We start from the raw sequence: 56850 nt of genomic DNA, 5'->3' as shown, positions 1-56850 counted from the left end.
GGGTGCGGCAGACCCAATTCGACAACGACGAGGCCGTCGGCTACCTGGCCGACCGTCTGGCGCGCCTGGGCGTGGAAGACGAACTGGTGCGGCTGGGCGCGGAGCCGGGAGCGCCGGTGACCATCGGCGACGTGACGTTCGACTGGGAGCCGCAGATCTCGGCTGGCATCGACATGGTGCCCACCGGGCGCGGCACCGACATCCGGCTGGAACAGACCGACCGGGTCAGCGCGGCCGAGCGCAAGCACGCATCCCGGGTGCGACGCGGTCTGGTACAGGAAGACGAGGAGTAGACGTGGACCACGGTCGAGTCGCCGTGCGCCCTCGGTGGGCGCCGTGTCCGGCGGACTCGATCGTTCGCGGCTGGGTCCCGACTACCGTGGATTCGATTGTGGTGCAGGGAGTTCGGTGGGGATGCGGGTGAGGTCTATCAGCGCCGAGGCGGATTCCTCGGGCCTGAGCGAGGCGCGGTTGGCGATCGCGGCGGCGCGCCGCGTCGTGGTGAAGATCGGTTCGTCCGCGCTGACCAGCTTGAAAGGCGGCCTGGATACCGCGCGGCTGGATCGGCTGGCCGACGCGGTGGAGGCTCGGATGCGCGCCGGATCCGATGTGGTGGTCGTATCCTCGGGCGCCATCGGCGCCGGCATCGCGCCGCTGGGCTTGACCAGCCGTCCGCGTGACCTGGCGACCAAGCAGGCCGCGGCGAGCGTCGGGCAGCTGGCCCTGGCGCATGCCTGGGGCACGTCGTTCGCCCGCTACGACCGCACGGTCGGGCAGGTGCTCCTGAGCGCCGACGACTTTTCCCGGCGTGAGCACCACCGCAACGCGCAGCGCACCCTCGATCGCCTGCGCTCGCTGGGCGCGGTGGCGGTGGTGAACGAGAACGACACGGTCGCGACGGAGGAGATCCGCTTCGGCGACAACGACCGGCTCGCCGCGCTCGTCGCCCACCTCGTCGGCGCCGACGCACTTGTGCTGCTGTCGGACGTGGCGGGCCTCTACGACGGTGACCCGCGCAAGGGTGCGGCCACGCTGATTCCCGAGGTGCGCAGCAGTGCCGACCTGGACGGCGTCATCGCGGGCAGCGGCGGCGCGCTCGGCACCGGCGGCATGGCGTCCAAGTTGTCGGCGGCGCGCCTGGCCGCGGACGCGGGCGTGCCGGTTCTGCTCGCCGCCGCTTCGTCGGCGGCTACCGCGTTGTCCACCGGCACCGTCGGCACCGCGTTCGCCGCGCGGCCGGTGCGGTTGTCCGCCCGCAAGTTCTGGGTCCGGCACGCCGCGGACAGCCGCGGCACGCTGCTCATCGATGACGGCGCGGTCCAAGCGGTGGCGCACCGCCGCAGGTCGCTGCTCGCGGCCGGGATCGTGGGCGTCCGTGGCCGCTTCTACGGCGGCGACGTGGTCGATCTGGTGGCTCCGGACAATCGCGTTGTCGCGCGGGGCGTCGTCGAATACGACAGCACCGAACTGGCGGGCATGCTCGGCCGCTCCACCGCCGAACTCCCCGACACGATGCAGCGTCCCGTCATCCACGCCGACGACCTCGTGAAGGTCTGATCAGGCACCGTTCGGCAGGTCACCGGTACGACCGAGCGACTGACCCGGGAGCCGGGACGGCGGGTCGCTTCAGTCCCAATAGTTGAAGAGCGCGTCGCCGACGGTCTGTGGTCTCCAATACCGGACATCGTCTCGGTCCAGTTCGGGCCAGGCTGCCGCATCGAACGGCTGGGCGAGTTCGGCCGTTGTGAGTAGTTCGAACCCTGATTGTTCGGCCAGAGCAGCGACCAGGTCAGGAGCCTCGATGAATGTGAGGGGCCCGGACTCGATCGCCGCGTCATCGAAATCGATCACCCGGGGGTCGGCGACCGCCAGCACCGGGGAATCGCGCAGCGCGACCACCGCGACGTGATGGTCGTGGTAGGCGATGACTCCTTGGTGGAAGTTCGGGGTCGCATTCCCTGCCAGACGGAACTCGATCACGGTGCCGCCGGTGCGGTGAGCAGCCTCGTCGAGGTGCCCGCCCGCCACAAGGAGCGCTGCCGACGGTTTCCGAGGTACCGGGGTGTGGCTCGTGTTGCGGAGACTCCGGTGACGGGCCGTCAGGACGGGACGACGCCAGGTTGGTTGGTCGTCGGAATCTGCTGCTGGCTGCCGTCCACCGGCCCGGTGACGCCCGGTTGGCCGTTCGGGTCGGGCATCGGTACGGCTGGAACGGGAGCCGGTGCCGGTGCCTGCGGCGGGCTCGGCGGCAGCGCAGGGGCTGGGGCCGGGGTTGCGGGTGGCGGCGCGGACGAACTCGGCGGCTGCGTCGGTTCCGGGGTCGGAGGTGGGGGTGGTGGGCTCGGCGGCGGAGGTGGCGCGGATGAACTCGGCGGTTGCGTCGGTTCGGTAGTCGGCGGGGGAGGGGCCGACGAACTCGGCGGTTGCGTTGGCGCCGGGGTCTGTGGCGACGGAGCGGGACTCGGCGGCGCGGTCGTGGACGGCGCCTGCTGTGTCGGCTCGGGTGTCGGCGTGGGCTGTGGCGTCTGCGTGGACGGCGCTTGCTGTGTCGGCTCGGGTGTCGGCGTGGGCTGTGGCGTCTGCGTGGACGGCGCTTGCTGTGTCGGCGGAGCCTGCTGGGTGGGCGACGCCGAAGGCGTCTGTTGCGGATCCGGCTTCGGCCCGGGCGGTGTCGAATTATGCGACGGTGCGGGCGATTCCGGTGCGGCAGGCGCGGGTTGCGTTGTTCCAGGCGACCATTGGTTGTTCGGCGATGTCTGCTCGGGCGCCGAGTGTCGCGGCGTGCCGGGTGAGACCGCCTGCGGCGCGGACGGCGCCGTGGCGGCGGGTGGTGCCGGCAGCGCGGGCACCGCGGATCCCGCCGTGGAATAGGCGGGTTTGTAGACCATGTTCATCGCGAGCACGGCCTCTTGGCGCAGCGCCTCCTGCGCCATTTGCGCGTCGATGACGTGCGCCGCCTCCAGCAACTGCGCGATCGCGCCGACCGGTCCGGAAGCGCCGGGCGGCACCACCGCGAGTTTCACCGCCTCGGCGGCCGCGGCGACCCCGCCGAGGCGGGCGCCCACTTGACCGAGCACCGCCGCCAGCTCGTCGGCCGACGCCGCGAAGCTGCGTGCGCAAGCCTGAGCGGCGTCGGCGGCGGCGCCTTTCCAGTCCGCCGCGTCCATCACGCGATCGACGCCGCCGTGGGTGAGTGGGAACGACGTGGTGAGCGTGCCGGCCGCGTCGAGCCAGATGGTCGACGCGTGCAGCACCTGCGCGGGATCGATCTGCTGTGCCTTCGCGTAGATCTCGTCGTGCCGCATCGACTCGAAATGCTCCATCGAGTTGATGTAGGTGGGATCGGAACCGGTCATCGGGGCAACCTCGTCCGGACCGCGCGCAGGGCGGCGGCGCTCGCGGCGTCGGCCTCTTCGAACAGTCCTCCGCTGATCAAGAACGCTTCCTTCATGCGGTAGGCCGCTTCGATGTAGTGGTCGAGCAGCGCCGCCGCGTCACGCGCTTTGTGGCTGAATCCCGCCTGCAACTGCTGGGCGGAGACGAATCCACCGAAACCGCCTAGATCCGCGGCGGATTCGAGACTCTGCTGTAGGTGGATCAGCCGATCGGCCTGCCGTTCGTACATTTCGGCGCACTGCCGAGCCGCCGCCGGATCGAACTGGACGGTCCCGGCCTGCGCGGCCTCCTTGAATCGGGCGATATCGGCTCGGCTGGTATCGATCGTCATCGCTCACCCCTGAGATCGGTCGGTCTGCCCCAGACTAACCGGAAGCCCAGCGCCGGGTCAGCAATAGTCGGCGGCAGTGGTCACCAAAGTGGGCTATATCGGTATGCGCTTTTGCAATTGGGTCGCGATCTGATCAGCGGAGGCGGGCGCGATGCGCACCTCGTCGCCCGCTTTGATCAGATATCTTCCGTCGTCGCGCACATCGATCCAGGTGTAATGGATCGGCGGGGGCTGGGTCGGTCGATCGAGCCGCGACTCGATCCTGATGTGGCCCTCTGCGGTATGCGGCTCCAGCAGCAACTTGCGAATCCGCGGCGCTGCTTGCTGCCGCGCGGTCACGGTCTCTCGGTCGCGCACGGCGGCCCCGGACGCGACGCGAGCGGGTTCGCGGCCCGCGGGGGTCTTCGGCAGCAGCGCCGCGATCCGCCGGCCCAGTTTGGCGCTGTGCCCGATCGAAATGCGCACGCGACCACCGAAATCCGGAATCGCGCCGGGTTCCTGCACCGCGAGCACGGCACGATCGTAGATGGCGGCGGCCAGCAACCGCAGTTCGCCGCCCGGCTGGTGTGTACCACCGATGGCAACGATCCTGGTATGCGGCCTGGCCAGAATGCGCAGACAGGCCGAAAGGTCGGGGTCGGAGCCCAGCGGCAGCCGTTCGGCGAGGGCGATGCGCAACTTCTCGGCGTCGTCCTCGGTTCTGGGCGTCTCCAGGATGCGCAGCGGGTAGGGGTGGCGATCCAGGTCGGTCTCGCGCCAGATATGGGCGAACTCGTCCGGAGTGAAGGTCCATTCCACGGCCGAATCACATCCTCACCGAACCAGCCAATGCTGTTCGTAGCCTAGCGGTCTCGACGCCGGACGGGGGAACTCCCGCGGGGAGACGCCACGGCCTCGCCGGATGGGTTCGGTATCCGCCCTGGAGAAACAGTATTTGCGCGGCGGTGTCGTGCTCGACCGTCCTCTTCGATTCTGCTGAAATAGTGGAAGAGCACGGCAGCGACCGGGTAGGGCTGAGATCTGCCGAGGAGGTATTGCGGTGCACACCATGATGCGGCGAGTGGGCGCGGGAACCGTTCTGTTGTTCCTCGCGGGTGGCCTCGCCTGGGTCGGAGCCGGGTCCGCCGCAGCGGAGCCCGCGGGCTGCTATGTCGACCGTGGCGTCACGGACGCGGCCGCCTTGTGCCACAGCGGTGAGGGAGCGTCGGTGCTGGAAGCCGAATGCCTCGGTTTCTTCCTGCCGTCGGAGCGGTCCGGGCCGGTGTTCGGCTACTACAGCGGCTTCGAGTCGCGGCAGACGCCGGTCGGCAAGCCGATGCGGGCCACCTGTGTGGCCGACGGCGCCGTGGGGATCGCCACGCTGGCGTTCGTCGTCCCGGCCACGTCGTAGCGCCGCCGAGCGGCAACGCGTCCGGCGAGCGGGTTCAGCTCGGCCTGGCCTCGAGCACGTTGTCCGGGGAAGCCGTCGGTACGCGCTGGGTCAGCGTGAATCCGTTCCTGGCGAGGAAGTCGCGGTACTCGGCCTCGGTGCGTTCCCGTCCGCCCGCGTTGACCAGCATCTCCAAGTCGATGTACTTGCTCGGGTGCGGTGCGGCGTGTTCGGGGACGACCAGTTCGACGATCAGCAACCGGGCGTCGGGTTCCATGGCCGCGCGCACGGTGCGGAGGATGCGACCGGCGTCCGGTTCGGCCCAGTCGTGCAGGATGTGCTTGAGAATGTAGGCGTCGCCGCCCCTGGGGACGCTGTCGAAGAAGGATCCGCTCTCCACCGCGCAGCGATCGGCGAGACCGAGCGCGGCGAGCCGAGCGGGGGCCGTGGCCACCACTTCGGGCACGTCGAACAGAATGCCACGCGATCGTGGTGCGCGGCGCAGGATCTCGGTGAGCATCGTCCCTTCGCCGCCGCCGACGTCGACCAGGGTCGCGTAGCGGCCGAAATCGTAGGCGGCGAACAGCGGCTCCATCGACAGGGTGCCGATGCTGGTCATCGCGCGGTCGAACAGTACGCCGAGTTCCCGGTCGTGCTGGACGTATTCGAAGAACGGCATCCCGTCGAGCTTCACGCCGACCGGTTCGCCGGTGCGCACGGCGTCGACCAAGTGCGACCAGTGGTTGCGGTGCCCGGGCGAACCGAAGAACAGCACCGCGTCGCGCAACGACACGTCCGAGTCGCGGCACAGGGCTCGCGCCATCGGCGTCAGCGCGTACCGTCCGTCGCGTCGCTGGGTGAAGATGCCGTGGCTGATCAGCAGGCGCAGCAACCGCCGCAGCGCGTCCTCGTCGGCGCCGACCGCCGCCGCGAGGTCCGCGCCCGACCGCGGCCCCGCCGCGAGTGCGTCGGCCACGCCGAGCGCCGCGGCGGCGTGGATCGCCTGCGTGATCCATCCGGCGGCGATCAGCTCCATCAGCGCGAGGTGCCCGGGCACCAGCTTGCGGAACGCGAAGGCCAGGGCGGCGCGCACCGATTCGACGGCCCGTACCAGCGGCAGCGGCGGAATTCTCGGTCGGTCGGACGCCACGGCGACTCCATCCGTCGAAGGTCGGCACTCTGCGCTTGTCTAGGAGGGTACGTCGCGCCCGGATTCGCTGCGCTGTTTCTCTCGCTCGGCGGCGGTGGCGAGATAGTCGCCGAGTTCGCGGCGCAGCGTGACGTCCAGCGAGCGGGCGAGCGTGGCGTGCACCGAGGCGACCGCCAGCTCGCGCATCTTGTTGAGCATCGTTGTGGTCTCGGCGATTTCGCCGCTGGTGTCGGGCATCCAGCCGGGACCGTGCTCGTCGATGATGTGCTGTTTGGCGGCGGTGATCATGATGTGCGTGATGTCATCGATCCGGTCGGCCACCTTGGCATAGATCTCGATGAGCGTGCGCAGTTCCAGACCGTACTCGTGCAGTTCGGCGAACGAGGTGAGCAACTGGGTCTCGGTGAACACCACCGTGTCGCCCTCCAGCCGGACCAGCCGCATCTCGCGCAGCCGGTCGACCAGCTCGTCGGCGTCGGCGCCGAGGATGGTGCCGATCAGCTCGCGGGGCACCTCGAAGGTCTCGTCCTTGGCCCAGGACGCCGTCACGGCGTGTTGCAGGCCGAGTACCTCGGTCAGGTCCTTGCCGGTCTCCCAGCTGGTGATGAAGTCGGCGATGTGCGCGGTGGTGAAACCGCGCTGGAGCAGCGCGTCGATCAAGCGCAGCCGCTCGAGGTGCGCGTCGTCGTAGATGCTGGCCCGGCCGTCCTTGCCGACCGGCGGCGGCAGCAGCCCGCGTTCCTGGTAGGCGCGCACGTTGCGGGTGGTGGTGCCCGCGGCGCGCGCGAGGTCATCGATCCGGTACTCCGGCGTCGACCTCACCTCCCTCGCTGCCCACGGCGCCGAAGGACCGGCGGCGCGCTGTAGAACTCCCTGCGGACCGAGTCTATCGTCCGCGCCGCCGGTGCCTCCGGCACTCAGGAAACCCGTGCCACTCGTTGTCGCCGCTGGTCGGCGGTCGATTCGACCACGGTGTAGTCGTCCAGATCGACCTTGCGCAATTGATGGAGGTACTGGGTGGCGAAGCCCGGATACATGGTCGCGTTGAAGCCGTCCTCGGTGAGATACCAGCTGTGGCATCCCGAGTTCCAGGTGGTGGCCGACAGTCTGCGCTGGATGGCGGCGTTGTAGCGGTCCTGCCGGTCGCGCCGCACGTCCAGCATGCGCAGGTCCCGGTCCAGGATGACGCCGATCGCGCCGACGAGGTAGTCGATCTGGGCTTCCATGTAGACCAGCGCCGAGTTGTGTCCCGGGCCGGAATTGGGTCCGAACGTGAGATACAGGTTGGGATATCCGGAAACCGCGACGCTCTTGTAGGCGTAGGCCCCGCGCGACCACTCGTCCGCGAGAACCCGGCCACCGCGTCCGACCACCGGAACGGGCGTCCCGGTTTTGGAGACGTCGAATCCCGTCGCGAAGACGATGCAATCCGCTTGGTGCTCGATGCCTTCCGCGGTGCGGATGCCGTGCTCGGAGATCCGGGCGATCGGCCAGGTGATCAACTTGCAGTTGTCCCGCTGCAGGGCGGGGTAGTAGTCGTCGGTCATCAGCAGGCGTTTGCAGCCGGCCCGGAAGTCCGGAGTGAGCTGGCGGCGCAGCCATGGATCCTTGACCTGCCTGCGCAGCTGCGCCTTGCCGACCAGCTCGACCACCCTGGTCAGCGGCGTGTTCCAGACCACGCCCAGCGCTACCGACTCGTGGCCGTAGAACCAGGCGCGTCGCGCCAGTTGCTCGGCGGCGGGCAGCCGACGGTAGAGCTCCTTGGTCAAGCCGTTGGTCTGCCGATTGATCCGCGGCAGCACCCAGCCGGGAGTGCGCTGGAACACCTTCACCGAGGCGGCCTTGTCGACCAGTTCCGGGATGATCTGGACCGCGCTGGCGCCGGTGCCGACGACCGCGACCCGTTTGCCGGTGAAGTCGTAGTCGTGATCCCAACGGGCGCTGTGGATCTTGTGCCCTCGGTAGGTCTCGATGCCGCGGATGTCCGGAAGACTGGCATTGGCCAGCGGGCCGGACGCCAGCACGACGGTGCGGGCGAGGATCGGGTCCGCGTGGCCGTCGATCGATATCTCCCACACTCCGGCCTGCTCGTCGAACACCATGCCGGAAACGTTGTGCCCGAACCGGATGTGCGGACCGAGCCGGAACTCCGCGGCCATCGCCTCGATGTAGCCGAGGATCTCGTTGCTCCCGGAGTAGGTGCGCGACCAGTTCGGGTTCGGCGCGAAACTGTAGGAGTACAGCCGCGACGGAATATCGCACGCCGCACCGGGATAGGTGTTGTCGCGCCAGGTTCCGCCGATCGCGGTGCCGCGCTCGAGAATCGCGAAATCACGGATTCCGCGTTGCTTCAGCCGGATGGCCGTGCCGATTCCGGCGAATCCGCCGCCGATGACGGCGACGTCGAGGGTGTGCGTACTCATCGGATTCCCTGTCATGCCGCGGGCTCGTAGGTCAGTTCCTTCGACCAGGTCGGGTTGCTGCGCAGCAGCGTCTTCGGCACCAACCCGGTGATCTTCACCAGCGCGTCGGCCACGAGGTGGTAGGGGTGGCCACGGTCGATCACCCAGCTGCCGTGCGTCTTCACGATCTGGTACATCGGCAGCCTGCGGGCGAACTCACTACGCTCGCCCACGTTCGCGTACCGCTTGAGCGCGCCGTAGAGCTTCTCCTCGTCCACGCCCATCGCGACGATGTTGTCGCGCATCTTGTTCAGCAGCGGCACGTAGCTCAGCACGCCGATGATCAGCGAGGGCTTGGCCCAGCCGCCGACCAGGTCGATGAGCAGCTTGCGCATCTCCGCGTGCCCCAGCAGGTCCATCACGGCGAAATCGACCGCCAGATGGCGGGATTCGTCGGAGTTGATCTTCTTGAACGCCTCCTGGCAGACCGGGTCCTCGATCTCGTCCATGATGAACTTGATCAGCGCGCCGTCGAGCGCGACCTCGAGCATCGGGATGACGGTGCCGAGGAACGACAGCGACATGTCGTCGGAGTACTTGTCCAGGAAATCGATCACCAGCTTGACGTTGACGTTCGGCTGCGGGATCTCGTCGCCGTCGAGCATGCCCCACCGGCGCATCAGCGCCAGCTCGGCGTTGGCGTGCTTCTGCTCCTCGGCGTGGAAATAGCGGTAGATCTCGCGCAGCGTCTCGTTCGGCGCCTTCTTGGCCATCGCCGCGAAGCCGCGCGCGCCGACGTTCTCGATCCACATCAGATCGGCCATGAACGGCTTGAGCTTGGCGTGCAGTTCCGGCGTGATCGTCTCGGCGCCCGGAGCGTCCCAATCGATGTCGGCCAGTGCCCACTGGCGGTCCTTGATCTTGCGGAGCATGTCGTCGAAGTCCATCGCGATGGCGGCCATGTCAGACTCCTGTCTTGTCGGTGACCGACGTGCGGTCGATGGTGGTCGAGTCCTCTTGTGGCAGCAGCCGCTCCAGGAGCCCGAGGGCAAAGGTGTATCGCGCGGGGAAGTACCGCTTGAGCAGCCAGACGACGTGCGCGTCCAGTTGGGGGAGTACGTAGAGCTGCCCGCGGTCGTGCGCGTCGAGGGCGGTGCGCGCGACGCGCTCGGGGGAGAATCCCGTCCAGCGCATGAGAAAGTCGGCCAGCTGCGCCGATTCCTTGGTGATCCGGCCGTCGCGCGCGACGTTCGTGCGGACGAACGTCGGGCACAGGACGGTGACCGCGACTCCGGAGCCGCTCAGTTCGGCAGCCATGGTCTCCGATAACGACAGCACGCCCGCCTTGGACACGTTGTAGGCGGCCATCGAGGGCGCGGCGGCGAATCCGGCGGCCGAGGCGACGTTGATGATGCCGCCGCGCCCGGCCGTGCGCAGACGCGGAGCGAACACTTCACAGCCGTGCACGACGCCCCAGAGGTTGATGCCCAGGGCCCACTGCCAGTCGTCGAAACCGATGTTTCCCACGGCTTTTCCGCCGATGCCGACGCCGGCGTTGTTGATCACCAGGCTGACCGGGCGGTCGAAAATCGTTTCGGCGAAGCGGGCCAGCAGCTCCACGTCTTCCCGTTGCGCCACGTCGCAGCGGAAGGCGTGCGCGGCGCCAGGGTGATCGCGTTCGATCAGGGCGACCGTCTCGTCGGCGCGCGTCTCATCGATGTCGGCGCAGATCACCCGTCCGCCGCGGGCCGCGATCTCCAGCGCGAACGCCCGGCCGATGCCGCTGCCCGCGCCGGTGACCACGGCTCGCGCGCCGTGCGTGCGCCGGGTGCGGCCCAGGGCCACCAACTTGTCCAATCCGAACATCTCAGCTCACCTTTTCCGTGCCGGAGGTAGCGACCAGCGCCGCGCGCAGGAAGTCGGCGGCGCGGGCGAGAGCCTGGTCGGCTTCGGGCACCACCATGGGAAGGGCCTGGAAGACATGCAGTTGTCCCGGCCAGATCTCGAGTTCGCAGCTGCCGCCCGCGCGCCGGACCATTTCGCACAGCGCCTCTGCGTCGGCGCCGAGCATCTCCGTGCCGCCGACCTGCACCAGGATCGGCGGCAGCGCGAGACCGTGCGGGATGGCCAGCCGCAGGCGCGCCGCGTCGGCGGCGTGGCCGCTGGTGTAGGCCGCGGGCAGCTTGCTCGCGGCGGCGGCCGAGATCAGCGGATCGGTCCGGACGCGTTCCCGCTCGGCCGCCAGGCTCAGGGTGAGGTCGAGCAGCGGGGAGAACATCGCCACGGCCGCGGGCTGCGGCCGTCGGTGCCGTCCGTTCTCGACCAGCAGGTCGAGTGCGAGATGCCCACCCGCGGAGTCGCATGCGATCACCAGGTCTTCCGGGGCGATGCCACGGCCGAGCAGCCAGCGGTAGCCCGCTTCGACGTCGTCGGCCGCGGCCGGGAACCGGTGTTCGGGCGCCAGACGATAGTCGGAGAGGAAGACCGGGAGTCCCGTCTCGGCCGACAGCCGGGCCGCGAGCCCGCGATGGGTGCGAGCCGAGCAGATCACGTAGCCGCTGCCGTGGATGTAGTAGACGGCCCGCGTTCCGAACGGCACCCCCGCCGCCCGAACCCATTCACCGCGCACCGCGCCCGACCGGACCTGAGTGACGGAAGTGCCTGCCGGAACCGGACCGCCGACGGCAATCAGGGTGGCGATGAGCTTACGCGCGAACCAGACACCCGGCGGATTCATCGGAACCGCGCAGTTCAGCGGACGCAGGGTGAGCCTGGTAGCTGCCGCGGCCACAGTGGCGCGTGCCGAGGGCGCGGTGGGAACACCGGGGACCGAGGTCCTCGTCGACCTTGTCATGCGCTAAGAATCAGTGATGAATGTGCCAGTTGTCAATGGCACATTTATAGAAGGCTGATGTGCGTGCCGGTTACCGTGACGTATGGCGACGTTGGATGACGACGACATAGCGGCGGCGACGGTCGGCGACTTGCGGCCCTACGCGGCCGGGGTGATGCTCGAGGAATACAACCCGGCGTGGCCGGTTCCCCCTCTCGCGGCCAAGGCGGTCATCGACGTCCTGCTGCTTGTTCCGGATGCCGCCGCCGAAGTCGCCTATCTATCAGCCCTCGAGGCTGCCGGGTATGAGCTGCGTATCCGGCAACCGGACTGGTACCAGCATCGCTGTTTCGTTCGTCGGGTGGACAGCGGTGCGCGGTGGAACGTGAACTGCATGTGCTCTCGCCGGAATCGGGAGGGCCCGAGATCGAGCGGATCCTGGCCTTCCGCGACTGGTTGCGCACGCACGAGGACGATCGTGCGTATTACGAACGGACCAAACGGGAACTGACGCAGCGCGAATGGAAGTTCGTGCAGCACTACGCCAACGCCAAGAGCGGAGTCGTCGAGGAAATCCTCGGTCGAGCGTTGTTCGGCTGACACACTCGAATGTTGTTGCGCGCGAAGTGCCTTCGTCAGTACCCGAGCGCGGGATCGATCGGTGCGAGCAGCGGGCGGCGTTCGACGAAGCGCTCGACGTTCGCCTGGACGTGGTCGGCGAAGGCCGCCAAGCGGAGTTGGGGCGGATTCGAATCATGCGGGGTGATAATGGCATTCGGCAGCGACCAGAGCGGATGGCCCGCCGGGAGCGGCTCGGGGTCGGTGACGTCGAGTCCGGCGCCGCCGATCGCGCCGGAGCGCAGCGCGTCGACCAGTGCGTCGGTGTCGACGAGGCTGCCGCGCGCGACGTTGACGATCCAGGAGGACGGCTTGAGCCGCGCGAGTACGTCCGCGCCGATGAGATGCCTGGTGGCGGGCGTGGCGGGCGCGGCGACCACCACGTGATCGGTGTGCGGCCAGACCCGGCCGAGGTGCTCGGCGGAGATCGTCTCGACCGACGGCGGGATGCCTGCGCCGGTGACCGGCCGTCCGCTGCGGTTCACCGCGATGATGTGCGCGCCGAGCGGCACCAGCATCGGGATCAGCGCACGGCCGATGCCGCCCGCGCCGACGATCGTGACGGTCTTGCCGCGCAGCGTGCCGACGTGCGGAAAGAAGTCCTGCTGCCGCCAGTCCGCCGCGCGCAAGTGCTCGGGCAGGTAGCGGACGCCCGCGAGCAGCAGCATGAGCGCGTGCTCGGCCACACTGGCCGCGAAAGCGCCTGCGGCTGAGGTGAATCGCACACCGGGATGCCTGGCGATGACGCCCGCGGTGAACCATTCCTCGATACCGGCGGCCGGGAGCTGTACCCATTCCACGCCTGCGGGCAGTCGCTCCGGGAACTCGCCCGGGCCGCCGACCCAGATCAGCCCTTGCGCCTCGTCGAGATCGGAGACGGCGGCGCCCGCCTCCACCACGGCCTTCTCCACCAGGGTGGGGGCAGGATCGGCGGGGGCGATCGCGATCGTTACTGCCGGCCGGTTCATGGTTGGACCTCCTTCGGAGCAGTAGGACGTGGTCGCGAGCGGGTGGACGTTGCGACCGTAGCACCGCCGGGCGCGGCGCTAGGCCCCGCTCTGCTCGTCGTCGAGCTCCACGTCCACCTTGTCCCGCTCGGCCCACTCCAGGAGAGGATCCAGGTGGAACACCGCGTCATCCATGCCCGCGTGCAGATCGCCGAGTTCGGCGAAGCGAGCGGGGACGGAGGACATGGTGAAGTCGCGCGGATCGATGTCGGGAATCTCGTCCCAGCGTACCGGGGTGGAGACCGTCGCGGCGGGGACGCCGCGCACCGAGTAGGCGGCGGCGATGGTGTGATCGCGCGCGTTCTGGTTGTAGTCGACGAACAGCAGCTTCGGGTCGCGATCGCGCCGCCACCACGTGGTGGTCACGTCATGGGGTGCGCGGCGCTCGACCTCGCGGGCGAACGCCAGCGCCGCCCGGCGCACCTCCTGGAAACCCCAGTGCGGCGCGATCCGGACGTACACGTGCAGGCCGTTGCCGCCGGAGGTCTTCGGCCATCCGACGGCGCCGATCTCGTCGAGGATCTCTTGCACCACCGTCGCGACCCGCTGCACCCGCGACCACGGGCAGTCCGGCATCGGGTCGAGGTCGATGCGCCACTCGTCCGGACGCTCGGTATCGGCGGCGCGGGAATTCCACGGATGGAACTCGACGGTCGACATCTGCACCGCCCAGATGACGTCGGCGAGCTTCTCGACGCACAACTCGTCGGCGTGCCGTCCATAGCGCGGAAAGTACACCCGCACAGTCGGAATCCAGTCCGGCGCGCCCGCGGGAAGCCGCTTCTGATGCACCTTGTCGCCCGCGAGTCCTTTGGGGAACCGGTGCAGCATGCAGGGCCTGCCGCGCAACGCGTTGACGATGCCGTCCCCGACGCTCAGGTAGTACCGCACCAAGTCGAGCTTGGTCGCGCCGGACTCCGGGAAGTAGACGCGGTCGGGGTTGGAGACTTTGAGCGTGTGATCGCCGACCTCTAGCTCGATCGCCGACCCGGTGGATTTGCTGGCCACGGGTCGACTGTAGTGGCCGAGCCGAAGGAAATCCGCGCACGATCGCGCGCCGCCGCGACGGATGTCCCGTACCGGTCCGCAGCGCTGCATCGCTCTGGTATGCATACGGGTATGAGCAAGGCGACGCGCGTGACCGTCACGCTGGATCCACAGGTGGCCGAGTGGGCCAGAGCGGCCGCCGATCGCCAGAACCGCAGCCTGTCGGCGGTGATCAACGCCGCGCTGCGCACCACGCTCGTGCACGACAGCCTGACCGCGTTGACCATCGACGAGGAAGCCGAACTGGCCGCCGCCTACGACGACGTGGCGATCACCCAGGCCGCCGCCGACGACGACGCCGACGGCGCCGCATGAGACGCGGTGAGGTCTGGCGCTACGCCCCGACTCTCAGCGACGGCACCCCCTTCCCGCGGCGCATGACAGTGGTGCTGGTGTCCGATTCGGCGGTGATCACTTCGCGCTATCGCTGGTTGCAAGTCGTTCCACTGCGCGACGCCGACCCGGGCCACGTGCTGGCCACCCACACCGAGCACGGCTGGGCCGACACCCTGAAACTGCACCGCGCCTACCGGCCCTGGCTCACCGAACACCTCGGCGTGCTCTCCTTGGAGGAAACGGAATCCCTGGACGCGCGCTTGCGGGCGACGTTGAGTCTGTGACTTCGGCGGACGGGGCACGGGGACGGCGGTGCGGGCAGAATGCCGGGATGAGATCTCCGGGTGACGACGAGTCGCTGATCCTGGGTCTGATCAACGAGTTCTGGGTGGCGGTGGAGCGCGGGATCCCTCGTGAGATGGCCGCGTTGATGTGCGCCGAGGAAGCCGAGCAGTTCTTGGACAATGTGCCCGATCCCGACTATGACGAGCCGTCTGGTGAGCCGATCGGTGAGCCTACTTTCGAGGTTTCGGGCCTCCGCCTCTTCGGAGATGTCGCCTTCGCGCGAATCGTTCATGCACCGGACAACGTCGCTACTCTCTTTTTCCGGTACGAAACCGGGAGATGGACGGTATGCGCGGACGCTGATGAGGATCTGTCGTTGGAGCAGCTCGAGGACGACGTGTGGCCCACGATGCCTGCGGATGCGAGCGGTCTGATGCGTACTGTGCATGAGCTGCGGCGCAAGCCGATCGGGCGTCTGACCGACGATGATGTTCGTCGTCTTCTGCAGCAGAACGAAGGCGTCGATGTCCTACTGCCGCGTGTGTTACACCAGTTGCAATGGAATCCACTGGCCGGAGGCGACCTTTTTCCTGGTGACCTGCTGGTCGCGACGCTGCGAGTCGGCCAGGAACATTGGAGGCGGGACCCGGTCGCGGTCACTCGCATACGAATCGTCATCGACAAGGTCCGTGACCTGGGTGATTTGACCGAACACGGTGCACCGCACGAAGAGATCTGGCACCGCATCACAGATTTTCTGACCGATCCGCCCGGCAACGACTAGCAGCTACGGTCCAGGACGTTCAGCGGGGCGAAGCCTACGAACCGGCGTTGCAGGCGTGCCGGATGGATGCCGGTGGAGCGTGTTCGACGGCGTGCGGCTTCTTCGTTGGGCAGAAGACCCGCACGCGTTCGCTGGGTGTCGTCGTTATGTCGGTGTGGCCAAGGCGAAGGGGAGGATGGCGGCGGCGCCGGCTGCTCGGAGGGCGTGGGCGGCGACGGTGAAGGTCCAGCCGGTGTCGGTGATGGCGTCCACCAGCAAGATCGGGCCCGGTACTCGGGTCAGGTCGGGGATCTCCCAGGAATCGAAGAGTCCGGCGACGCGATGCGCGGAGTTCGCCGCCGAGACGGGCGGTCGGTCCGGGCGGGTGCGCAGCGTGCCGAGGTCGTGCAGGCGGCCGACTTCGGCGAGGCGGGCGGCGAGGGTGGCGGTGAGCACGGGGTGGCGTGGCGATTCCAGGGCGAGCACCGAGGTCGGGCGGGCGGCCCAATCCCACTCGCGCAGAACGGCGACGCAGGCGTCGAAGACCGCGTCGGGAACCGGGTCGTCGGGGCCGTCGAGCAGCGCGCGCAGTCGCTGCCCCCAGCCGAGGTCGGTCAGCCTGCCGAGAACACGACCGGTCTCGGCTCCGCCGGATATCTTGCCGGACAAAGGGATTCCCAGCTTGGCCATACCGGTGGGCCACTGCTTGCGCGGCGCGAGATCGAGGCCGGGACGATCGAGCCGGGCCTTGGTCGCGGCCACCGCGTCGGCGGCGACAGTGCGGTCGGGGCGGTGGCCGGTGCAGTTGTCGCAGCGGCCGCAGCCGGGCGAATCCGTGGACAAACCCGGGTCGTCGAGCTGGCGGCGCAGGAATTCCATGCGGCAACCGGCGGTCGATTGATAGTCGATCATGGCCTGCTGCTCGGCCTCGCGGGCGATGGACAGGCGCTCGTACCGTTCGGTGTCATAGGTCCACGGCCGGCCCGTGGCGATCCAGCCGCCGCGCACGCGGCGCACCGCGCCGTCCACGTCGAGCACCTTCAACACCATCTCCAGCCGGGAGCGGTTCAACTCCACCAGCGGTTCCAACGCCGCGGTGGACAACGCCCGGTCGGAGTCCAGCGCGTCGAGCACGGCACGCACGATGTGCTCGCGGGGAAAGGCGACGGAGGCGAAGTAGCTCCAGATCCGCGCGTCCTCGGGGCCGGGAAGCAGGATCACCTCGGCCCGGTCGGTGCCGCGCCCCGCGCGTCCCACTTGCTGGTAGTAGGCGATGGGCGAGGACGGCGCACCGATGTGCACCACGAATCCCAGATCGGGTTTGTCGAAGCCCATGCCGAGCGCGGAGGTGGCGATGAGCGCCTTCACCTCGTTGTTCAACAGCGCCGCTTCGAGCGCCTCGCGTTCGGCCGGGTCGGTCTGGCCCGTATAGGCGGCGACGGTGTGGCCGTGTGAGTTCAGCACGTCGGCCAGATCGTGCGCGGCGGCGACGGTGAGCGTGTAGACGATGCCGGAGCCGGGCAGCCGGTCGAGGTGCCCGCCGAGCCAGGCGGTGCGCTCCACGGCATCGTCGAAGCGGACCACCGACAGGTGCAGCGACTCGCGATCCAGCGTGCCGCGCAGCACCAGGGTGTCGGTGCCGATCTGGGTGGCGACATCGGTGACCACCCGGTCGTTGGCCGTCGCGGTGGTGGCGAGCACCGGGACGTCCGAGCCCAGGTCGGCGATCAGCGTCCGGATGCGCCGGTAGTCCGGCCGGAAGTCGTGGCCCCAGTCCGACACACAGTGCGCTTCATCGATCACCACCAGCCCGGCGTCGGCCGCGAGCCGGGGCAACACCTGATCCCGGAAATCCGGATTGTTCAATCGCTCCGGGCTGACCAGCAGCACGTCGACCGCACCGGCGGCGACCTGTGCGTGGATCTCGTCCCACTCGGTGACATTGCCCGAGTTGATGGTCGCGGCGACCACTCCCGCGCGCTGTGCCGCCGCGACCTGGTTGCGCATCAGCGCGAGCAGCGGCGACACGATCACCGTGGGCCCGCGCCCGGCCCTGCGCAGCAGCTTGGCGGCGATGAAGTACACCGCCGACTTGCCCCAGCCGGTGCGCTGCACGACCAGCGCCCTGCGCCGCCGTACGACGAGCGCTTCGATCGCGGTCCACTGATCCTCCCGCAGCGCGGCGTCCGCCCCGGCCAGCTCGCGCAGCAGCTGTTCGGCGTGCTCGCGCAGGTCGGGGGCCGTGAGGTCGATCGGAGACGCGTCGGTGGCCGTGGTCATGCGGTCCATCGTGCCCGACGCCACCGACAGGCGGCGTCGGGGCGCCGGTGTGGCGATCGGTCAGCCGCGCGCGGCGCCTTCCGGCCACACATACTCGCCGTGGCGGGTGCGCATCCTCGACGTGAGGCCGCGACGACGGCCGTGATCAGGCGGATCGCGCGGTAGCGGCCGCCAACTCGGCCAGCCGGGCACGGACCAGATCCGGACGTTCCTCGAGAATGAAGTGGCCGCAGCCCCGCACCGGTTCCAGGCGGTAGTCGTCGGCACGCGCGGTCTCCTCGGCGGCGAGCGAAGGATGGACCGCCGCGTCCTCGACTCCGAACAGGGTGCGGATCGGAATCTTCGCTCGACGTCGTTCGCCGTGTCCGGCCGAGCGCGGAACTTCGCGCAGCAGGAAAGTGCGGTAGGTGTCGGTCGCCGTGCGGGCACAGACGGGGTCGCGGAAACGGTCCGCGTAGACGCGAATCGCCTCGGGTCCGAACTTCTCGCGATCGCGTACGGCGCCGGCGAAGACGAGGTCCAGGAAGCGGGTGCGCTGGTGCAGGTAGGTGCCGAACGCCGCGACGGCGGGTTGATAGAGCAGGAACCGCCACGCGTGCGGGAGGAAAGTGCGCGGTGTCTGCCACGGGTGGGCGATGTTGAGCGCCAGCAGCGCGTCGAATCGCTCCGGCTCGCGCAGCACGAGCAGGTGGGCGATGTAACCGCCCCAGTCGTGGCCGACCAGCAGCACGCGCTTCAGGCCGAGCGCGTCCAGCAATGCGAGCAGGTCGGAGGCGACTTCGTCCTTAGCCCACCGGTGCGGCGCGGGACCGGACCAGCCGTAGCCGGGTAGGTCGGGCGCGATGATCCGCAGTCCGTCCGGCGGGTCGGCGAGCAGGTGACGATAGGCGTAATGATGCTCGGGCCAGCCGTGCAAGGCCAACACGGGGCGGCCATCCGTCGGTCCCGCCTCGGTGACGTGGAAACGCACCCCGCGAGCGGTGACATAGGAACGCCGCACGCCGGGGATCTCCGGCGGGCCGGCCGCCGCGTCCGCAGGAGCGGGTGAGAAGAACGAGGGCCGCCAGGGCATATCCGATGGTATCCAGTACGCCGCCGAGACATCCAGAGCGAAACAGCTCCCGGCGATGGACAATGAAGCCCTGAATCCCCGGTAGGGGGACCGGGGAGGAGGCAGCGGTGTCGAGCCACATTCAGCCGCCCGCGGGGTGGGCTCCGCCGGGCGCCGAGTTCCGGACCAGCAACAATGTCTCGCGCACTGTGACGGGCACGCTCGTCGGCCTGTCGGTGACGCCGATCGGGATCGGCCTGGCCGCTCATGGCGGGCTCGGCACCCGGCAGTGGGTGATCCTCGGGGACGAGGGCGACCGCTGGAGCTCGAACGCCCAGATGATCGGTGGTGCGTTGCTGTTGTTCCTGGTGGCGCTGCTGGCCGCGTACTCACCCGTCGGCACTGTGATAGCGGGCCTGGTGTGGGGTCTGCTGCCGGGCGCGGTGCAGTTGTTCTTCCCTCACGACCTCTGGCGTCTGATCGAGCAGACGCCGGGGCTGTCGGAGGAATGGCGCCTGGCCCTCTACAACTGGGTGCTGAACGGATGGGGGCTGGTGCTCGGCCTGTTGCTCATCGGAGCCGGGCTCGCCGCCACCTTGCGGCGGCGCTGACCGCGGCCGCACGCCGGGCGAGTCGGGCCGCCCGGCGGCGCGGCCGACGTTCAGCCCTTGACGCAGAGCACCTGGTGCAGCGTCGCGACCACGTCGACCAGGTCCCGTTGTGCCTCGATGACCTCATCGATGTCCTTGTACGCGGCCGGGATCTCGTCCACCACGCCCGCGTCCTTGCGCGACTCGACGCCCTCGGTCTGGGCGATGAGGTCGGCCACGGTGAACTGCCTCTTGGCCGCGTTGCGGCTCATCCGCCGTCCCGCGCCGTGCGAGGCGGACTGGAAAGAAGCCGGGTTCCCCTTGCCGCGTACGACATACGAGCGGGTGCCCATCGAGCCGGGGATCAGCGCGAGATCGCCTTCCCCCGCGCGCACGGCCCCCTTGCGGGTGACCAGCATGGGCACGCCGTCGACGATCTCCTCCGCCACATAATTGTGGTGACAGTTTCCGGTAAGGATGTTTCCCTCGAGAGCGAAGGAGTGTGTCTCTTCCACAACAGCGCAGAAGACCTCTGCTACCTCCGTAGTGGGCCTCACCGAGCGAACTGTCCATCCGCGTCGCTCGACAGCGCTCCTATTAGCAGCCCACCGCGAGCGGTGCTTCGCATGGATAAAGAACTCAGGCGTGACGTCACTGCGCGAGATGCCCATTACGAACACGTCGGACTCGCACCGGCCGAACCCTTCGCGAGTCTTCCTCCGTATCGGGAGGGTCCAGATGCCGAGTACATCGCAGGCAGTCTTGAAGAATTCGAGATGCTCGCGATTCGCGGACCGGATGGCCGGGCGGCCGGTCTTACCGACCTCTCCGTCTGCCGCGAAGTAGCCCGCGAGCCAGCCGTACAGATCGGAACGTGATCCGTCGAGTGGCGGATACTCGCGCTTCCACTCGCGCGGAAGTCCGCCTAACCGCTTGTACGCTTTTACGTTGTAGCCCTGCTTTCGAAGTTGCGCGACCTCGTTCAACTTCACGTAGGTCTTCCGCGATGGGTCGTCCGAGTACAGGTAATAGTAGGTTCGTACGCGCTCGAGGTTGTCGTAGTAGGGCAGTAGTGCCATGTCTTTCGACCCATAGAAGATGGCATTAGCCAGCGCGTCACCAGCGATGCTGCCATCGCCGAACACGAAGCCGCGGGCGATGCCTTCCCGAGACGGTTGGAGGTCATCCGGGCGCTTCGGGAAGACGTAGGCCAGGCGATCTCCTACGCGGAGTCCCGAAGTGATTGCCTCGGTGCGGTTATGTGCGACCTTCGGTCGAAGAAGCCAGCGATGCTCAGCTGTCGCGCGAATGGTGCGCTCTTGTCCGTAGCGCCCAACGACCAGCTCCCAGAGTGGTTGATGACCGAAGGACATGATGGGCGCCTTCACCCACTCGCCGCCCTCCGTGAGCAAGGTATGCATGCCACCCGCGAGCTCCGAGATAGGGCGGCAACCTTGTTCCGTCATCACCGAGGTCTCCCCGGCGAAGCAGCTTATCGGCTGCTCGAAACGCACTCCGCGATCGGCGAATTCGGCGGCGACCGCACGGCAGACCAGGGCGAGCATCACCGCGCGGTTGCGCGCCGCGTACTCCTGCGCCCAGGTGAGGTCGCGCCGGTACGCCCGCATCTCCGGCGTGCCGGAGACGAAGACCGCCAGGTCGCGGTCGGGCAGATCGACGTTGTGCGGCAGCGTGCGCGCGATCGAGATGTGCCGCTCGGCGAGTTCCTTGCCGATGTTGCGGCTGCCGGAGTGCAACAGGATCCACACCCGGTCGTCCTGGTCCAGGCAGACCTCGATGAAGTGGTTGCCGCCGCCGAGCGTGCCCATCTGCTTGCGCGCCTTCGACTCTCGTGCCTGAACCCGGCTGTCCAGCGCGCCGAACGAACCCCAGAACCGGTCCCAGCCCGCGCGCAGCGCCGCAGTGCTCGCGCCGAGGCCCGCGACCTGGCCGCCGAGCCGGGTGACATCGACGGCGTCGTGATGCGCCTGGAAGCCGACCGGCACCGCCGCCTCGATGCGCGACCGCAGCGAACGCAGGTTGTCGGGCAGATCCGCCGCGGTGAGATCGGTGCGCACGCTCTCCATGCCGCACCCGATGTCCACGCCGACCGCGGCGGGGGCCACCGCGTCCTTCATCGCGATCACCGAGCCGACCGTGGCCCCCTTGCCGAGGTGCACGTCCGGCATCACGCGGACGCCGTGGACCCATTTCAGCGCGGCGATGTTGCGCAGCTGCTGGAGCGCGGCCTGCTCGACCTCGTGCTCGTCGGCCCACATCAGCGTCTGCGCCTTGGTGCCGCGCAGCTCGACGGGAAACATGGTGTCGATCCTTCCGTTGGTTATGCCATCAACGGTAGGTACCGAGGACACCCGGCGCACCCGAATATTCGACCGCCCGGAATGCTGGCGGTCAGCCGGCCGCCTGCTCGAACCGTGCGCGATAGACGCGCTCGGCGTTCCCGTGGGCGATGGCGCTGACCAGGGCTTCGGCGTCGGCGGTGGTGATCGCGTCGTCGGCGAGCCACTCGTCGACGAGCTTGCCGAGACCGCGCCGCCAGAGCAGGGCGCCCAGGTAGTGCAACTCTGGGAGCCCGTAGCCGTCGGAGGAGTAACACAGCGCCCGGAACGGAGCCAGCTCCAGCGTCTCGGCCAGCACGGCCCCGGCCCGCTGTCCCACATAAGGGATGGTCAGGCCCAGATCCAGATGGACGTGCTCGAAGACGTGCGCGAGGTAAGCGGCATGGCGATGGAAGGGCCAGCAGTGCAGCAACATCACCGACAGCCCGGTGCCCGCGGTCCGGCGCAGGAAGTCGGTGAGCAGCAGCGGGTCGCCGTGCCGCAGGCGCAGGTCCGGGTCACCGAATCCGGTGTGGAATTGCAGCGGAAGACCTAGTTCGGCGCCGATGCGCGCGCCGAGGCCGACCAGCCAGCCGAGGACGTCCGGATCGGTGAGCCGGTGCTCGGGCGCGAAACTGGTCGGCGGGTGATCCCGCGGCGGGAAGTCCAGACCGCACCGGTAGGCCACGATCGTCTTCAACCCGACGGCGCCGACCGCCCGAGCGCGCAGCTCCTCCTCGATCCGCTCGTACACCCCGGACACCGCGCCGACCTGCGCGACGACTTGCTCGGCCACTTGCTCCAGCCGCACCACCTCGCGCACCTCCCCGCCGGCCAGTTCGATGAAATCCGCTGTTCCACCACCGATTCCGGTGTCCAGAAACCATCGGGTCACCCCGGTGGCGCGCAGCAGCCGGGCGGACACCTCGCGCGCGCCGAGCCGGGCGCGATGACGCAGGTAGACGTCCGGGCCGACGTGGGCGGGCAGATCGAGCGCGGGGGCACACCAGCGGCGCACGGCGAGCCCGATCGCGGAATCGAAACTGCCGCGCGCGCCTTCCCCGAGCAAGCGCTCGAAGCCGGGCCGATCCAGGTTCTCGGTGTACACCCCGTGGCAGTGGTGGTCGGTGAGCCGGACACCGTCGGTGAGCATGTCAGAACCGCCAGCGGGTCAGGGCGACCAGCTCGTCGGCGCTCGCGGCGGCGTACCGCTCGGCCTCCGCGCGGCGCACGGTGAGCAGCGAGTCGTGTAGTTCGACGCCCATGGCGTCGGCGAGCACCGTGGACGCGGCGAGGTGGTCGGCGGCTTCGGACGGGGTGGTCGGCAGGCGGCGCACATTCGATACCATGCGTGCCTCGGCGTCGAAAGTCGCTGGATCACCGGTGATTTCGACCGGAAGGCGCAACTGTTCGGCGACACCGGCGAGCCCGGCGGCGATCACCGACCCGACGATCAGGTACGGATTGCCGGTCGCGTCGAAACATTTGATCTCGGCGTTGGCCGCCCACGCCTCGGTGCCGCGCACCCCGGTGACGAACCGTAGCGCGGCCTCTCTGGTCTCGTGGCCCCAGCACTGCCAGACTCCCGCCCAGCGCGACGGCTCCGACCGCAGGAAGCTCGCCGGATTGCCCGCGCCGACCGCGACCAGCGCGGGCAGTTCGCGCAGCACTCCCGCCAGGAACGCCTCGCCGGTCCGCCGCATGCCGTGCGGGCCGTCGCCGTCCGCGAACAGCGGTCCGTCCTCGTCGGTCACCGACAGGTGCAGGTGCGCTCCGGAACCGGCGCCGCCCGGTTCGATGCACGGGGCGAGCAGCGCCCGCCTGCCGTGCCGCGCGCTCACCTGCCGGATCGTGTGCCGGACCAGCACGGCCTCGTCGGCGGCGGTGACCGGCTCGGACGGTTCGACCGACAACTCCAGTTGCGCGAGGGCGTATTCGGGATGGAACTGGGCGACGGTGACGCCTTGGCGCTCGAGTGCGGCGACCAGGTCGGCGGCGTAGTCGGCCACCTGCCCGAGCCGCACCAGTCCGTAGGCGGGGCCGTGGATCGCGGGTGTGAAGTCGTCGGTGTCGTCGGCGCGGCCCACCGCCCATTCGGTCTCGAACGCCATGGACAACCGCAGTCCGGCGGCCTGCGCCGCAGCCGTCTGGCGTGCCGCGAAGTGGCGCTGGCAAGCGGCGAAGCGGGTGCCGTCCTGGGTGTATTTGTCCGTGGGCGCCCACGCCCAGCCGGGCTGGCAGGCCAGTTCGGTGAGCATGCTCAGATCGGGGACGAGTCGCAGGTCGCCGTCGGGCCCGCCGAGATAGCGCCCGATCGCCATCAGGTCGTCGAAGGCGAAGGTCTCGAAGCACGGCGACACTCCGACGCCGTACCGGGACGCTCGGTCCAGCCGCTGGCTGGGGACGGTTTTCACGCGCGTGATGCCCGCGTTGTCCACGAAGCTCAGCGCGACCATGGCCGCGTCCAGCCGCTCGATCGGCGCGGTGTCGCCCTCGGCGGGGATGCGATCCGGCGTGGTGGCCATGCCCATCACGATATCGGCTCGGGCGCAGCGGGAGCCGCCGCGGCGCGAGTCGTCACTCCGCGGCGAGGGCTGCGGTGATCTCCTCGCGGGCCGGGATCGAACTGCTCGCGCCCAACCGGGTCGTAGCCAGCGCCCCGGCCGCGCAAGCCCAGGTCAGCGCCCATTCCGGCCCCCGATGCCAGGCTGCGGCCAGCGCACCGGTGAAGGCGTCGCCCGCGCCGGTGGTGTCGACGACATCGACCCGCGGGCTGGGCTGGGACAGGCGGGCGCCGTCCGGTCCGCGATAGTCCGCGCCCGCCGCCCCGCGGGTGACGACCACGTGCGCGACGGTGTCCAGGTCCGCGCCCAGTTGCTCGGCCTCGCCGGAATTCACCACGGCGACATCGATATTCGTCCAAAGATCGGCGGGCAGCGGACGGGCGGGCGATGGGTTCACCAGCACGGTGGTGTCGTGCGCGCGGGCGTGGCGGGCCGCGGCGGCGATCGTTTCGACCGGAATCTCCAGCTGGCACAACAAGATATCGGCGGCCGCGATCGCCGCCAGGTCGTCCTCGGTCAGCTCGGTCATCCGCGTGTTGGCGCCTCCGACGACGATGATGCTGTTCTCGCCGTCGTCGTCCACCACGATCGTGGCGATGCCGCTCGGCCCGGCGACCGTGCGCAGCCGGTCGGTGAACACCGCGGCGTCCGTGAGCGCCGCGCGCAGTTCACCGGCGAAGACGTCGTCGCCGACCGCCCCGAGGAAGCTGACCTCGCCGCCCGCCCGCCGCGCAGCGATCGCCTGATTCGCGCCTTTCCCGCCGGGCACCATGGCGAAGCCGTTGCCGAGGACCGTCTCACCGGGGACCGGTCTGCGTGCGGTCGTAGTGATCAGGTCCATGTTGACGCTGCCGAGCACCACGATCGCGGGAGCGTCCGATTCGACCGTCATATCGCCGGACGGTAGTCGCCCGGCCCGGGTCGCGCACGTGACCGCGCCCGCGTCGCAGCGGGTGGAATCGGCGGTGTACCCGGTGCGTAGGCTGTACCCATGACGGTAGGAACGACCACCCAGCCTGATGTTCGCGAGGTGGTGCACGAGGCCGCGCGCAAGGCCAGGGTCGCGTCGCGAGCCCTCGCCCCGCTGACGACGGCGCGGAAGAACGACGCCCTGCACGCCGCCGCCGACGCGCTGCTGGCCGCCGCCGATCGGGTGCTGGCCGCCAATGCCGAGGACATCGCCGCGGCGCGGGCCGCGGGCACCGAGGAGTCACTGCTGGACCGGCTGCGGCTGACCGAGCCCCGCATCGACGGCATCGCCTCCGGGTTGCGTCAGGTGGCGGGACTGCCCGATCCGGTGGGTGTGGTGGTGCGCGGCTCGACGCTGCCGAACGGCTTGGAGATCCGGCAGGTGCGAGTGCCGCTCGGCGTGGTCGGCATGGTGTACGAGGCCAGGCCGAACGTCACCGTCGACGCGTTCGGGCTCGCGCTCAAGTCCGGTAACGCCGCCCTGCTGCGCGGCTCATCCTCGGCGGCCCGCTCCAACGCCGCGCTCGTCGCGGTGCTGCGCGAATCGCTTGCCGCGCAAGACATCCCGGCCGACGCCGTGCAGTTGCTGCCGAGTGAGGACCGTTCCAGCGTCACGCATCTGATCCAGGCCCGCGGCCTGGTCGACGTGGTCATTCCGCGCGGCGGCGCCGGGTTGATCAACGCCGTCGTGCGTGACGCGCAGGTGCCGACCATCGAGACCGGTACCGGCAACTGCCACGTCTACGTGCACGCCGCCGCCGACCTGGACATGGCCGAGCGGATCCTGATCAACGCCAAGACCCGCCGTCCCAGCGTGTGCAACGCCGCCGAGACCGTGCTGATCGACGCCGGGATCGCGGACACGGCGCTGCCCCGGCTCACCGAAGCGCTGGAGCGTTCCGGCGTCACCATCCACGGCGACCTGCCCGGCCAGGTTCCGGCCACCGAGGCCGACTGGGGCGAGGAATACCTCACCCTGGACATCGCGCTCAAAGTGGTCGACGGCCTGGACGCGGCGGTGGAGCACATCAACACCTGGGGCACCGGCCACACCGAGGCCATCGTCACCGGCGACCTCCCCGCGGCCCGCGAGTTCACCAGCCGGGTCGACGCCGCCGCCGTGATGGTGAACGCCTCCACCGCGTTCACCGACGGCGAGCAGTTCGGCTTCGGCGCCGAGATCGGCATCTCCACCCAGAAGTTGCACGCTCGCGGCCCGATGGCGCTGCCGGAGCTGACCTCCACGAAGTGGATCGTCTGGGGCGAAGGACAGATCCGGCCCGTCTGACCCGCGTGCGCGGCGGCCACGGCCGAGGCCGAGTCGGCATCGGCGACGCGCTGCCGTAGCGTGGGGGACGGTTCGGAAGGAAGGTGCCGGGTGGTGTCGGAGAGCGCAGTACAGGAGCCGATCTTCACGTCGGTGGACGACGTGATCGAACGGTTGGCCAGCACGGGCTACCTGGCGGACAAGGCCACCGCCACCTCGGTGTTTCTCGCCGATCGGTTGGGCAAGCCGTTGCTGATCGAAGGACCGGCGGGTGTCGGCAAGACCGAGCTGGCGCGCGCGGTCGCGCAGACCTCGGGCGCCGAGCTGGTGCGATTGCAGTGCTACGAGGGCGTCGACGAGGCCCGCGCGCTGTACGAGTGGAACCACGCCAAGCAGATCCTGCGCATCCAGGCGTCCAGCGAGAACGACTGGGAAGAGACGAAGGCCGACGTCTTCACCGAGGAGTTCCTGCTCTCGCGCCCGCTGCTGACCGCGATCCGGCGCACCGATCCCACGGTGCTGCTGATCGACGAGACCGACAAGGCCGACGTCGAGATCGAGGGCCTGCTGCTCGAGGTGCTCAGCGACTTCGCGGTGACGGTACCGGAACTGGGCACGATCACCGCCAGCCGCAAACCGTTCGTGGTGCTCACCTCGAACGCCACCCGCGAGCTGTCCGAGGCGCTCAAGCGTCGCTGCCTGTACCTGCATCTGGATTTCCCGGACGAGGAGCTGGAGCGGCGCATCCTGGCCAGCCGGGTGCCCGAACTGTCGGCGGCCGTCGCCGCGCAGCTGGTGCGGATCGTGCACGTGCTGCGCGGCATGCAGTTGAAGAAGCTGCCCTCGGTCGCGGAATCGATCGACTGGGGTCGCACGCTGCTGGCGCTCGGCCTGCGGGACCTGGACGACACCACCGTCCGAGCGACGCTCGGTGTGGTCCTCAAACACCAGAGCGACCACCAGCGCGCGCTGGCCGAACTGAAGCTGGCCTGAGCCATGGCGACCGGGCCGGTCCCCGCCGAAGTCGCGGCACTGAGCGCGCCACACGGTATTCCGGGACATCTGGTCGGGTTCGTGGAGGCGCTACGGGCGCGCGGGATACCGGTCGGACCGTCGGAGACGGTGGACGCGGGCCGCGTGGTGACCGTGCTCGACCTGATGGACCGTGAGGTCCTGCGGGAGGGGCTGGCGTGCGCGTTGTTGCGGCGCACCACCCACCGCGCGACCTTCGACGGGCTGTTCGACCTGTGGTTCCCCGTCGCCGTCGGGCAGCGCGCCGTGAGCCAGGACGAGCTGGAGATCCCGCACACGCCCTCGGGAGACGTGGACATCCCGGCGCTGCGCGAACTGCTCGCGGAGTTGCTGGCGCAGGAGTCGGCGACCCAGCAACTGGAGGCGCTGGCCGCGCAGTTGGTCGAGCAACTCGGCCAGTACCAGTCCGCCCGCGGTCCGTCTTTCTCGTCGTACCAGGCGCTGAAAGAGGTGCAGCCGCAGACGTTGCTGGCGAAGATCCTCGCGGGCATGGCCCTCGGGCCGAACACGAGCGAGTTCGACTCCGAGATCGCCCGCCGCGCCGCCCGGCAGCGCATCGCGGGCTTCCGCGCGACCGTCGAGGCCGAGACCAGGCGGCGCGTCGCCGAACGGATCGGACGCGAACGCGTGGCGAGCTACGGAGTCGCCCGGCAAGCCGAGGAGGTCGACTTCCTGCGCGCCTCCGAGGCCGAACTCTCCGAACTCAAGCGCAGTACCCAGCGGTTGGCCCGCATCCTGGCTTCGCGTCTGGCCGCGCGTCGCAGGCACGCCCATCGCGGAGCCATCGACCTTCGCCGCACTCTGCGCGCGTCCATGTCCACGGGCGGCGTGCCCATCGACCTGGTGAACCGCAAGCCGCGACCGGGCCGCCCCGAACTGGTTCTGCTGTGCGATGTGTCGGGCTCGGTGGCCGGCTTCAGCAACTTCACGCTGCTGCTGGTGAGCGCGCTGCGCGAACAGTTCTCCCGGGTGCGCATCTTCGCGTTCGTCGACCAGATCGACGAGGTGACCCGGTTCTTCGATCCGCACACCCAGCTGGACCGGTCGATGACCCGGATCTTCGGTGAGGCGAACGTCGTCGGCCTGGACGGGCACTCCGACTACGGCAACGCGCTGGCCGGGTTCGCCAGGGACTTCCCGGACGCCGTCACCAGCCGCAGCTCGCTGCTGATCCTCGGCGACGCCCGCACGAACTACCGTGACCCGGAGCTGAACACCCTGCGGTCGCTGGTCGAGGTGGCCAAGCACGCGCACTGGCTCAATCCCGAACCGCGCAACCAGTGGGGTTCCGGCGATTCCGCGGCGGACAAGTACCGCGACGTGATCGAGATGCACGAATGTCGTTCGGCCAAACAACTCACCGCGGTGGTTTCGCGGCTGCTACCGGTGTAGGAGACGGCATGGACGATGCCGCGCTGCTGAGCTACTGCCTGGCCAAGCCGGGCGCCTGGCAGGACGAACCGTGGGAGGGCGACGTCGTCGCCAAGGTCCGCGACAAGATCTTCGCCTTCCTCGGCGCGACATCGGTCGGCCTCAAATGCGGGCGGACCCGCGAGGAGGCCGACGAACTGGTCCGGGTGTACCCGGGGGACGTGGCGGCGTCGGCCTACATCGGGCGGTACGGCTGGAACGTCATCCAGTTCGGCGGCGCGGTCTCGGATAACGAACTCTACGAGCTGGTCGATCTCTCCTACGAGGCCGTCGTGCGCAAACTGCCGAAGAGCAAGCGCCCGACCGCCTGAAAGGGTTCGTTAAGGGGATCTTTGGCGTGCGCCGACAAGATCGGCGGCCATGGGGAACAGAACGCCGGACGATCCGGTGGCGGTGCACAATAACTATTCGTTTCAGGTCGATTTGCGCGGGATAGTCGATCTGCTTTCTCATCACCTCTATTCGAGTCCGCGGGTCTATCTGCGCGAGCTGTTGCAGAACGCCGTCGACGCGGTCACCGCACGTGTTCGGCTCGATCCGCTGGCTCCCACCGGAATTCGGCTCTCCGTGGACGAGTCCGGGCTGCGGATCAGCGATCCCGGTGTCGGCCTGACCGACGCCGACGTGCACCGGTTCCTCGCCACCATCGGCCGCTCGTCCAAACGCGACGACATCGAAGGCGCGCGACGGGAGTTCCTCGGACAGTTCGGAATCGGGTTGCTGGCCTGTTTCACGGTCGCCGAGACGATCCGGGTCGTCACCCGATCGGCCGCCGACCCGACCGCCTCGCCGGTCGAGTGGCTGGCCCGCGCCGACGGCACGTACTCGGTGCGCTCACTCGATCGAGGCGAGTACGCGCAACCGGGCACGACGGTGTGGCTCACCCCGCGCGGGGGAGCCGGGGAGTGGTTCCGGCCGCAGCGGGTGACCGACCTGGCACGCGAATTCGGGTCGCTGCTGCCCTACGAGGTGACGGTGGAGTCGGACGGTGCTGTGACGACGGTCACCGAAGGCGTTCCGGTCTGGCGCCGCGCGTATCCGTCGGCGCAGGGGCGCAGGGCCGCCCTGCTCGACTACGGTCACCGGACGCTGGGCTTCGTCCCGCTCGACGCCATCGAGCTCGATGCCGGTGCGGCAGGCGTCAGCGGTGTGGCCTATGTCCTGTCCCAGCCGGGCAACCCGTCCGACAGCAGTGCGCATCGGGTGTACCTGAAGGGCATGCTCCTGGGCGACGCGGTGCGCGGCGTGCTGCCGGATTGGGCGTTCTTCGTGCGCTGCGTGCTCGACACCGACACGCTGCGCCCCACCGCGTCGCGGGAGGGCCTCTACGAGGACGAGCGGCTCGCCGTCGTGCGCGAGGTGCTCGGAGACCGGATCCGGGACTGGCTCACCGAGATCGCCGCCGAACAGCCGCAGCGGCTGGCCGCGTTCCTGTCCGTGCACGCACTCGGCGTGAAGGCGATGGCGAGCCATTCCGTCGAACTGCTGCGCATCATGCTGCCCCATCTGCACTTCGAGACCACCGACGGGCGCGTGCCGCTCACCGAGTTCGCCCGCCACCACCGCACCGTCCGGGTGACGGCGACGGTCGAGGAGTTCCGTCAGGTGGCGGCCACCGCCGCCGCGCAGGGCATCGGCGTCGTCAACGGCGGCTACGCCTACGACCGGGAGTTGATCGCGCGGTTGCCGCGGTTGCTGCCCGGCGTCGAAGTGGTCGACCTGGACGTAGACGCGATCGCCGCGGCGCTCGACCCGGTCGACCCAGGCGACGAACTGGCGCTGGCCCCGGTGCTCGAACTGGCGCGATCCGTGCTCGACCCGCTGTCGTGCGACGTCATCGTGCGCGCCTTCCATCCGGTCACGGTGCCCGCGCTCTATCTCGACGTCCGCGCCGCACGCAACGAACGCGCCAGAGCGCAGACGGCCGGGGACGCCGACGACCTGTGGACCGAGATCCTCGGCGCCCTGGCGGTCGCGACACCGCGCGCTCGGCTGGTGCTCAACCACCACAGCCCGATCGTGCGCAGGCTGTCCCGCATCGACGATCCCGGCTTCCGGAAGACGGCGGTGGAATCGCTCTACGGGCAGGCCCTGTTGATGACCCACCGTCCGCTGAGCGCGGCCGACACGGCGCTGCTCAATCGCGCCTTCGGCGAATTCCTCGGCTGGGCCACCCAACGTGCCGCCGACCGCGGTGAAGAGACGGAGTGAGCATGGACGCCGCCGAGATCGGCGCGGCGCTGGCGCAGGTCTACGCGCTACCGCACGGCCGGACGCGCACCGAGCGACTGGAGACCCTGGCCGCGGCCGCGCGAACCGGATCGGATCGCGCGCTGGAAGGCAGGGTGCTGCTGGAGCTCGCGCAGTCGTACTCCTACGCGGGCGAACGCGATCTGGTGCCCGTCGCCTACGGCAGGTTGCTGCGGATCTACGACGACCACCCCGCCGAGCTGGGCTCGATGACGCACTCGGTGCACTGGTATCTGAAATGGGTGACCTGGGGCATGGTCGGCAACCCCGCGCTGCCGCTGTCCACGATCGATCGCTGGTTCGACGAACTGGACAGCCGCTACCGGCAGCGCGGCTACAGTCCGCGCCCGGTGCTGGCCCTGCGCTCCGAACTCGCCCGCGAGATCGGTGACACCGCGGCCGCCGCCGCGTGGCTGGAGCAGGCGATGGCCGCACCGCGCGACAGCATGTCCGACTGCGATGCCTGCGAGCGCGGCGAATGGGGTGTGACGAGCGTGTCTCTCGGTGACGACGAGGGCGGACTCGCGCACTGGAAGCCCGTGCTCGACGGCGAACGGACCTGCGCCGAGGAGCCGCACCGCGTTCTGGCGCAGGCACTGCTCCCGCTGGTGCGCACCGGCCGCGTCGCGGCGGCACGCGGCGCGCACCTGACCGGGTATCCGCTGGTCCGGCACACCGAGGACCTGCGTCCTTCGGTGGCGTCGCATATGGAATTCTGCGCGCTGACCGGCAACGAGGCACGCGGGCTGGAAATTCTCACCGAGCACGCGAACTGGCTGGCCGATTCCGGAGCCGACGCGGGCGCGCGCCTGGCCTTCGCCACCGGCGTGTGCGTGCTGCTGCGCAGGCTGGTGGCGCTGCGGCTGGGTGATCTTCCGCTTGCGGAGGGGACGGTGGAATCGGTGCGCGCCCGGTTGGAGGTCGAGATCGGCGCGTTGTGTGCTCGCTACGACGCCCGCAACGGCAACAGCTCGGTCAGCCTGCGCACCGCCGCCCGGCTCGCGGCCGAACCGCTACTGGACCGGTTGCCGCTCGGTTTGCGCAGCACACTGCCGCGCGCCGCGAGCGCGCCGGACAGCGTGCGGGCGGCCGACGACTTCTCCGGCGACCGAGCGACGGAGGTCCGCAGGCTGGCCGAACTCGGTGCCGCCCGGCTCGCCGATACGCCCGAGGAGGCGGAAGCCCACCTGCGGGAAGCGCTGGCGCTCGGTACGCAGGTGCTGGCCGGGGAGGAGGCCGCCCGGCTGGGCGCGCAGCTGGTCATCGCCATCGCGAGCCAGCCGGACCGCGAACTCGATCTGGCCGATGCCGCGGTGCGCGCCGCGGCACGCTGGGAAGGGCTGTCCGAACCGGATGTACTGCATCACACCGTGGTCGCCGCACGCGCGTTCCATCGCGCGGAGCGCCACGGCGAGGCCGTCGCCCTGTTCGAACACGCGCTGCTCAGCGGCGCGATTCCGTATCCGTCCGGCGAACTGGCGGTGGTGCGCGCGCAGTTCGGCCGATCGCTGAACGCACTGAACCGCCACCGCGAGGCCGCGCGGCAGTTCCTGGAGGCGGCACGACTCGTCGAACGCGACCCGGAGCGGACGAAGCTGCACGCCGAGCTGGCGTGGTCGGCCGCCACCGCGCTCGAGTACTGCGGGCAGGACGACGAGGCGGTGGCCGCCTACCAGCGCGCCGCACAGCTGTGGGCCGGGCTGGGCGCGGTGGCGGAGCGGGCGCGTTGCCTGCGGGCGGCGGCCTGGCTGCGCGTGTGCGGCGAAGCCGATCCCGAATCCGGGCTCACCTCGATGCGGACGCTGATCGCCGAGCTGGCCCCGCTGGCGGGCCGGTCGGCCGAGGCGGCGGATGAACTCGCGCGCACCCGCGAGCAGCTGGCCCGGATGCGCGAGATGGGAGACGCCACCGCCTGAGGCGCCGCCGGGCCCGGTGTGGCGGGGCATAGTGCGGGCGGGTGTCCCCAGTTCGCCGCCCGCCCCCGCTTACCGGCCCCGTGCGGGCCGTGGGCGACCCGTTAAGCTCGGCAGTCATGCACGAGACAGGTCGGCGCGGCCGCAAGCTCGGGGTGATGGGCGGCACGTTCGACCCCATCCACCACGGGCATCTGGTCGCCGCCAGCGAGGTCGCGCACCGGTTCGACCTGGACGAAGTGATCTTCGTCCCGACCGGGCAGCCCTGGCAGAAATCGCACAAGCAGGTCAGCCCGGCCGAGGATCGGTACCTGATGACCGTCATCGCGACCGCGTCCAACCCACGGTTCTCGGTGAGCCGTGCGGACATCGAGCGCGGCAAGGTCACCTATACCGTCGACACCCTGCGGGAGATGCGATCGGCCCATCCCGGCGCCGAGCTGTACTTCATCACCGGTGCGGACGCGCTGGCCAGCATCCTCACATGGCAGGATTGGGCAGAACTGTTCGAACTGGCGAAGTTCGTCGGGGTGAGCCGTCCGGGGTACGAGCTGAACATCGATCATCTCGAGGAGCATCTGCGGGATCTCCCGCCGGATGCGGTGACCATGGTCGAGGTCCCCGCGCTGGCGATCTCGTCGAGCGAATGCCGTCGCCGCGCCGCCGAGAATCGGCCGGTGTGGTACCTCGTCCCCGACGGCGTGGTGCAGTACATATCGAAGCGGCACCTGTATGTGCCCGGAGCAGCGGAAGGTAGCTGAGCGTGAGCGAGCGCAGCGAAGGTGCGGGCATGAGCGAGCGAACGATCCCCACGGCCGCGAGTGCCGTCCCGCCGAGCGCCCGGGGGGTGCAGGCATGACCGCGTCGACCGAGTCGGTGGAGATCGCGCAGGTCGCCGCGCTGGCCGCCGACGAGAAGCTGGCGTCCGACGTGGTGGTGCTCGATGTGTCGGAGCAGCTGGTGATCACCGACTGCTTCGTGATCGCGTCCGCGCCCAACGAGCGTCAGGTCAACGCCATCGTCGACAACGTGGAGGAGAAGCTCCGCGCGGCCGGGCACAAGCCGGTCCGGCGCGAGGGCACCCGCGAAGGCCGCTGGGCGCTGCTGGACTACGTCGACGTCGTCGTGCACATCCAGCACAACGACGAGCGCAATTTCTATGCGCTGGAACGCCTGTGGAAGGACTGCCCCGTGGTGCCGGTCGCCGGTCTCACCGGGGCCGCGCCGGATTCGCGCGCCGCGGCGACGGAGGACGAGGCGCGATCGTGAGCAGACATGCCGGCGTGCGCACCCTCATCCTGTTGCGCCACGGGCAGACCGAATGGAACGCCACCGACCGCATGCAAGGCCAGATCGACACCGATCTCACCGAACTCGGTCGCAGACAGGCCAAAGAGGCGGCACGCGAACTGGTTTCGCGCAACGCCATCGCTATCCACGCTTCGGATCTGCGCCGTGCCTTCGACACCGCGACGGCTCTGGCCGAACACACCGGGCTCACCGTCGTGCCCGACGTCAGGTTGCGGGAGACCAATCTCGGCGACTGGGAGGGATTGACCCACCTGGAGGTCGACGCCGACTATCCGGGCGCGCGCATGGCGTGGCGGCTGGACGCGCGCTACACCCCGCCCAACGGCGAGAGCAAACTCGAGGTCGGGGCGCGGTCGCTGCCGGTGGTGCAGGAGTTGCTGGTCGAACGGCAGGACTGGCCGGGCCGGACTATCATCCTGGTGGCGCACGGCGGGCTGATCGCCGCCCTCACGGCTGCGCTGCTCGACCTGCCGCCGCAGAACTGGCCGATCCTCGGAGGACTGGCCAATACCAGCTGGGTGCAGCTCAGCAGTCACGGCCCGAGCATCGAACAGCCCGGCTGGCGTCTGGATGTGTGGAACGCAGCGGCGAAGGTAGCACCGGATGTCCTCTGAAGAGCCGATCAGATCGGTCCCGGACGAACTGTTCCGTAAGGTCTCGGCGAAGGCCGAACGGCAGTTGCCCGACGCGTTGTTCGGCGGTCCGCCACCGGCTTCTCGCGAATCCGCGGCTACATCCGACGAAGCTTCCGGCGCGGCAGGCGATTCCGGCGGCGGGTCCGAGTCCGGAGAGGAATCCGACTCGGAGGACGACGGATCCGGTGACATCGTCACCAGCGCCGAGCCGCACGTACACGTCGGCGGCGGCGGCGCGTCGCCCGTCGGTGCCGCGAACGACGCTCCGGAACGGATTGCCGAGTCGGCGGAAACGCTCGGCGAATCGGTCTCCTCGACGGGGGACGGGTCCACTGCAACGTTCGGCGAACCGGTTGCCCCGGCGGCGGACGGTTCCGCGGCCTCTGCGATCGCGGAATCGGTTGGCACACGGGCGGATGGATTCGCCGGAGCACTCGGCAAATCGGTCGCGGTGACGGACGGGGCCGCGGCCGACACAATCGCCGGATCGGATGCCACGGTGGCGGCTGGGTTCGCAGCGGTGCTCGACGAACCGGTTGTCTCGGCGGGTAATGGGTCCGCTGCGGCGCTCGGCGAACCTGTTGCTCCGGCAAGAGAGGAGTCCGCGGCCGACACGATTTCCGCATCGCCCGCGCCGACAGACGCCGTGATCGAGTCCGCGACGCCCGGATCCGCTGTGCCAGGAGAACCTGAACTCGCTGCGCCCGAGTTCGCCGCTGTCGCTCCGGAATCCGCGGGCGCCGACGAACCCGCCGAAACGCGCGAAGCCGGGCGCCCGGTGCTGCTGGTGATCGCCGACTCCCTGTCCTACTTCGGGCCCAAGGGCGGACTGCCTGCAGACCATCCGCGTATCTGGCCGAACCTCGTTGCGGCCGAACTGGATTGGGACGTCGAATTGGTCGCCCGGATCGGCTGGACCTGCCGCGACGCCTATTGGGCCCTGATCGGCGATCCTCGGGTGTGGGCGGCGGTGCCGCGCGCCGGTGCGGTGGTCTTCGCCGTCGGCGGCATGGACACGCTGCCCTCGCCATTGCCCACCGCGCTGCGCGAACTGATCCGCTATGTGCGCCCGCCCGCGCTGCGCCGCGTCGTCCGCGCCACTTACAACTGGCTGCAGCCCAAGCTGTCGAAACTCGGCAGGCCCGTGGCGCTTCCGCCGAAGGTGAGTGTCGACTATCTGGAACAGTGCCGCACGGCTCTGGCGCAGTTGCGCCCTGACCTGCCGGTCGTCGCGGTGCTGCCCTCGGTGCACAACTGCGAGGCCTACGGCCGCGTGCACTCCGGGCGGCCACGGGCGGTGGAGGCGCTGCGCTCTTGGTCGAACCGGACTTCGGTGCCGCTGGTCGACCTGGGGGAAGCGGTGCGCGACAACATTTTCTCCGGCGAGGCGAATCCGGACGGCATCCACTGGGGCTGGGACGGTCACACGGCGGTGGCCAACGCGATGGTCAAGACCCTGCAGGAGGTTCGGTAGTCCGTGGCAGTCGTGGTCGTCACCGATTCGTCCGCCAGCCTCCCTGCCGAACATGTCGACGAGCTGGATATCGCCGTCGTCCCGCTGCACGTCCTGGTCGGTGACCGGGCGATGCGGGAAGGCGTCGATCCGGTCGAGATCGACTATGCCTCCGACACCGTGACCACTTCGGCCGCCTCGCCCGGCGAGTTGCGGGAGGTGTACGAGCGGGCCTTGGAGCGCAGCGGCGGTGACGGCGTTGTCGCGGTGCACCTTTCCCGGCGGCTGTCGGGCACATGGGAGGCCGGTCGGCAGGCCGTGCGCGACATGGACGCCGCCGACCGCGTCCGGCTGGTCGACTCGCTCGGAGCCGGGTTGGCCACCGGGCTGCCCGTGCTGGCCGCCGCCCGGCGTGCCGAGTCGGGAGCGCCGCTGGACGTGGTGTACGACGCGGCGGTGGCGGCCGCCGCGCGGGCCCGCACGTTCATCCTGGTCAATCGCACCGAGCAATTGCGGCGCGGCGGCAGACTGTCGTCGGCGGCGACGTTCTTCGCCAGCGAGCTGGTCACCAAGCCGCTGCTGCAGATCGTCGAGGGACGGCTGGAGCTGCGGGAGAAGGTCCGGACGCGCTCCAAGGCGTACGCGAAACTCGTCGCCGCGGCAGTCGACGCGGCGGGCGAGGACGGCGCCGCGGTGGCCGTGCAGCATCTAGGCGCCGAGGACGCCGCACAGACCATCGCGGGCCAGTTGCGGGAACTCGTTCCCGGCCTGGAAGAACTCATCGTCGCCGAGTTCGGGCCCGCGCTGGCAGTGCATCTCGGGTTGGGGGCGCTCGGCGTGCTCGTCGTCCCCGGCGGGTGTCGCTGAGCGTGTGCGGGTCTTCGGGCGGACAACGATCTCGGTGATCCGAATGCGAGCGCGTCGCCCGGCGTACGGCTAGCGTCGGAGCATGAGTTCCGCGAAGCCGCCGGTCCGTCCTCCGCTCACCGTGACCGCCGTGGACTGGGACCATCCGGACGCGGTGACGTTGCGCGCGGAGATGGCGGCCGAGGTCGGGCCGCGCTACGCGCATCTGGCCAGGCAACTGCCCACGAACCCGAACGCGGTGGATTCCGCCACTGTGCACAGCACTTTCGTGGCGTACTCCGATGGTCCGGTGGGTCACGCCGCGCTGCGGTGGAACGGGGAGGAACTCGAGGTCAAGCGGATGTTCGTCCGCCCCGCGCATCGCGGCTCGGGCGCGGCGGCGCTATTGCTCACCGCCGCCGAGGATGCGGCCCGCGCCGCTGGACGCCCCCGACTGATCCTGCAAACCGGTCACCTGCAACCGGAGGCCGTCCGCTTCTACGAACGCAGCGGTTACCACCGAGTTCCGATCTTCTCGCCGTACGAAGTGCTTCCCCTGTCGAACTGCTTCGCCAAGGATCTGGGCTGAGGCGGACCAGAGCCACGGCGGGTTCCGGCATAGCCGCCACTGTTCCCCGGTGAGTTGTGCACAGGGCCGCGGTTGTCAACATGTTCGTCGAATCCGCTGGTCGGACCGGTCTTTTCGGCGTCTGCCCGCACTACCGTCGCGGCCATGTCACGACAGGACGAACGCGAGCGGGTACGGCGGCGATTGGGTGAGCTGACCGCCCGGGTCGGCGCGAGCATGACGGCCGGTGTCGGCACCGGGAAGGCCGGGCCCGATGCGGAGCACGGACCGTCTGGATGGGAGACGACGCGGTCTGCGCGTAGCGTGCCCGTGGGGGAAACGGGGCAGCCGGATCGTCCGAGCCGCACCGCCATGGCCGCGGCGGCCGTCCCATACCGGCGTCGATCGAGCACGGTCGCACGCCCATCGACTGCGGATGAAAATGCCGCGCGTCCAGTGGGTCTCGGGTGGCAGACGGGCCGGACGCCGCCTGCCGTCCGCCCCGGTCCCCCAGCTGGGGAGACGCGACCCGCACCCGATGCCGGGAAGGTGGTGGATGCCCGCCCCGCCGAACCCGAGGATGACGAAGGCGACCGCCGGTCGGCACCCGTGAGAAACCACTCCGATGGCGCCGCGCAAACCGGTGGGGCCCGGCCCGCGAGCCGTCCTGCTGCCGCGGGGAAATGGGATCTCGTGCGGCTGCCCGGCCATCCCGCGCCCGACCGGGAGTCCGAAGACGATGTCGGCCGAGTTCGGTCGCCCGGCTGGCTGGAGGAGCCGGTGCCCGGCGCGAATCGGCTGCACCGCCTCGTGCCCGAACGGTTCCGGGGTCTGCGGCTCGATCCGGGGCGTTACGGGGTCCGTACGCTCGCGCTTGTCGGCCTTGCCGCGATGGTCGTCGCCGGGGTGGTCGTGTTCCGCGAACGCCCGATCGCTCACACGGTGCCGCCGTTGCCGATCGGACAGAGCGTCGCCTTGGCGACATCCAGTGCTGCCGCCACGAGCGCGGCCGGAGCGCCACCGCGAGCAGTCGATCCCGGCCCGCCGACGACGGAATTGGTCGTCAGCGTGGTCGGCCTGGTCCACCGCAGCGGTTTGGTTCGTCTCCCCGACGGTTCGCGTGTCGCCGACGCGCTCGCCGCGGCGGGCGGCCCGAGTGAAGGCGCGGACACCACCGGCCTGAATCTGGCGCAGCGGCTGTCGGATGGCGATCAAGTGCAGGTCGGTCCGGCCGCGCCGAGTTCGGGCGCGTCGCAGCAGGGCAGCGGCACGATCGGCGCAGGCGGGCGCCCATCCACCGGGTCCGCCGCCGCGCCGAGCCGTCCGTCGAGCCCGGCGGGCCGGATCGACCTCAACACTGCCTCCGAAGCCGAACTCGATGCTCTCCCCGGTGTCGGGCCGGTCACCGCACGCGCGATCATCAACTGGCGTACCACCAATGGTCGCTTCAGCACGATCGAGCAACTCGGTGAAGTCGAGGGCATCGGCCCCGCCCGCTTGGCGCGGCTGCGTGATCTGGTGCGGGTATGAACGCCGCCGGGTTGCTCGAACTGGTTCGCCGGAAGCTGGGTGCCGATACGGAATCGTCCATGGCCCGCCCGCGCGCCGGAGCCGTTCGAGGTTCGGGGGAGGGCGTCGCGTCGGAGGAGCCCGGCGTCGTTCAGGCACTCGACGCTCGCCTGCTGCCCGCCGCTTTGTGCTGCTGGGGTGCGACCATCGTGGCGGTGGCGGCAGGGTGGCGGGCCGGGATCGCGCTGGCGATCGCGTTGACGGTCTCGGCCATCGGGTTGTGGGTGTTGCTGTTGTGGGTGACCGCGCACCGCGGCGAACGCCGACGAGCGGTGGCGGTGGTTGCGCTCGCCGCCGTGGTGCTCGGCGCGGGGTTCGCGGCCGCGGCGGCATGGCGGGAACATCGCGTGGCGACCCATCCGCTGCGGGCTTCGTCCGGGCAGTCGGTGCGTGTGGTGGTCATTCCGACAGACGATCCGAAACCGCTGCGCGCCAAGGTCTCCGGCGGGGACCCACAATGGGTGGTCCGGGCGGATCTGCGCGAGTACGGCCGCGGCGGGGTGACGGTACGTGCGGGTGGCGCGGTGGTCGTCCTGGCTTCCGGTCCGGAGTGGGGTGACTTGTCGCCGGGCGGGCCGGTCGAGTTCCGCGCCAGGGTGGAGATGCCGCGCCGATCCGACCTCACCGTCGTCACGCTGCACGCGCAGGGCGCGCCCACTGCCGCCGGACCGCTGCCGTGGTGGCAGCGCGCCGCCGAGTCGGTGCGCGCCGACTTCGCGGCCTCGGCGACGCGAGCCCTGCCGGCCGACGCCGCAGGGCTGCTGCCAGCGCTGGTCGTCGGCGATACCTCGGCGTTGCCCGAACAGGTGCGCGAGGATTTCAAGATCGCTGGGCTGCAACACCTGACGGTGGTCAGCGGCGCGAATTTCACCATCTTGCTCTCGGTGGTGTTGCTCGTCGTACGCCTGCTGACGCTCGGCCCGCGCGGTGCTACGGCCGTCGCCGCCGTGGCGCTGCTGATGTTCATCGTCGTCACTAGGCCGGACCCGAGCGTGCTGCGCGCCGGTGCGATGGGCGCGATCACCCTGCTCGCCGTGCTCACCGGCCGTCGTAAACAGGCGCTGCCCGCGTTGTGCGCCGCGATCATCGCGTTGCTAGCCCTTTGGCCAGGGCTCGCCGTCGACGCGGGGTTCGCGTTGTCGGTCGTCGCGACGGGTGGCCTGATCCTGTTGGCGCCGAGCTGGGCCGACTGGTTGCGCGCCAGGGGATGGTGGCGGGTGCCCGCCGAGACAGTGGCCGTGTCCGCCGGGGCGTTCGTGGTCACGACGCCGATCATGATCGCGCTCACCGGACAGCTCAGCCTGGTCGCCGTCCTCGCGAACGTGCTGGTCGCGCCGGTCGTCGCGCCGATCACCGTCGCGGGGGCAGCCGGTGCCGCACTGTCGAGCCTGTGGTCGCCGCCGGCCGACTTGGCGCTGCGCTGCGCGGCACCGCCGCTGTGGTGGCTGTTGTGGGTGGCCCGCCACGCGGCCGCGCTGCCCGGCGCGTCCGTCGCGGTCCCGGGTGGCCTGGCGGGAGGTCTGATCGCGAGTGCCGTCGTGGTGGGCGTGATCGCGGCATTGCGCGCTCGCCCGGTGCGGCGGATCGCCGCCGCGGTCGTGGTCGGCGTCGCGGTGGTCCTGGTCCCGGTGCGGCTCTGGCACCCCGGCTGGCCGCCGACCGGCTGGGTCCTCGCGGCGTGCGACGTCGGCCAAGGTGATGGCCTCGCGCTGTCGGTCGGTCCCGGCGCCGCCGTGGTCATCGATGTCGGGCCGGATCCGCGTCCGATCCGGACCTGCCTGGATCGTTTGCGCGTCTCGCGCATCCCGCTGCTGATCCTCACCCACCCGCACGCGGATCACATCGACGGGCTCGCAGGCGCGCTGCACGGCCGCACGATCGACGCGATCGCCGTCGGCGTCCACGAGCTCGACGTGCTCGCGCCACCCGCACACGATCGGTCGACGCCCGAAGCGGGGCTCGGGTGCGCTTCCGTGCCCGCCACCGCACCGGCCGCGGAGGTGCACCGGCTCAGCGGGTTCGCGAAAGGTCATGCCCGGAACGACCGAATCGTTTCGTTCGGCCGACGAGATGCGCGAAGCCGGTTGCAGGGCAGCCATGATCGCGCCGCTACCGTGCTGGGACACGCGCAAATCGATTGTCGGCCAGTCGGATACGGGGTGCGGAGCCAGGCGCGTCCATCGGGTGACGCGCATGCCGCTGCCTCCGGTCTCACGCGGGTCGCGGCCATCGCCAGGAGCGCGGGAGTGCCGCTGCTGGAATTGTCGGCCGGACATGTTCTGAGTTTCGGGTCGATCGAACTGGAGGTGCTCGCACCGGCAAGGAACGGTCCGCGACCGGTCCGGGGCGCGGAAACCGACGGCGCCAACGACCGTTCGGTGGTCGTCACCGCTCGCACGCCCGCGGGCAGGATTCTGCTCACCGGGGACATCGAGGCCACCGCGCAGCGGGCTCTGATGCACGCCGGAATTCCCATCCAGGCGGAGATCCTCAAACTTCCGCACCACGGATCACGCACCACCACAAAGGAATTCCTCGACGCGGTGCGTCCGCGTCTGGTGCTGGTGAGCGTCGGCGCGGACAACACCTTCGGGCATCCCGCCCCCATCGTCCTCGCGGACTTGTCGGCCCTCGGCGCGACGGTGGTACGCACGGACCTGGACGGCGACATCGTGGTCTCGGCCGGAGGCGGCCACTTGCGTATGACGAGTTCGCGATGACCGGCGGATCACGCGTGCCGCGACTGCCCCTGGCCGGGGTGGGGTGTCGGTCGTGGACCGTAGGATCGGGCTGTGGACCAGCGCGGCGAATGGAGCAAGGCGGCAGAGCCATCGAGCACGATGCCCTCCGGCGACGAGGAGGCGCCGTCGTGAGCGAGCGGCCTGCGCCCGTGCATCTGGTGCTCGGGGAAGAGGAACTGCTGATCGAGCGGGCGCTGGGCGCGCTCACCGCGCAGGTGAGGGCGTTGGCTCCGGACCCGGACGCGGTGCCGGTCGATCGCATGCGCGCGGGGGACGCGAGTACCGCGGAGCTGGCCGAACTGCTGAGCCCCTCGTTGTTCGCCGAGGACCGGGTGATCATCCTCGAGGCGGCGGCCGAGGCGGGTAAGGACGCGGTCGCGGTGATCACCGAGGCATCGCAGAGCCCGCCCGAGGGTGTGTTGCTGGTCGTTGTGCACTCCGGTGGCGGACGGGCCAAGGCGCTGGCGCCCGCGCTGCAGAAAGCCGGTGCCGTCACCCACGACTGTGCCAAATTGACCAAGGCCGCCGAGCGCGTCGAGTTCGTGCGCGGTGAGTTCCGCAACGCCGGAGTGCGGGTGTCGGGCGAGGTCGTCCAAGTGGTGCTGGAAGCGGTGGGCACGGACCTGCGTGAGCTGGCCGCGGCGTGCGGGCAGCTGGCCGCGGACACCGGAGGGAAGATCGATGTCGCGGCCGTGCGCCGCTACTACTCGGGCAAGGCCGAGGTCTCCGGGTTCGACGTGGCCGAACTCGCGGTGGCCGGGGATCGCCCCGGTGCGATGGAGGCGCTGCGCTGGGCGAACGACCGCGGTGTTCCGCATGTCCTGCTCGCCGACGCGCTCGCCGACTCGGTGCACACCATCGCGCGCGTCGGTTCGGCCGGCCGCGGCGACCCGTTCAAGCTGGCCCAGCAGCTCGGCATGCCGCCGTGGAAGGTGAAGAAAGCGCAAGCCCAGGCCCGCAACTGGACCCCCGCGACCATCGGCTCCGCCCTCCAGGTGGTCGCGACTCTCAACGCCGACGTGAAAGGCGGCGCCGCCGACGCGGGCTATGCGCTGGAACACGCCCTTACCCGAATCCTCGATCTGCACGGCGCGAGCTGATCCGGGTCCGGTCGACCCGTTCCAACGCGTTCGCCGGAGCACACGCTTCAGAGCGTTCAGCCTCGGTCCTGGTTCCCGCTGGGGCAACGCCATGCGGGGCTGGTCACCACCCAACTCGGCAGGTACCCATGCACGGCGGACGGCAGCTCGCCGGAGACCGGCCGCGCCGCCGATCAGGTGCGACCCGATGCGGCGGTGCGGGTCTCGCTTCGCACCGCCGCATCGGATCGACGCTCAGACGCGCCCGTCGATCTTCAGGTCGCCGAAGGTGACGCTCTGGGTCATGGGCCGGTTGAGGAATTCGTGCGGGAATCCGAGATCCACCGCACTGGCCTGTTCCAGCCTGGCGAGCTGGGTGGCGTCGAACTCCACGTCGAGGGCGCCGAGGTTGTCCTCCAGTTGCGCCGCCGTGCGCGCGCCGATGATCGGCGAGGTGACTCCGGGCTCGCGCAGCGTCCAGGCCAGCGCGACCTGCGAGGGTGTCTTGCCGATCTCGTCCGCGACCTGCTTCACGACGTCGGCGATGGCGAGGCCGCGTTCGGTGAGCGAGCCGTTGGCGGCGGCCACGTTCTTGCGGCTGCCTTCGGGCGAACCGTCCGCCTGGTGGTCGAGGTCGGCGCGGCTGTACTTGCCGGTGAGCACACCGCTGGCCAGCGGTGACCACGGAATCACACCGAGGCCCAGTTCGCGCGCCATCGGGATGAGGTCGCGCTCGACGGTCCGCTCGATCAGGCTGTATTCGATCTGCAGCGCGATCAGCGGCGACCAGCCGCGCAGGTCCGCGATGGTCTGCATCCGGGCGATCTGCCAGGCGGGCGCGTCGGAGATGCCGACGTAGAGCACTTTGCCCGAGCGCACCAGATCGTCCATACCGCGCAGGATCTCCTCGACGGGGGTCAGGAAATCCCAGGCGTGCAAGTAGAGCAGGTCGATGTAGTCGGTGTTCAGCCTGCGCAGGCTGGCCTCCACCGAGCCGACCATGCTCTTGCGGTGGTTGCCACCGGAATTCGGGTCACCCGGACGGCGCAGCATGGTGTATTTGGTGGCCAGCACCAAGCTTTCGCGGTTGTCCGCGGTGAATTCGCCGAGCAGTTGCTCGGAGGTGCCGTTGGTGTACTGGTTGGCCGTATCGATGAAGTTGCCGCCGCGCTCGACATAGGTGTCGAAGATCTTGCGGGCTTCGTCCCGGTCCGCGCCCCAGCCCCAATCGGCGCCGAAGGTCATGGTTCCCAGGGACAGGGGTGACACCCGAAGGCCCGAGCGGCCGAGCAGCCGGTAGGTGTCGAGGGTGCGAGCTCCGGACATGTCCAGCTCCTTGTGTTTTCGCGATGTCTCGTTGCCGGAAGCCAGTCTTCAGCGCAGCGCGAGGACCAGTAAGGGAAGCTTCATCCTGGGAAAGCCAGTCCTAGGCAGCCGTAGGATCGACGGTGATGAGCACCGTGCACCCCACACAGCGCCGCGACCTCACCTCCGGTGGCGGCAGCCCGCGTAACCACGCCGGACCCGGGAGCGGCGCGGAGTCGGCCCAGCGCCGCGATCCCAGGCCTGGCAGCGGCAGCCCGCGTAATCACGCCGGACCCGGGAGCGGCGCTGATTCGACCCAGCGCCGCGACCTCGGGTCCAGCGGCGGGAGTTCGCGCACGCGCGCGGGGTCCGGCAGCGGCGCGGATCGAGTGCAGGAGATGGCCGCCTTCTTGCGGGCTCGCCGGGAGCGGCTGACGCCGGAGGATCTCGGCTTGCCGCAGCGCAAGCAGGCGCGCCGGACGCCGGGGCTGCGCCGGGAAGAGGTGGCCGAACTGGCAGGCGTGAGCACCGACTACATCGTGCGGCTGGAGCAGGGGCGGGGCCTGCGGCCGTCGGTGGACGTGCTGAACGCGCTGGCGCGGGCCCTGTGCTTGAACGACGACGAGCGCGCCTACCTGTTCGATCTGGCGCGACAGCGGCAGCCGGACAGCGGCAAGCCGAGCACGGTGCCCGCGCCCGCACTGGCCATGCTGGTGCGCGATCTGTCCCCGCTGCCCGCGATGCTGGTCAACCACCGCTACGACATCCTGGCCTGGAATCGGGAGATGGCGGCGTTGATCACGGACTTCGGCGCGCTGCCGGAGCGGCAGCGCAACTCCATGTGGTTGTGCCTGCTCGACCCGGGCATGCGAGATTTCTATGTCGAGCGGGAGCGCATCATCCGGGAGGGCATCGCGGATCTGCGCGCGGCATGGGCCGCGCATCCGGAGGACCGGGCGCTGGCCGACCTGATCGCCGAGTTCACCGCCCACAGCGCGGAGTTCGAGCAGGCATGGGCCCGCCACGACGTCCGCGTGCAGGGACGGGGGAACAAGCCGCTGCGGCATCCGGTGGTGGGTCCGCTGGTCGTCAGCTACGAGGTGCTCATACCCGTGCAGGATCCCGACCAGCGGATCGTCATCTACCGCGCCGCCGACGCGGACTCCCAGACGGCGCTCGACCGGCTCACCGCCGACCTGGATACGCGGTGACCGGGGCTATTCCGTGGAGGTCAGAATCAGCTCGCCGTCGTCGTCCGCGTCTTCGTAGCGGCCTTCCCACTCCTCGTAGGCGGGCACGTCCTCGTCCCGCGTGACGATCCACTCCAACGAGTAACCGCCGTCGTCGTCGGGAACCAGCACATTCTCGATCTTCAGTCCGAATCCGAGCACCTCGGCCGCGCGGATCACGTCCGGCAGGTCCTCGGCGCGAACGACCGTCTGATTGGCATACACGGTTACCATGCGCGGAATGGTAGCTGGAACCTCCGACACAGCGCGGGCCGAATCTCGAAACAGCAGCTGAAACGGCGTGGGAGCCAGATTGCTGTCCGGGCACGACAAAAGCCGCCGTGGTCATCGAGGCCACGACGGCTGCGTCCACACCACGAGTGCGGTACCGGCGCGCGGTACCGGGTGAATCAGAGCTTGTTGAAAGCCAGCGACAGGGCCGACTTCTTGTTGGCGGCCTGGTTGGCGTGGATGACGCCCTTCGAGGCGGCCTTGTCCAGCTTCCGACTGGCGAACTGAAGGCGCACGGCGGCGGCTTCCTTGTCACCGGCGGCAGCGGCCTCGCGGAAGCTGCGGATGGCGGTGCGCAGCGCGGACTTGACCGACTGGTTGCGCTTGCGCGCTTCCTCGTTGGTGCGGATCCGCTTCAGCTGGGACTTGATGTTGGCCACGCCGGTTCCTCGTGTTCCTGTCTGGTAGGTCTGTCCTGGGAAAGTTCGTCGAGCGCGCGACATACCCGAATGGAACGGGTAACGCAGCGCCGAAGGTCGAGGTTACCAGTCACCGTTCGGCACGCGAAATCCGACACCGGACCCGCCCCGGTCGATACCGGACACGGCACCGCGCTGGCTTCCCTGGCGACCGGCGAGTTCCACCCGCGAATCCGGCTGCGGGGATCGGCACGACGGTCTCCGGGCGAGAGTACGCCCGCGTCGAGGCATGGACCGGCGCGTGGTCGGGCTCACGGCCCGGCCGGCGCACGCAGGCGCCGAGCAGCACGTGTCCGTCGGGGTGGGCCGTCGCCACGCGATACGCCGCCGCTGAAGGGCCTCTTGTCGGGCGGCGGTTCGACCGGCCCGAAGTCGTTGTAGAGATCACACGACTCGCGTAGCGTCCTCCTAGCAACCGTTGCTTTCGAGCGGCTGGCGTTGCCGAAGCGGTACCACGACTCGTCCGAGTACATGTCTGGAACGCGGAAGGTGGACAGATGTCTCCAACGGCCCAGGAAGTAGTCGAAGAGGCTGTCGAGAACAAACCGGTTCCCGAGAGCAAGAAATGGGGCGCGGAGGCGCTCGGCACCTTCGTCCTGGTGATCGGCGGTGTCGGCACCGCGGTGCTGGCGGGGGAGAAGGTCGGTCCGCTGGGCATCGCGCTCGCTTTCGGCCTGTCGCTGATGTTTCTCGTCTATTCGATCGGGCCGATTTCGGGCTGCCACGTGAACCCGGCGGTGACCGTGGGGCATCTGCTGCTCGGCCGGATCAGCGGCGTGTCCGCGGCGGGGTACGTGATCTCGCAGCTGATCGGCGGGCTCCTCGCCGGTCTCGTTTTGTTCGCGCTGGCCAAGAACCTGCCGTCGTACGACCGGTCGGTCGACGGCCTCGCCGCGAACGGGTGGGGCAAGCACAGTCCCTCGGCGATTCGGGGGCCGCTGGGCGAGGTGGTGGTGCAGAACGGGTTCGGCATCGCCGCCACGATCATCGTCGAGGTGATGCTCACGGCGCTGCTGGTCTTCGTCGTGCTGTCCTCCACCGATCAGCTCTCCGACGTGCCGCTGGCCGGCCTGTCCATCGGCGCCACGCTGGCGGTGATCAACCTGGTGGCGATTCCGGTGGACTACGCCTCGGTGAACCCGGCACGCAGCCTCGCCGTGGCGCCCTACCAGGACGGCGCGATGGGGCAGGTCTGGGCGTTCATCGTGTTCCCGCTGATCGGCGGCGCACTCGGCGCGCTGCTGTACGGCCTGCTGTTCGGCCGTTCCCGCGAAATGATCTCCTGACGAAGGCGTTCGGCCCCGGTCAGTCGGCCGGGGCCGATCACTGTGGCTGGGCGGTCAGCTCGCGGTGCGCTCCTGCGGTGCGGTGCACACCAAAGTGACCAGCGCCGGGATCGGGAAGAGCAGCAGGAAGAGGTTGGGCACCCACCACAACGGACTGAAATCGCCGCGCAGTGTCCAGAACGCGATGGCTTGCAGCCCCGCCACGCTGGTCAGGGTCAGCGAAACGGTCATCAGGGTGCGCCAACCGGGCGAGCGGCACAGGCTCGCCAAGCCGGTGGCGCTCGCGGCGAGGTCGAGTACGACGAACGAGTAGTTCCAGTCGCTGAGGATCGGGTCGGTGTAATCCTTGTACGCCCATTCGGGCGGAATCACCTGGGCGAACGCGATCGCCCAGTAGAGCAGGAAACCGACGTCGGTGATCAGCATGGCGATCTTGGTCGGTCCGAGCACGCGTGCCATGGTCCGCCTCAGTGCCAGGCGTATTCGGCGCAGAGCCGGTGGGCGACCAGATCGAAGGTCTTGCGGGGCAGGATCGCGCCCTCGCGTCGGATGCCCGCCTCCGGCACGTCGAGCACCCGATCGAGCCGCACCCAGCTAGGGCGGTTGTCGTGGTCCCAGGACCCGCTGCCGATGCCGATCCAGTTGCGGTCGTAGGCGCGTTCCGGGTTCGACGACAGCATCAGCCCCAGCAGCGTGCGACGGTCCCGGCCCACCACCAGCACCGGCCGGTCCTTGCCGTTGCTCGGATCCTCTTCGAACGGCACCCAGGTCCAGACGATCTCCCCGGGATCGGCACGGCCGTCCAGTTGCGGCGAGTAGACGATCTGCCGCGCCCGCTCGGCGGTCGGGACCGGCGTCGACGCGGCGGGCCGCACCGTGACGCCCACGGCCGTGCGCCGCTGGGCCAGCGACCACACCAGCCGGTCGACCAGCCGGGGACCCTGCTGCTTGACGATCTTGGGCCCCTGTTGCTTAGCGATGAGACCGATCTGCTTGCCGAGGGTGTTCCAACTTCGGGCCATCCCAGGAGAATAACGGCGCACCCGCCGCTTCTCACCCGCGTGGGAACCGTTGTGTCGCGGGGGCCATTCGTCTGCGAGCGAGCTATGGAAGCGGATGTGCCCGCCGATCCGGGACCGATCGGACATGTCCGGCTCCCTGCCCCGTTGGCAAGGTACGCCGAGACCGAGCGCGATGAACGCAGCGGAGGACGGCGCGGCGCGCCCGACGGTGGCGACGGTGCGGGCGGTGACACATCCCCAGCCGTCACCGGCTCAGCCGCGTCCGTCCATTCGCCCCGGGTAAAGGAAGGACCCGCAGCTCGGGCGCGAGCCATGAGGGGGCCGCGAACACGCAGCGCCGAAGGCGCTGCAAAAACTGGCAGAGCACCATGGGACGATAGACGGCAGTTTGCCGATACCCATGAGGAGTGGAGTGCCCGCCAGCTTCGCCGACACGACGTTCACCGATCCCGCCCGGATCCGGAACTTCTGCATCATCGCGCACATCGACCACGGCAAGTCGACGCTGGCCGACCGGATGCTGCAACTGACCGGTGTGGTCGAAGAGCGGCAGATGCGTGCGCAGTATCTGGACCGGATGGATATCGAGCGCGAGCGCGGCATCACCATCAAGGCCCAGAACGTGCGGCTGCCCTGGACGCCCAGGACGGGGGAGCACGCGGGCACCGATTTCGTGCTGCACCTCATCGACACACCCGGCCACGTCGACTTCACCTACGAGGTGTCGCGCGCCCTGGAGGCGTGCGAGGGCGCGATCCTGCTGGTCGACGCCGCGCAGGGCATCGAGGCGCAGACGCTGGCCAACCTGTACCTGGCGCTGGAGAAGGATCTGACGATCATCCCGGTGCTGAACAAGATCGACCTGCCCGCCGCGGACCCGGAGCGCTACGCCGCCGAGCTGGCGCACATCGTCGGCTGCGATCCGTCGGACGTGCTGCGCGTCTCCGGCAAGACGGGCGAGGGCGTGGCCGATCTGCTCGACCAGGTGATCGCCCAGGTGCCGCCGCCGGTCGGCGAGGCGGACGCGCCCGCCCGCGCGATGATCTTCGACTCGGTCTACGACACCTACCGCGGCGTGGTCACCTACGTCCGTGTGGTGGACGGCAAGCTGACTCCGCGCGAGAAGATCAAGATGATGTCCACCGGCGCGACCCACGAGCTGCTGGAGATCGGCATCGTCTCGCCCGAGCCGAAACCGACCCAGGGGCTCGGCGTCGGCGAGGTCGGCTACCTGATCACCGGCGTGAAGGACGTGCGCCAATCCAAGGTCGGCGACACGGTGACCGGCGCGCGCGGCGGCGCGACCGAACCGCTCACCGGCTATCGCGAGCCGCGCCCGATGGTGTACTCCGGCCTGTATCCGGTGGACGGCTCCGACTACCCGGACCTGCGCGACGCGTTGGAGAAGTTGCAGCTCAACGACGCCGCCCTGACCTACACGCCGGAGACCTCGGTCGCGCTCGGGTTCGGCTTCCGCTGCGGCTTCCTCGGCCTGCTGCACATGGAGATCACGCGCGAACGCCTGCAGCGCGAGTTCGACCTCGACCTCATCTCGACGGCCCCGAACGTGGTGTACCGGGTGGAGATGGAGGACGGCGTCGAGCACGTCGTCACCAATCCCTCGTACTGGCCCGAAGGCAAGGTTCGCAATGTCTACGAGCCGGTGGTGAAGTGCACCATCATCGCGCCGAGCGAGTTCATCGGCTCGATCATGGAGCTGTGCCAGTCCCGCCGCGGCGAGCTCGGCGGCATGGACTACCTGTCCGAGACCCGCGTCGAGCTGCGCTACACCATGCCGATGGCGGAGATCATCTTCGACTTCTTCGATTCGCTGAAGTCACGCACCCGCGGTTACGCGAGCCTCGACTACGAGGAGGCGGGCGAGCAGGAATCGCAGCTGGTGAAGGTGGACATCCTGTTGCAGGGCGAGGCGGTGGACGCGTTCAGCGCGATCGTGCACCGCGACGCCGCCCAGGCCTACGGCCACAAGATGACCACCAAGCTGCGCGAGCTGATCCCCCGCCAGCAGTTCGAGGTGCCCATCCAGGCCGCGATCGGGTCGAAGATCATCGCCCGCGAGAACATTCGCGCCATCCGCAAGGACGTGCTGGCCAAGTGCTACGGCGGTGACATCAGCCGCAAGCGCAAGCTGCTGGAGAAGCAGAAGGAAGGCAAGAAGCGGATGAAGACGATCGGCCGCGTCGACGTCCCGCAGGAAGCCTTCGTGGCCGCGCTGTCCTCGGACGCCGCTTCGGACAAGCCGAAGGACAAGAAGTAGGCGGCTAGCCCGCCGCGCGCAGCCGTACGCGCAGGCGGGCGCCGCCCATCGGGCTCTCGTCGAGTTCGGCGGGGCCGGAATGCAATTCGGCTTGCTGACGGACCAGGGCCAGGCCGAGGCCCGAGCCGGGGGAACCGGGGCCCTTGACGAAGCGGTCGAAGGCGTCGCCGCGCAACGCCTCGGGGATGCCGCGACCGTCGTCGTCCACATAGATCTCCACGATGTCCTCCGGGCCGGATCGTGCGCTGACGGTGACGGTTCCGGCCTTGCCGTGTTGCACGGCATTGGCGACGGCATTCGTGACGATGAGCATGACGCCGCCCGGTAGACCGGTCACCGTGATCGGTGGGCATTCGGCGAGTTCGACCCGCACCCCGGGATGCCCGCGCCGCGCGTCGTGCACCGCGCGGTCGAGGGTGTCGCAGAGGTCGAACGGCTCGAAGACGTCCGGTTCGGTGAGTTCGCCGACCGCGAGGCGTTCCAGATCGGTCAGCGTGTTCTCGATCTGCCGCTCGGCGAAGAGGATCTCGGACAGGATCACGCCGCGCTGTTGTTCCGGAATCTCTTTGGTGGCAAGTACTTGCAGGTCGGTGCGCAACGCGGTGAGCGGCGTGCGCAACTCGTGCGCGCAGACCGCGGCGAAGTCGCGTGCGCCGGTCAGCGCCCGTTGGGTGGCGCGGTGGGCGGCTTCCAGCCGGGCGAGCATGCGGGTGATCGCGTCGGAGAGTTCCTCGGCTTCCCGCGCGCCGCGGCCGGACAGCGGCGGCAGTTTCTCCAACGTGTCGATGCGGTGGGTGGCGTCGGCGAGACGACGCAACGGGCGTGCGGCGAACCCGGCCAGGAACCAGCCGAGCAGGGCGGCCAGCAACGCGCCCGCCGCGCCGATGCCGAGCCCGATGCGCTGGCTGCGATGTATAGCCGCCTCCACGACGGCGCGGTCGGGATCGAGCGCGACCAGCACGCCGGGCAGCCCGTCGACCCGGGCGATCGCCGCGTCGGCGGGCGCCACGGGTCCGCGCGCGTCGGCTGACCCCTGCTCGGGAGACAGCGTGGCCGCGGACGGCGGAACAGGTTGCGCGGGCGCGGCTTCACGCGGCGCGGCGACCCGCACCGCCATCGACGAGACGGTCTCGTCCAGCTGACGTTCACCGGTGGCGCCGAGCAGGGTGGCGAAAGTGATCGTCAAGGTGAGCGCGACCAGTGCCGCGACCACCCCCGACACGACCGCTACCCGGGTGCGCAGCGACGGCGATCCGCTCATGGTTCCTCCCGGAGGACGAAGCCGACGCCGCGCACGGTGTGGAGTATCCGGGGCACGCCGTCCGCCTCCAGCTTGCGCCGCAGGTAGGAGACGAAGACGTCGACGACATTGGTGTCGGTGGGGAAGTCGTAACCCCACACTGCGGACAGGATCTGCTCGCGATCGAGCACGATCCCGATGTGCTCGGCGAGCAGGGCGAGCACCTCGAATTCACGTTTCGTCAACTCCACCGGCCTGCCCCCGGCCAGCACGCGGCGTCCGGCGGGGTCGATCCGCACCTGCCCGACCGTGCGCGCCTGGTCGGGGCGGTCCAGCGGTTTACGCCTGCGTCGCAGCAGCGCGTTCAACCGCGCGACCAGCTCGCCGAGATCGAACGGCTTGGTGAGGTAGTCGTCGGCTCCGCGTTCCAGGCAGGCGATCCGGTCGCTGACCGCGGTGCGCGCGCTGAGCACACAGATCGGGATGTCGTCGCCCATCGCCCGCAGCGCGGTGACCACGCCGACACCGTCGAGTTCGGGCATGTTGACGTCGAGCACCATCGCGTCGGGCGTGGTGGCGCGGACCATGCTCAGGGCCTCGGCGCCGTCGGTCGCGGTGACGACCTCGAAATCGGAGAGCTCCAGTCCCCGCCGCAGCGACGCGAGGACGCGAACCTCGTCGTCCACGACCAAGATTCGATGTCCGGCCATGAGGTCAATCTAATCCCACAGTCTGAGATCGTGGTGTCGGCTGCGCCCGCGGTGCGCGATGCGCGGGACCGGAAAGTGAGGCATTGGCCACGGCGCAAACTTGTAACGGACGTGTCGGACGGTGTGCAGACGTGGATCGTCGCGATGCGGCCGAGTGGAAGTCGATATGAGCCGATAGTCGTCCGGTAGATACGTTCGCGTCCCGGCCAACTCGGCATCCATGCCGCCGAACGGCTGATTCGTCGAATTCCTCGATGGAGAGCAAATCCTCGGCACTCCGTCGGCAACTCTCAGAGTTCCTTCAGTTCTTGCCGTCGAGCACTCGCCACGTTTCGATCAGGCCTGGTGACGGTGTCTATTCGAGACTGTGCGCGGTCGGGGAGGCCGCCGGAAATGGGGCTTCCGATCCGGCAAATCGGATGGCAGGGTTGTGTTGCCCGCCACAGTCGCATTCTCTCCAGTCCTGGAGAATGTGACAGGGGAGTATTCCCGAAATACTGTTGGGTGATCTTCACTCTCGGTCGGACCGGCGTGGTGAGGATGCTGAACAACCGAGAGTGGAGCTTTTATGACGCGTGATCTGCCCTTCGACGGCGACACCGAAGAGGCCGACCGCGCGGGCGACACCGCCTACCGTGTGGCCACCGGCGTCGCACGGGTCGCGCGGGCGGGCGCCTATGTCACCGGCGGCGCGCTGGTGGCCGCCAACGGCGGCGGCGTCCCCGCACAGCCCGGCGAATCCCGTCTCGACAGCTGGCACACCGGCTGGGCGCACAGCACCGATCCCGATCCCGACCAGCCGAGCCCGGTGATCACGTTCCCTGACCCGGTCGTCGAGCCCGCGCCGTTCTCGCATGGCTCGAATGTCCCGGTGGCGCACGGAAACTTGGTGCCAGGACCGGGCAATCCCGCGCCCGGGTTCGCCCTCCCCGGCACCGGCGCGGGCCCCGCCGGGTCGCTGCCCACGCTCCCCGGCGAGTACAGCGGCACCGACGCCGGCATGCCACTGCCGACGCTGGCCGGCGAGTCCGGCGCGCAGCAGGGGATGCAGCTGCCGACGCTGCCCGGCGAGTCGGGCGGCCACGGGACGCAGCTGCCCGGACACTCCGGCGGCGGCGTCCCCGGGCTCGGCGGGATCCCCGGCATGGACGGTGATGCCGGGAGCGGACTGTCCATCCCGGGGACCGACGGTCACGTGTCCAACGGTTTCTCGCTGCCCGGCGTCCGGTCCGACGCCGCGAACGATCTCGACGCGCCCGGCGGGCACGGGTTCGGCCTGCCCGGCCACGGACTCGGCCAAGCCGGGCACGGCTTCGGCCTGCCCGGCGCGAACGGCTTCACCGCGCCCGGCTCCACCGTCTTCGACCTGCCCGGCAACAGCGGCGCCGGTGCGGCGCACGCGGCGGGCGATCCGTTCGACGGCGTCGGTCAGGGCGGCGATCTCGGGATGTTCGTCGGCACCCAGTGGTCGGTCGACTTCGGGGTCGGCCCGAACGGGATCTACTTCACCTCCGAGATGAAGGTCGACGGCGCCGTCGGGCACGTCGGCGATCAGCTCGACGAATTCACCGACTATCTGGCCGACGGCATCCATCTGCCGGACGGCACCGCCAGCGCGGCCGCCCAGCCGAACGCGCTGAGCCAAGGCCCTTCCGGACTGCTCGGTGGGCTCACGTCATCGGGCGCGTCCGCCACGCAGTCGTCGGCGGCCTCCGGCGTCGCGCAGTCCGCGTCGGCGGCCGGTGCGCCGACGGCATCGAGCGTCGCGCAGCCGCTGGCGGCCTCGGCGTCCGGCGCCCCCGTGAGCGCGGTCGCGCCGGTGGCCCCCGCCGCCACGGCGCCCGCGCCCGCACCCGCGGCGGTCGCCGCGGCACCGGTGGTCGCGGCCACCCCGCTGCAGACCACGATCCAGCCCGACGCCGCCTCGACCCCGATCGCGAATGTGTTCGCCGCTCCGGAGGGCCCGTCCGTGCTGACCGCTCCCGCGGCGGCCGTCCCCGCGCTGTTCGACGCGGTACGGCCTGCGCCCGTGGTGAAGCCGGCACCCGGGACCGACCCGCATCCGTCCCACCCGACCCAGTCGCCCGCGTCGACCGTCACCGCGCCGACGACGATCGTCAAGACCACGCCGTCGCCGAGCGTTCCCGGCGACGTGACCGTCCCGTCCGCGCCGAAGACGCCGGATCACGACGTCACGAAGCTCCCGGGCGCCACCACGGTGCCGCACGGGGGCGTCACCACCGCTCCGGACGTGCCGACCACCAAGGTCCCTGGCGCGACGGTCACCCAGACCCCGGTGCCGACGCATGCGCCGACCACCCCGGGTGACGACGCGACCTCGCCGGGTGGCGTCACGGGTCGCCCGAGCACCGGTGGCACCTCCAACAGCACCTACCCGACCAACGACGTGCCGACCCACGAACTGCCCACCGGCGACGTACCGACGGTGAGCAGGCCTTCGCAGCCGACGTACGAGGCGCCGGACCAGCCCACCTACAGCGCCCCCGCACAGGCGCCCACCGTCGAGCCGCACGCCCCGTCCGCGCCGACCTACACCGCCCCCGTACCCACCCAGGCGCCGATCAAGCCGCAGGTGATCGACCCGAAGCCGCACGGCATCTCGGCGCCGCTGGCGCTCGACCACCCGGCCGACACCGTCTACCCGGTCGCCGACTACACCTACGACCATTCCGCACTGGCGCTGTCCTCGGGTGGCAGCCTCTCGGGTGCGCTGCTGCCGGAGTCGGGCATAGTGGAAACGCACCATTACGTGTCCGATGTGTCGGACATCTCCCTGATCTAGCAGGGGCGTAGCGGGTTCCGACGACTGCGGAGTGGTCGCTGGGGGCACCTGAACGAAAGTCATCGAGAGTAAGGAGGAGGGTTGTCTGCCGCTGCCGGGCTGAAGGCTGCGACCGTGAAACATCCGGACGCGATGGCCCCGCTCATTCGGATACTCGACGAGCTGCGGGAGACGGCCCGATCCGCGGGACGCGACGACCTCGGCAGCCGACTGAGCATGGTTCGTGCCAGGGTGAGCGATCCCCGGGTACGGCTCGTGGTCGTCGGTCGTCCGAAGAACGGCATGAGCACGCTGGTCAACAGCTTGGTCGGTGCCTCGGTCAGCGCGACGAACAGCGATCTGAGCGTCCCGGTGATCGTCGAGTACGGGCCGGAGCCGACCGCGACGCTGGTGCGGCAGACCGAGCACGGCCGCACCGAACGTCAGTCGGTCGACCCGCTCGATCCCGGTCCAGCGCTGGCCACCCAGGGCGTCGTCCGTGCCGAGTTCACCCAGCCCAGTCCGCTGCTCGCCGACGGTGTCGTGGTGATGGACGCGCCGGGCGCGCTGGGCGACAACCGCACCACCTGGTCGATGATCGCCGCGGCCGACGCCGTGCTCTACGTCGGCGACGCCGGCACCGAGCTGACCGTGGAGCAGATCGCCGAGTTGCAGCGCATCCAGCAGATCTGCCCGACCGTGATCTGCGTGCTGAACAAGATCGACGTGTTCCCGCACTGGTCGCGCACCCAGCAGCGCAACCGGGAACTGCTGGACTCGGCGGGACTCGGCTTCGCGGTGGCCCCGGTCTCCGCGGAACTGCACCGGCAGGCCGGGTTGACCGGTGACTACCAGCGCGACAT

53 protein-coding genes and 2 pseudogenes (2 of these 55 only partly in view) are annotated in these 56850 nt (G+C 69.7%); 29 read left to right on the top strand and 26 right to left on the bottom strand.

Annotation, left to right across the window (positions count from 1 at the left end):
• Together obgE and proB are read left to right on the top strand one after the other, a co-directional pair.
• Positions 1 to 293, top strand: the 3' end of a protein-coding gene (gene obgE, locus ACWESM_RS23310; protein WP_397277264.1) for a GTPase ObgE. 1162 nt of this gene lie to the left of the window's left edge; only the last 293 of its 1455 coding nucleotides appear in the window; its start codon lies beyond the left edge, outside the window; its stop codon occupies positions 291 to 293.
• Between the two features lie 121 nt (positions 294 to 414).
• A complete protein-coding gene (gene proB / locus ACWESM_RS23305; RefSeq protein WP_452493647.1) occupies positions 415 to 1557 on the top strand; it encodes a glutamate 5-kinase in 1143 nt (380 codons plus the stop codon).
• Positions 1558 to 1626: 69 nt separating this feature from the next.
• On the opposite strand, the gene ACWESM_RS23300 is transcribed toward proB, so the two are convergent.
• From ACWESM_RS23300 to ACWESM_RS23285, 4 genes are all read right to left on the bottom strand, one after another.
• Positions 1627 to 1980, bottom strand: coding sequence for a hypothetical protein (locus tag ACWESM_RS23300; protein ID WP_452493645.1), 354 nt, complete (start codon positions 1978 to 1980; stop codon positions 1627 to 1629).
• 119 nt (positions 1981 to 2099) lie between these two features.
• Positions 2100 to 3356 (bottom strand): hypothetical protein, encoded by a 1257-nt coding sequence (locus tag ACWESM_RS23295; protein WP_452493643.1) that lies wholly within the window; start codon positions 3354 to 3356, stop codon positions 2100 to 2102.
• Positions 3353 to 3727 (bottom strand): hypothetical protein, encoded by a 375-nt coding sequence (locus tag ACWESM_RS23290; RefSeq protein ID WP_355072299.1) that lies wholly within the window; start codon positions 3725 to 3727, stop codon positions 3353 to 3355. Before ACWESM_RS23290 ends, ACWESM_RS23295 begins: the two co-directional genes overlap by 4 nt.
• 93 nt (positions 3728 to 3820) lie before the next feature.
• Positions 3821 to 4525 carry an ESX secretion-associated protein EspG gene (locus tag ACWESM_RS23285; protein ID WP_355072300.1) on the bottom strand — a complete coding sequence of 235 codons (705 nt, stop codon included), beginning with the start codon at positions 4523 to 4525 and terminating at the stop codon, positions 3821 to 3823.
• 241 nt (positions 4526 to 4766) lie between these two features.
• Here ACWESM_RS23285 and ACWESM_RS23280 point away from each other — a divergent pair, with 241 nt between their 5' ends.
• Complete coding sequence (locus ACWESM_RS23280; protein ID WP_355072302.1) at positions 4767 to 5117, top strand: hypothetical protein; 351 nt, start codon at positions 4767 to 4769, stop codon at positions 5115 to 5117.
• Between the two features lie 34 nt (positions 5118 to 5151).
• Here the strand turns inward: ACWESM_RS23280 and ACWESM_RS23275 are convergent, their stop codons facing one another.
• From ACWESM_RS23275 to ACWESM_RS23250, 6 genes are all read right to left on the bottom strand, one after another.
• The gene (locus ACWESM_RS23275) at positions 5152 to 6246 is read right to left on the bottom strand and encodes a methyltransferase (protein ID WP_452493641.1); all 1095 of its coding nucleotides are present in this window, start codon (positions 6244 to 6246) and stop codon (positions 5152 to 5154) included.
• A gap of 39 nt (positions 6247 to 6285) precedes the next feature.
• Positions 6286 to 7068 (bottom strand): MerR family transcriptional regulator, encoded by a 783-nt coding sequence (locus tag ACWESM_RS23270; protein WP_355072306.1) that lies wholly within the window; start codon positions 7066 to 7068, stop codon positions 6286 to 6288.
• Positions 7069 to 7163: 95 nt separating this feature from the next.
• Positions 7164 to 8669, bottom strand: a complete 1506-nt coding sequence (locus ACWESM_RS23265; RefSeq protein WP_452493639.1) for a flavin-containing monooxygenase — start codon at positions 8667 to 8669, stop codon at positions 7164 to 7166.
• A gap of 11 nt (positions 8670 to 8680) precedes the next feature.
• A complete protein-coding gene (locus ACWESM_RS23260) occupies positions 8681 to 9601 on the bottom strand; it encodes a ferritin-like domain-containing protein (protein WP_355072954.1) in 921 nt (306 codons plus the stop codon).
• 10 nt (positions 9602 to 9611) lie between these two features.
• Positions 9612 to 10514, bottom strand: a complete 903-nt coding sequence (locus ACWESM_RS23255; RefSeq protein ID WP_452493637.1) for an SDR family NAD(P)-dependent oxidoreductase — start codon at positions 10512 to 10514, stop codon at positions 9612 to 9614.
• A gap of 1 nt (position 10515) precedes the next feature.
• Positions 10516 to 11502, bottom strand: a complete 987-nt coding sequence (locus ACWESM_RS23250) for an alpha/beta hydrolase (protein ID WP_452493635.1) — start codon at positions 11500 to 11502, stop codon at positions 10516 to 10518.
• An 82-nt stretch (positions 11503 to 11584) separates the two neighbouring features.
• On the opposite strand from ACWESM_RS23250, the pseudogene ACWESM_RS23245 reads away from it, so the two are divergent.
• Positions 11585 to 11809 (top strand): annotated as a pseudogene (locus ACWESM_RS23245) (GrpB family protein); the annotation flags it as partial.
• A gap of 50 nt (positions 11810 to 11859) precedes the next feature.
• On the top strand, positions 11860 to 12081 hold the full coding sequence (locus ACWESM_RS23240) for a GrpB family protein (RefSeq protein ID WP_452493633.1): 222 nt from the start codon (positions 11860 to 11862) through the stop codon (positions 12079 to 12081).
• Positions 12082 to 12116: 35 nt separating this feature from the next.
• Here ACWESM_RS23240 and ACWESM_RS23235 read toward each other — a convergent pair whose 3' ends face one another.
• Positions 12117 to 13067 carry a D-isomer specific 2-hydroxyacid dehydrogenase family protein gene (locus ACWESM_RS23235; RefSeq protein ID WP_356966473.1) on the bottom strand — a complete coding sequence of 317 codons (951 nt, stop codon included), beginning with the start codon at positions 13065 to 13067 and terminating at the stop codon, positions 12117 to 12119.
• 78 nt (positions 13068 to 13145) lie between these two features.
• On the bottom strand, positions 13146 to 14114 hold the full coding sequence (gene ligD, locus ACWESM_RS23230) for a non-homologous end-joining DNA ligase (RefSeq protein WP_452493631.1): 969 nt from the start codon (positions 14112 to 14114) through the stop codon (positions 13146 to 13148).
• 111 nt (positions 14115 to 14225) lie between these two features.
• Here ligD and ACWESM_RS23225 point away from each other — a divergent pair, with 111 nt between their 5' ends.
• Genes ACWESM_RS23225 through ACWESM_RS23215 form a run of 3 tightly spaced genes read left to right on the top strand, consistent with a single transcriptional unit; the run spans position 14226 to position 15558 of the window.
• The gene (locus tag ACWESM_RS23225) at positions 14226 to 14468 is read left to right on the top strand and encodes a hypothetical protein (RefSeq protein ID WP_356966471.1); all 243 of its coding nucleotides are present in this window, start codon (positions 14226 to 14228) and stop codon (positions 14466 to 14468) included.
• The gene (locus ACWESM_RS23220; protein ID WP_355072321.1) at positions 14465 to 14773 is read left to right on the top strand and encodes a hypothetical protein; all 309 of its coding nucleotides are present in this window, start codon (positions 14465 to 14467) and stop codon (positions 14771 to 14773) included. The genes ACWESM_RS23225 and ACWESM_RS23220 overlap by 4 nt, the downstream gene beginning before the upstream one ends.
• 47 nt (positions 14774 to 14820) lie before the next feature.
• Positions 14821 to 15558 carry a contact-dependent growth inhibition system immunity protein gene (locus ACWESM_RS23215; protein WP_452493629.1) on the top strand — a complete coding sequence of 246 codons (738 nt, stop codon included), beginning with the start codon at positions 14821 to 14823 and terminating at the stop codon, positions 15556 to 15558.
• A gap of 144 nt (positions 15559 to 15702) precedes the next feature.
• On the opposite strand, the gene ACWESM_RS23210 is transcribed toward ACWESM_RS23215, so the two are convergent.
• Positions 15703 to 17817, bottom strand: a complete 2115-nt coding sequence (locus ACWESM_RS23210; RefSeq protein WP_452493627.1) for a RecQ family ATP-dependent DNA helicase — start codon at positions 17815 to 17817, stop codon at positions 15703 to 15705.
• A gap of 145 nt (positions 17818 to 17962) precedes the next feature.
• Positions 17963 to 18889, bottom strand: a complete 927-nt coding sequence (locus ACWESM_RS23205; protein ID WP_355072327.1) for an alpha/beta fold hydrolase — start codon at positions 18887 to 18889, stop codon at positions 17963 to 17965.
• A gap of 107 nt (positions 18890 to 18996) precedes the next feature.
• Between ACWESM_RS23205 and ACWESM_RS23200 the strand changes: the two genes are divergently transcribed.
• Positions 18997 to 19479, top strand: coding sequence for a hypothetical protein (locus tag ACWESM_RS23200; RefSeq protein WP_356966461.1), 483 nt, complete (start codon positions 18997 to 18999; stop codon positions 19477 to 19479).
• 50 nt (positions 19480 to 19529) lie between these two features.
• Here the strand turns inward: ACWESM_RS23200 and ACWESM_RS23195 are convergent, their stop codons facing one another.
• The 5 genes and pseudogenes from ACWESM_RS23195 to ACWESM_RS23175 form a co-directional block, all read right to left on the bottom strand.
• Complete coding sequence (locus ACWESM_RS23195) at positions 19530 to 20129, bottom strand: RtcB family protein (protein ID WP_452493699.1); 600 nt, start codon at positions 20127 to 20129, stop codon at positions 19530 to 19532.
• 780 nt (positions 20130 to 20909) lie between these two features.
• Positions 20910 to 21779: pseudogene (locus tag ACWESM_RS23190) on the bottom strand (RtcB family protein); the annotation flags it as partial.
• 91 nt (positions 21780 to 21870) lie between these two features.
• On the bottom strand, positions 21871 to 22950 hold the full coding sequence (locus ACWESM_RS23185; protein WP_397277285.1) for an amidohydrolase family protein: 1080 nt from the start codon (positions 22948 to 22950) through the stop codon (positions 21871 to 21873).
• A 1-nt stretch (position 22951) separates the two neighbouring features.
• Complete coding sequence (locus ACWESM_RS23180) at positions 22952 to 24322, bottom strand: glutamine synthetase (protein ID WP_452493624.1); 1371 nt, start codon at positions 24320 to 24322, stop codon at positions 22952 to 22954.
• A 52-nt stretch (positions 24323 to 24374) separates the two neighbouring features.
• Positions 24375 to 25253 (bottom strand): ribokinase, encoded by an 879-nt coding sequence (locus ACWESM_RS23175; protein ID WP_397277289.1) that lies wholly within the window; start codon positions 25251 to 25253, stop codon positions 24375 to 24377.
• 99 nt (positions 25254 to 25352) lie between these two features.
• Between ACWESM_RS23175 and ACWESM_RS23170 the strand changes: the two genes are divergently transcribed.
• From ACWESM_RS23170 to holA, 15 genes are all read left to right on the top strand, one after another.
• The gene (locus ACWESM_RS23170) at positions 25353 to 26618 is read left to right on the top strand and encodes a glutamate-5-semialdehyde dehydrogenase (RefSeq protein ID WP_452493621.1); all 1266 of its coding nucleotides are present in this window, start codon (positions 25353 to 25355) and stop codon (positions 26616 to 26618) included.
• A 90-nt stretch (positions 26619 to 26708) separates the two neighbouring features.
• On the top strand, positions 26709 to 27590 hold the full coding sequence (locus ACWESM_RS23165) for an AAA family ATPase (RefSeq protein WP_355072339.1): 882 nt from the start codon (positions 26709 to 26711) through the stop codon (positions 27588 to 27590).
• A 3-nt stretch (positions 27591 to 27593) separates the two neighbouring features.
• A complete protein-coding gene (locus tag ACWESM_RS23160) occupies positions 27594 to 29021 on the top strand; it encodes a vWA domain-containing protein (RefSeq protein ID WP_452493619.1) in 1428 nt (475 codons plus the stop codon).
• An 8-nt stretch (positions 29022 to 29029) separates the two neighbouring features.
• Positions 29030 to 29371 (top strand): MmcQ/YjbR family DNA-binding protein, encoded by a 342-nt coding sequence (locus tag ACWESM_RS23155; RefSeq protein ID WP_452493617.1) that lies wholly within the window; start codon positions 29030 to 29032, stop codon positions 29369 to 29371.
• Between the two features lie 49 nt (positions 29372 to 29420).
• Positions 29421 to 31271, top strand: coding sequence for an HSP90 family protein (locus ACWESM_RS23150; protein ID WP_452493615.1), 1851 nt, complete (start codon positions 29421 to 29423; stop codon positions 31269 to 31271).
• A gap of 2 nt (positions 31272 to 31273) precedes the next feature.
• The gene (locus ACWESM_RS23145) at positions 31274 to 33226 is read left to right on the top strand and encodes a hypothetical protein (protein WP_452493613.1); all 1953 of its coding nucleotides are present in this window, start codon (positions 31274 to 31276) and stop codon (positions 33224 to 33226) included.
• Between the two features lie 116 nt (positions 33227 to 33342).
• Positions 33343 to 33984: a nicotinate-nucleotide adenylyltransferase gene (nadD, locus tag ACWESM_RS23140; RefSeq protein ID WP_355072347.1), complete on the top strand. Its 642-nt coding sequence runs from the start codon at positions 33343 to 33345 to the stop codon at positions 33982 to 33984.
• A gap of 94 nt (positions 33985 to 34078) precedes the next feature.
• A complete protein-coding gene (gene rsfS, locus ACWESM_RS23135) occupies positions 34079 to 34492 on the top strand; it encodes a ribosome silencing factor (protein ID WP_355072349.1) in 414 nt (137 codons plus the stop codon).
• A gap of 71 nt (positions 34493 to 34563) precedes the next feature.
• The gene (locus tag ACWESM_RS23130; RefSeq protein ID WP_379254761.1) at positions 34564 to 35148 is read left to right on the top strand and encodes a histidine phosphatase family protein; all 585 of its coding nucleotides are present in this window, start codon (positions 34564 to 34566) and stop codon (positions 35146 to 35148) included.
• A 799-nt stretch (positions 35149 to 35947) separates the two neighbouring features.
• Positions 35948 to 36643 carry a diglucosylglycerate octanoyltransferase gene (gene octT, locus ACWESM_RS23125; protein WP_355072959.1) on the top strand — a complete coding sequence of 232 codons (696 nt, stop codon included), beginning with the start codon at positions 35948 to 35950 and terminating at the stop codon, positions 36641 to 36643.
• 3 nt (positions 36644 to 36646) lie between these two features.
• Positions 36647 to 37489 (top strand): DegV family protein, encoded by an 843-nt coding sequence (locus tag ACWESM_RS23120; protein WP_355072350.1) that lies wholly within the window; start codon positions 36647 to 36649, stop codon positions 37487 to 37489.
• An 82-nt stretch (positions 37490 to 37571) separates the two neighbouring features.
• A complete protein-coding gene (locus ACWESM_RS23115; RefSeq protein ID WP_355072352.1) occupies positions 37572 to 38057 on the top strand; it encodes a GNAT family N-acetyltransferase in 486 nt (161 codons plus the stop codon).
• 588 nt (positions 38058 to 38645) lie between these two features.
• Positions 38646 to 39566, top strand: coding sequence for a helix-hairpin-helix domain-containing protein (locus tag ACWESM_RS23110; RefSeq protein ID WP_397277306.1), 921 nt, complete (start codon positions 38646 to 38648; stop codon positions 39564 to 39566).
• Positions 39563 to 42325: a ComEC/Rec2 family competence protein gene (locus ACWESM_RS23105; protein ID WP_452493609.1), complete on the top strand. Its 2763-nt coding sequence runs from the start codon at positions 39563 to 39565 to the stop codon at positions 42323 to 42325. Before ACWESM_RS23110 ends, ACWESM_RS23105 begins: the two co-directional genes overlap by 4 nt.
• A 149-nt stretch (positions 42326 to 42474) precedes the next feature.
• Positions 42475 to 43446, top strand: coding sequence for a DNA polymerase III subunit delta (gene holA, locus ACWESM_RS23100; RefSeq protein WP_452493607.1), 972 nt, complete (start codon positions 42475 to 42477; stop codon positions 43444 to 43446).
• 234 nt (positions 43447 to 43680) lie between these two features.
• Here the strand turns inward: holA and ACWESM_RS23095 are convergent, their stop codons facing one another.
• Positions 43681 to 44751 (bottom strand): aldo/keto reductase, encoded by a 1071-nt coding sequence (locus tag ACWESM_RS23095; protein WP_364432049.1) that lies wholly within the window; start codon positions 44749 to 44751, stop codon positions 43681 to 43683.
• Between the two features lie 125 nt (positions 44752 to 44876).
• Between ACWESM_RS23095 and ACWESM_RS23090 the strand changes: the two genes are divergently transcribed.
• Positions 44877 to 45941, top strand: a complete 1065-nt coding sequence (locus ACWESM_RS23090) for an MmyB family transcriptional regulator (protein WP_355072361.1) — start codon at positions 44877 to 44879, stop codon at positions 45939 to 45941.
• A 6-nt stretch (positions 45942 to 45947) separates the two neighbouring features.
• Here the strand turns inward: ACWESM_RS23090 and ACWESM_RS23085 are convergent, their stop codons facing one another.
• Positions 45948 to 46193: a hypothetical protein gene (locus ACWESM_RS23085; RefSeq protein WP_355072363.1), complete on the bottom strand. Its 246-nt coding sequence runs from the start codon at positions 46191 to 46193 to the stop codon at positions 45948 to 45950.
• A 176-nt stretch (positions 46194 to 46369) separates the two neighbouring features.
• Complete coding sequence (rpsT, locus tag ACWESM_RS23080) at positions 46370 to 46630, bottom strand: 30S ribosomal protein S20 (RefSeq protein WP_364432054.1); 261 nt, start codon at positions 46628 to 46630, stop codon at positions 46370 to 46372.
• 536 nt (positions 46631 to 47166) lie between these two features.
• Between rpsT and ACWESM_RS23075 the strand changes: the two genes are divergently transcribed.
• Entirely contained in the window at positions 47167 to 47955 is a 789-nt protein-coding gene (locus ACWESM_RS23075; protein ID WP_355072367.1) for an aquaporin, read from the top strand.
• 54 nt (positions 47956 to 48009) lie between these two features.
• Here the strand turns inward: ACWESM_RS23075 and ACWESM_RS23070 are convergent, their stop codons facing one another.
• On the bottom strand, positions 48010 to 48414 hold the full coding sequence (locus tag ACWESM_RS23070) for a DUF5360 family protein (protein ID WP_355072368.1): 405 nt from the start codon (positions 48412 to 48414) through the stop codon (positions 48010 to 48012).
• Positions 48415 to 48422: 8 nt separating this feature from the next.
• A complete protein-coding gene (locus ACWESM_RS23065; protein WP_356966427.1) occupies positions 48423 to 48977 on the bottom strand; it encodes a type II toxin-antitoxin system PemK/MazF family toxin in 555 nt (184 codons plus the stop codon).
• Positions 48978 to 49377: 400 nt separating this feature from the next.
• Here ACWESM_RS23065 and lepA point away from each other — a divergent pair, with 400 nt between their 5' ends.
• The gene (lepA, locus tag ACWESM_RS23060) at positions 49378 to 51255 is read left to right on the top strand and encodes a translation elongation factor 4 (RefSeq protein ID WP_355072372.1); all 1878 of its coding nucleotides are present in this window, start codon (positions 49378 to 49380) and stop codon (positions 51253 to 51255) included.
• Positions 51256 to 51259: 4 nt separating this feature from the next.
• Here lepA and ACWESM_RS23055 read toward each other — a convergent pair whose 3' ends face one another.
• Together ACWESM_RS23055 and ACWESM_RS23050 are read right to left on the bottom strand one after the other, a co-directional pair.
• Positions 51260 to 52516: a sensor histidine kinase gene (locus ACWESM_RS23055; RefSeq protein WP_452493603.1), complete on the bottom strand. Its 1257-nt coding sequence runs from the start codon at positions 52514 to 52516 to the stop codon at positions 51260 to 51262.
• Positions 52513 to 53205 (bottom strand): response regulator transcription factor, encoded by a 693-nt coding sequence (locus ACWESM_RS23050; protein ID WP_397073231.1) that lies wholly within the window; start codon positions 53203 to 53205, stop codon positions 52513 to 52515. Before ACWESM_RS23050 ends, ACWESM_RS23055 begins: the two co-directional genes overlap by 4 nt.
• Before the next feature lie 568 nt (positions 53206 to 53773).
• Here ACWESM_RS23050 and ACWESM_RS23045 point away from each other — a divergent pair.
• Together ACWESM_RS23045 and ACWESM_RS23040 are read left to right on the top strand one after the other, a co-directional pair.
• Entirely contained in the window at positions 53774 to 56008 is a 2235-nt protein-coding gene (locus ACWESM_RS23045) for a hypothetical protein (RefSeq protein ID WP_452493601.1), read from the top strand.
• Between the two features lie 81 nt (positions 56009 to 56089).
• A protein-coding gene (locus ACWESM_RS23040; RefSeq protein ID WP_452493599.1) for a dynamin family protein crosses the window boundary here: on the top strand, positions 56090 to 56850 show its 5' portion. It continues 1045 nt past the right edge of the window; 761 of the gene's 1806 nt are visible here — the first part of the coding sequence; the start codon lies at positions 56090 to 56092; its stop codon lies beyond the right edge, outside the window.

The sequence above is a fragment of the Nocardia sp. NPDC003999 genome (genome assembly GCF_053604885.1).
The sequence above is the reverse complement of the archived record's forward strand: the minus strand, read 5'-3'. Positions and strand labels throughout refer to the sequence as shown.

Bases quoted from the DNA above. Each gene is read 5' to 3' on its own strand.
- ACWESM_RS23210 (WP_452493627.1), bottom strand. From the start codon at position 17,817: ATGACCACGGCCACCGACGCGTCTCCGATCGACCTCACGGCCCCCGAC.
- ACWESM_RS23070 (WP_355072368.1), bottom strand. From the start codon at position 48,414: ATGGCACGCGTGCTCGGACCGACCAAGATCGCCATGCTGATCACCGAC.
- ACWESM_RS23180 (WP_452493624.1), bottom strand. From the start codon at position 24,322: ATGGCCACCACGCCGGATCGCATCCCCGCCGAGGGCGACACCGCGCCG.
- ACWESM_RS23045 (WP_452493601.1), top strand. From the start codon at position 53,774: ATGACGCGTGATCTGCCCTTCGACGGCGACACCGAAGAGGCCGACCGC.
- ACWESM_RS23250 (WP_452493635.1), bottom strand. From the start codon at position 11,502: ATGACAAGGTCGACGAGGACCTCGGTCCCCGGTGTTCCCACCGCGCCC.
- ACWESM_RS23130 (WP_379254761.1), top strand. From the start codon at position 34,564: ATGCAAGGCCAGATCGACACCGATCTCACCGAACTCGGTCGCAGACAG.
- ACWESM_RS23105 (WP_452493609.1), top strand. From the start codon at position 39,563: ATGAACGCCGCCGGGTTGCTCGAACTGGTTCGCCGGAAGCTGGGTGCC.
- proB (WP_452493647.1), top strand. From the start codon at position 415: ATGCGGGTGAGGTCTATCAGCGCCGAGGCGGATTCCTCGGGCCTGAGC.
- ACWESM_RS23235 (WP_356966473.1), bottom strand. From the start codon at position 13,067: ATGAACCGGCCGGCAGTAACGATCGCGATCGCCCCCGCCGATCCTGCC.
- ACWESM_RS23170 (WP_452493621.1), top strand. From the start codon at position 25,353: ATGACGGTAGGAACGACCACCCAGCCTGATGTTCGCGAGGTGGTGCAC.
- ACWESM_RS23205 (WP_355072327.1), bottom strand. From the start codon at position 18,889: ATGCCCTGGCGGCCCTCGTTCTTCTCACCCGCTCCTGCGGACGCGGCG.
- ACWESM_RS23185 (WP_397277285.1), bottom strand. From the start codon at position 22,950: ATGCTCACCGACGGTGTCCGGCTCACCGACCACCACTGCCACGGGGTG.
- rsfS (WP_355072349.1), top strand. From the start codon at position 34,079: ATGACCGCGTCGACCGAGTCGGTGGAGATCGCGCAGGTCGCCGCGCTG.
- ACWESM_RS23090 (WP_355072361.1), top strand. From the start codon at position 44,877: ATGAGCACCGTGCACCCCACACAGCGCCGCGACCTCACCTCCGGTGGC.
- lepA (WP_355072372.1), top strand. From the start codon at position 49,378: ATGAGGAGTGGAGTGCCCGCCAGCTTCGCCGACACGACGTTCACCGAT.
- nadD (WP_355072347.1), top strand. From the start codon at position 33,343: ATGCACGAGACAGGTCGGCGCGGCCGCAAGCTCGGGGTGATGGGCGGC.
- ACWESM_RS23255 (WP_452493637.1), bottom strand. From the start codon at position 10,514: ATGTTCGGATTGGACAAGTTGGTGGCCCTGGGCCGCACCCGGCGCACG.
- ACWESM_RS23075 (WP_355072367.1), top strand. From the start codon at position 47,167: ATGTCTCCAACGGCCCAGGAAGTAGTCGAAGAGGCTGTCGAGAACAAA.
- ACWESM_RS23160 (WP_452493619.1), top strand. From the start codon at position 27,594: ATGGCGACCGGGCCGGTCCCCGCCGAAGTCGCGGCACTGAGCGCGCCA.
- ACWESM_RS23145 (WP_452493613.1), top strand. From the start codon at position 31,274: ATGGACGCCGCCGAGATCGGCGCGGCGCTGGCGCAGGTCTACGCGCTA.
- ACWESM_RS23155 (WP_452493617.1), top strand. From the start codon at position 29,030: ATGGACGATGCCGCGCTGCTGAGCTACTGCCTGGCCAAGCCGGGCGCC.
- ACWESM_RS23195 (WP_452493699.1), bottom strand. From the start codon at position 20,129: ATGGGCATCTCGCGCAGTGACGTCACGCCTGAGTTCTTTATCCATGCG.
- ACWESM_RS23295 (WP_452493643.1), bottom strand. From the start codon at position 3,356: ATGACCGGTTCCGATCCCACCTACATCAACTCGATGGAGCATTTCGAG.
- ACWESM_RS23115 (WP_355072352.1), top strand. From the start codon at position 37,572: ATGAGTTCCGCGAAGCCGCCGGTCCGTCCTCCGCTCACCGTGACCGCC.
- ACWESM_RS23225 (WP_356966471.1), top strand. From the start codon at position 14,226: ATGAGCAAGGCGACGCGCGTGACCGTCACGCTGGATCCACAGGTGGCC.
- ACWESM_RS23215 (WP_452493629.1), top strand. From the start codon at position 14,821: ATGAGATCTCCGGGTGACGACGAGTCGCTGATCCTGGGTCTGATCAAC.
- ACWESM_RS23055 (WP_452493603.1), bottom strand. From the start codon at position 52,516: ATGAGCGGATCGCCGTCGCTGCGCACCCGGGTAGCGGTCGTGTCGGGG.
- ACWESM_RS23220 (WP_355072321.1), top strand. From the start codon at position 14,465: ATGAGACGCGGTGAGGTCTGGCGCTACGCCCCGACTCTCAGCGACGGC.
- ACWESM_RS23175 (WP_397277289.1), bottom strand. From the start codon at position 25,253: ATGACGGTCGAATCGGACGCTCCCGCGATCGTGGTGCTCGGCAGCGTC.
- ACWESM_RS23065 (WP_356966427.1), bottom strand. From the start codon at position 48,977: ATGGCCCGAAGTTGGAACACCCTCGGCAAGCAGATCGGTCTCATCGCT.
- ACWESM_RS23085 (WP_355072363.1), bottom strand. From the start codon at position 46,193: ATGGTAACCGTGTATGCCAATCAGACGGTCGTTCGCGCCGAGGACCTG.
- ACWESM_RS23265 (WP_452493639.1), bottom strand. From the start codon at position 8,669: ATGAGTACGCACACCCTCGACGTCGCCGTCATCGGCGGCGGATTCGCC.
- ACWESM_RS23150 (WP_452493615.1), top strand. From the start codon at position 29,421: ATGGGGAACAGAACGCCGGACGATCCGGTGGCGGTGCACAATAACTAT.
- ACWESM_RS23050 (WP_397073231.1), bottom strand. From the start codon at position 53,205: ATGGCCGGACATCGAATCTTGGTCGTGGACGACGAGGTTCGCGTCCTC.
- ACWESM_RS23290 (WP_355072299.1), bottom strand. From the start codon at position 3,727: ATGACGATCGATACCAGCCGAGCCGATATCGCCCGATTCAAGGAGGCC.
- ACWESM_RS23095 (WP_364432049.1), bottom strand. From the start codon at position 44,751: ATGTCCGGAGCTCGCACCCTCGACACCTACCGGCTGCTCGGCCGCTCG.